At 66.0% G+C, this 57,072-nt stretch carries 49 protein-coding genes, 1 pseudogene and 1 riboswitch (2 of these 51 cut by a window edge); of the genes and pseudogenes, 15 read left to right on the forward strand and 35 right to left on the reverse strand.

All coding sequences use genetic code 11. The features are described from left to right. The 3 genes from RA164_RS12375 to RA164_RS12385 form a co-directional block, all read right to left on the reverse strand. A protein-coding gene (locus RA164_RS12375) for a GNAT family N-acetyltransferase (protein ID WP_329741154.1) crosses the window boundary here: on the reverse strand, positions 1-133 show its 5' end (the start). The gene continues 314 nt to the left of window position 1, outside the view; 133 of the gene's 447 nt are visible here — the first part of the coding sequence; it begins with the start codon at positions 131-133; the stop codon falls past the left edge of the window. Positions 134-291: 158 nt separating this feature from the next. Beyond that, a complete protein-coding gene (locus RA164_RS12380) occupies positions 292-1,338 on the reverse strand; it encodes a hypothetical protein (protein WP_329741155.1) in 1,047 nt (348 codons plus the stop codon). A gap of 373 nt (positions 1,339-1,711) precedes the next feature. Continuing rightward, positions 1,712-2,620 carry a LysR family transcriptional regulator gene (locus RA164_RS12385; RefSeq protein WP_329741156.1) on the reverse strand — a complete coding sequence of 303 codons (909 nt, stop codon included), beginning with the start codon at positions 2,618-2,620 and terminating at the stop codon, positions 1,712-1,714. Between the two features lie 92 nt (positions 2,621-2,712). Between RA164_RS12385 and RA164_RS12390 the strand changes: the two genes are divergently transcribed. Continuing rightward, positions 2,713-3,708: an NAD-dependent epimerase/dehydratase family protein gene (locus RA164_RS12390; protein ID WP_329741157.1), complete on the forward strand. Its 996-nt coding sequence runs from the start codon at positions 2,713-2,715 to the stop codon at positions 3,706-3,708. A gap of 23 nt (positions 3,709-3,731) precedes the next feature. Here the strand turns inward: RA164_RS12390 and RA164_RS12395 are convergent, their stop codons facing one another. Then, a complete protein-coding gene (locus tag RA164_RS12395; protein ID WP_329741158.1) occupies positions 3,732-4,628 on the reverse strand; it encodes a LysR family transcriptional regulator in 897 nt (298 codons plus the stop codon). A gap of 106 nt (positions 4,629-4,734) precedes the next feature. Between RA164_RS12395 and RA164_RS12400 the strand changes: the two genes are divergently transcribed. Beyond that, on the forward strand, positions 4,735-5,613 hold the full coding sequence (locus RA164_RS12400; protein ID WP_329741159.1) for an aldo/keto reductase family oxidoreductase: 879 nt from the start codon (positions 4,735-4,737) through the stop codon (positions 5,611-5,613). Positions 5,614-5,820: 207 nt separating this feature from the next. Here RA164_RS12400 and RA164_RS12405 read toward each other — a convergent pair whose 3' ends face one another. Continuing rightward, positions 5,821-6,321 (reverse strand): phosphatidylglycerophosphatase A family protein, encoded by a 501-nt coding sequence (locus RA164_RS12405; protein WP_329741160.1) that lies wholly within the window; start codon positions 6,319-6,321, stop codon positions 5,821-5,823. Next, positions 6,318-7,298 (reverse strand): thiamine-phosphate kinase, encoded by a 981-nt coding sequence (thiL, locus tag RA164_RS12410; protein ID WP_329741161.1) that lies wholly within the window; start codon positions 7,296-7,298, stop codon positions 6,318-6,320. Before thiL ends, RA164_RS12405 begins: the two co-directional genes overlap by 4 nt. 132 nt (positions 7,299-7,430) lie before the next feature. Between thiL and RA164_RS12415 the strand changes: the two genes are divergently transcribed. Further along, positions 7,431-7,895 (forward strand): nuclear transport factor 2 family protein, encoded by a 465-nt coding sequence (locus RA164_RS12415; protein ID WP_329741162.1) that lies wholly within the window; start codon positions 7,431-7,433, stop codon positions 7,893-7,895. A 42-nt stretch (positions 7,896-7,937) separates the two neighbouring features. Here the strand turns inward: RA164_RS12415 and RA164_RS12420 are convergent, their stop codons facing one another. The 11 genes from RA164_RS12420 to RA164_RS12470 form a co-directional block, all read right to left on the reverse strand. After that, the gene (locus RA164_RS12420) at positions 7,938-8,495 is read right to left on the reverse strand and encodes a GNAT family N-acetyltransferase (RefSeq protein WP_329741163.1); all 558 of its coding nucleotides are present in this window, start codon (positions 8,493-8,495) and stop codon (positions 7,938-7,940) included. Further along, positions 8,495-8,941 (reverse strand): transcription antitermination factor NusB, encoded by a 447-nt coding sequence (gene nusB / locus RA164_RS12425; protein ID WP_329741164.1) that lies wholly within the window; start codon positions 8,939-8,941, stop codon positions 8,495-8,497. Before nusB ends, RA164_RS12420 begins: the two co-directional genes overlap by 1 nt. Next, positions 8,941-9,402, reverse strand: a complete 462-nt coding sequence (ribH, locus tag RA164_RS12430) for a 6,7-dimethyl-8-ribityllumazine synthase (RefSeq protein WP_329741165.1) — start codon at positions 9,400-9,402, stop codon at positions 8,941-8,943. The genes nusB and ribH overlap by 1 nt, the downstream gene beginning before the upstream one ends. A gap of 49 nt (positions 9,403-9,451) precedes the next feature. Next, positions 9,452-10,390: an LD-carboxypeptidase gene (locus tag RA164_RS12435; RefSeq protein WP_329741166.1), complete on the reverse strand. Its 939-nt coding sequence runs from the start codon at positions 10,388-10,390 to the stop codon at positions 9,452-9,454. A gap of 151 nt (positions 10,391-10,541) precedes the next feature. After that, entirely contained in the window at positions 10,542-11,633 is a 1,092-nt protein-coding gene (ribBA, locus tag RA164_RS12440) for a bifunctional 3,4-dihydroxy-2-butanone-4-phosphate synthase/GTP cyclohydrolase II (RefSeq protein ID WP_329741167.1), read from the reverse strand. A gap of 144 nt (positions 11,634-11,777) precedes the next feature. Further along, positions 11,778-12,419: a riboflavin synthase gene (locus RA164_RS12445; protein ID WP_329741168.1), complete on the reverse strand. Its 642-nt coding sequence runs from the start codon at positions 12,417-12,419 to the stop codon at positions 11,778-11,780. Between the two features lie 127 nt (positions 12,420-12,546). Beyond that, positions 12,547-12,719, reverse strand: a riboswitch (FMN riboswitch). Positions 12,720-12,840: 121 nt separating this feature from the next. After that, positions 12,841-13,917: a bifunctional diaminohydroxyphosphoribosylaminopyrimidine deaminase/5-amino-6-(5-phosphoribosylamino)uracil reductase RibD gene (gene ribD, locus RA164_RS12450; RefSeq protein ID WP_329743544.1), complete on the reverse strand. Its 1,077-nt coding sequence runs from the start codon at positions 13,915-13,917 to the stop codon at positions 12,841-12,843. A gap of 29 nt (positions 13,918-13,946) precedes the next feature. Further along, positions 13,947-14,270 carry an antibiotic biosynthesis monooxygenase family protein gene (locus tag RA164_RS12455; protein ID WP_329741169.1) on the reverse strand — a complete coding sequence of 108 codons (324 nt, stop codon included), beginning with the start codon at positions 14,268-14,270 and terminating at the stop codon, positions 13,947-13,949. Positions 14,271-14,298: 28 nt separating this feature from the next. After that, positions 14,299-14,820, reverse strand: a complete 522-nt coding sequence (gene nrdR / locus RA164_RS12460) for a transcriptional regulator NrdR (RefSeq protein ID WP_329741170.1) — start codon at positions 14,818-14,820, stop codon at positions 14,299-14,301. An 89-nt stretch (positions 14,821-14,909) separates the two neighbouring features. Beyond that, positions 14,910-16,178 carry a serine hydroxymethyltransferase gene (glyA, locus tag RA164_RS12465; protein ID WP_329741171.1) on the reverse strand — a complete coding sequence of 423 codons (1,269 nt, stop codon included), beginning with the start codon at positions 16,176-16,178 and terminating at the stop codon, positions 14,910-14,912. A gap of 63 nt (positions 16,179-16,241) precedes the next feature. After that, positions 16,242-17,102 (reverse strand): DUF817 domain-containing protein, encoded by an 861-nt coding sequence (locus RA164_RS12470; RefSeq protein WP_329741172.1) that lies wholly within the window; start codon positions 17,100-17,102, stop codon positions 16,242-16,244. A gap of 178 nt (positions 17,103-17,280) precedes the next feature. On the opposite strand from RA164_RS12470, the gene ettA reads away from it, so the two are divergent. Next, positions 17,281-18,942 (forward strand): energy-dependent translational throttle protein EttA, encoded by a 1,662-nt coding sequence (ettA, locus tag RA164_RS12475; RefSeq protein WP_329741173.1) that lies wholly within the window; start codon positions 17,281-17,283, stop codon positions 18,940-18,942. A 137-nt stretch (positions 18,943-19,079) separates the two neighbouring features. On the opposite strand, the gene RA164_RS12480 is transcribed toward ettA, so the two are convergent. After that, positions 19,080-21,479: a GH92 family glycosyl hydrolase gene (locus RA164_RS12480; protein ID WP_329741174.1), complete on the reverse strand. Its 2,400-nt coding sequence runs from the start codon at positions 21,477-21,479 to the stop codon at positions 19,080-19,082. A gap of 132 nt (positions 21,480-21,611) precedes the next feature. Further along, a complete protein-coding gene (locus RA164_RS12485; RefSeq protein ID WP_329741175.1) occupies positions 21,612-24,794 on the reverse strand; it encodes a TonB-dependent receptor in 3,183 nt (1,060 codons plus the stop codon). Positions 24,795-25,294: 500 nt separating this feature from the next. Here RA164_RS12485 and pyrF point away from each other — a divergent pair, with 500 nt between their 5' ends. Further along, positions 25,295-26,113, forward strand: a complete 819-nt coding sequence (pyrF, locus tag RA164_RS12490) for an orotidine-5'-phosphate decarboxylase (RefSeq protein WP_329741176.1) — start codon at positions 25,295-25,297, stop codon at positions 26,111-26,113. A gap of 93 nt (positions 26,114-26,206) precedes the next feature. On the opposite strand, the gene RA164_RS12495 is transcribed toward pyrF, so the two are convergent. Continuing rightward, a complete protein-coding gene (locus RA164_RS12495; protein ID WP_329741177.1) occupies positions 26,207-27,313 on the reverse strand; it encodes a hypothetical protein in 1,107 nt (368 codons plus the stop codon). Here RA164_RS12495 and RA164_RS12500 point away from each other — a divergent pair. Continuing rightward, positions 27,312-27,674, forward strand: coding sequence for a hypothetical protein (locus tag RA164_RS12500; RefSeq protein ID WP_329741178.1), 363 nt, complete (start codon positions 27,312-27,314; stop codon positions 27,672-27,674). The genes RA164_RS12495 and RA164_RS12500 overlap by 2 nt on opposite strands. Positions 27,675-27,848: 174 nt before the next feature. On the opposite strand, the gene RA164_RS12505 is transcribed toward RA164_RS12500, so the two are convergent. The 3 genes from RA164_RS12505 to RA164_RS12515 all read right to left on the reverse strand — a co-directional run bounded on the left by RA164_RS12505 (position 27,849) and on the right by RA164_RS12515 (position 29,956). Then, a complete protein-coding gene (locus tag RA164_RS12505; RefSeq protein WP_329741179.1) occupies positions 27,849-28,223 on the reverse strand; it encodes a hypothetical protein in 375 nt (124 codons plus the stop codon). Between the two features lie 299 nt (positions 28,224-28,522). Next, entirely contained in the window at positions 28,523-29,059 is a 537-nt protein-coding gene (def, locus tag RA164_RS12510) for a peptide deformylase (RefSeq protein ID WP_329741180.1), read from the reverse strand. 93 nt (positions 29,060-29,152) lie between these two features. Beyond that, the gene (locus RA164_RS12515; RefSeq protein WP_329741181.1) at positions 29,153-29,956 is read right to left on the reverse strand and encodes a DUF4197 domain-containing protein; all 804 of its coding nucleotides are present in this window, start codon (positions 29,954-29,956) and stop codon (positions 29,153-29,155) included. A gap of 165 nt (positions 29,957-30,121) precedes the next feature. Between RA164_RS12515 and RA164_RS12520 the strand changes: the two genes are divergently transcribed. The 4 genes from RA164_RS12520 (at position 30,122) to RA164_RS12535 (ending at position 33,398) form a co-directional block, all read left to right on the forward strand. Then, positions 30,122-32,209 carry a carbon starvation CstA family protein gene (locus tag RA164_RS12520; protein ID WP_329741182.1) on the forward strand — a complete coding sequence of 696 codons (2,088 nt, stop codon included), beginning with the start codon at positions 30,122-30,124 and terminating at the stop codon, positions 32,207-32,209. 16 nt (positions 32,210-32,225) lie between these two features. Continuing rightward, entirely contained in the window at positions 32,226-32,420 is a 195-nt protein-coding gene (locus tag RA164_RS12525) for a YbdD/YjiX family protein (protein WP_329741183.1), read from the forward strand. A gap of 177 nt (positions 32,421-32,597) precedes the next feature. Further along, positions 32,598-33,110: a DUF2127 domain-containing protein gene (locus RA164_RS12530; RefSeq protein ID WP_329741184.1), complete on the forward strand. Its 513-nt coding sequence runs from the start codon at positions 32,598-32,600 to the stop codon at positions 33,108-33,110. 90 nt (positions 33,111-33,200) lie between these two features. Beyond that, positions 33,201-33,398, forward strand: coding sequence for a hypothetical protein (locus tag RA164_RS12535; protein WP_329741185.1), 198 nt, complete (start codon positions 33,201-33,203; stop codon positions 33,396-33,398). A 51-nt stretch (positions 33,399-33,449) separates the two neighbouring features. On the opposite strand, the gene RA164_RS12540 is transcribed toward RA164_RS12535, so the two are convergent. From RA164_RS12540 to xerD, 6 genes are all read right to left on the reverse strand, one after another. Beyond that, positions 33,450-34,355, reverse strand: a complete 906-nt coding sequence (locus tag RA164_RS12540; protein ID WP_329741186.1) for a DMT family transporter — start codon at positions 34,353-34,355, stop codon at positions 33,450-33,452. A gap of 100 nt (positions 34,356-34,455) precedes the next feature. After that, positions 34,456-35,361: a glycosyltransferase family 2 protein gene (locus RA164_RS12545; RefSeq protein WP_329741187.1), complete on the reverse strand. Its 906-nt coding sequence runs from the start codon at positions 35,359-35,361 to the stop codon at positions 34,456-34,458. Between the two features lie 83 nt (positions 35,362-35,444). Next, the gene (locus RA164_RS12550; protein WP_329741188.1) at positions 35,445-36,125 is read right to left on the reverse strand and encodes a hypothetical protein; all 681 of its coding nucleotides are present in this window, start codon (positions 36,123-36,125) and stop codon (positions 35,445-35,447) included. Positions 36,126-36,178: 53 nt separating this feature from the next. Then, positions 36,179-40,054 carry a phosphoribosylformylglycinamidine synthase gene (gene purL / locus RA164_RS12555; protein WP_329741189.1) on the reverse strand — a complete coding sequence of 1,292 codons (3,876 nt, stop codon included), beginning with the start codon at positions 40,052-40,054 and terminating at the stop codon, positions 36,179-36,181. Positions 40,055-40,208: 154 nt separating this feature from the next. Further along, positions 40,209-40,982: a disulfide isomerase DsbC N-terminal domain-containing protein gene (locus RA164_RS12560; RefSeq protein WP_329741190.1), complete on the reverse strand. Its 774-nt coding sequence runs from the start codon at positions 40,980-40,982 to the stop codon at positions 40,209-40,211. A gap of 89 nt (positions 40,983-41,071) precedes the next feature. Further along, the gene (gene xerD / locus RA164_RS12565) at positions 41,072-41,992 is read right to left on the reverse strand and encodes a site-specific tyrosine recombinase XerD (RefSeq protein WP_329741191.1); all 921 of its coding nucleotides are present in this window, start codon (positions 41,990-41,992) and stop codon (positions 41,072-41,074) included. A gap of 50 nt (positions 41,993-42,042) precedes the next feature. Between xerD and RA164_RS12570 the strand changes: the two genes are divergently transcribed. Then, positions 42,043-42,537, forward strand: coding sequence for an RDD family protein (locus RA164_RS12570; protein ID WP_329741192.1), 495 nt, complete (start codon positions 42,043-42,045; stop codon positions 42,535-42,537). A gap of 151 nt (positions 42,538-42,688) precedes the next feature. Further along, positions 42,689-43,942, forward strand: coding sequence for a polyhydroxyalkanoate depolymerase (locus RA164_RS12575; protein WP_329741193.1), 1,254 nt, complete (start codon positions 42,689-42,691; stop codon positions 43,940-43,942). 20 nt (positions 43,943-43,962) lie between these two features. Here the strand turns inward: RA164_RS12575 and RA164_RS12580 are convergent, their stop codons facing one another. Then, positions 43,963-44,547, reverse strand: a complete 585-nt coding sequence (locus tag RA164_RS12580) for a threonine aldolase family protein (protein WP_329741194.1) — start codon at positions 44,545-44,547, stop codon at positions 43,963-43,965. Positions 44,548-44,620: 73 nt separating this feature from the next. Between RA164_RS12580 and RA164_RS12585 the strand changes: the two are divergent. Then, positions 44,621-44,707: pseudogene (locus RA164_RS12585) on the forward strand. Positions 44,708-45,056: 349 nt separating this feature from the next. On the opposite strand, the gene RA164_RS12590 reads toward RA164_RS12585, so the two are convergent. The 3 genes from RA164_RS12590 to lptF are packed head-to-tail and all read right to left on the reverse strand — an operon-like array spanning position 45,057 to position 47,723. After that, positions 45,057-45,524 carry a PIN domain-containing protein gene (locus RA164_RS12590; protein ID WP_329741195.1) on the reverse strand — a complete coding sequence of 156 codons (468 nt, stop codon included), beginning with the start codon at positions 45,522-45,524 and terminating at the stop codon, positions 45,057-45,059. Continuing rightward, positions 45,517-46,614, reverse strand: coding sequence for an LPS export ABC transporter permease LptG (gene lptG / locus RA164_RS12595; RefSeq protein WP_329741196.1), 1,098 nt, complete (start codon positions 46,612-46,614; stop codon positions 45,517-45,519). Before lptG ends, RA164_RS12590 begins: the two co-directional genes overlap by 8 nt. Next, positions 46,614-47,723: an LPS export ABC transporter permease LptF gene (gene lptF, locus RA164_RS12600; RefSeq protein WP_329741197.1), complete on the reverse strand. Its 1,110-nt coding sequence runs from the start codon at positions 47,721-47,723 to the stop codon at positions 46,614-46,616. The genes lptG and lptF overlap by 1 nt, the downstream gene beginning before the upstream one ends. A gap of 95 nt (positions 47,724-47,818) precedes the next feature. On the opposite strand from lptF, the gene RA164_RS12605 reads away from it, so the two are divergent. Next, entirely contained in the window at positions 47,819-49,309 is a 1,491-nt protein-coding gene (locus RA164_RS12605) for a leucyl aminopeptidase (protein ID WP_329741198.1), read from the forward strand. A 79-nt stretch (positions 49,310-49,388) separates the two neighbouring features. After that, the gene (locus tag RA164_RS12610) at positions 49,389-49,808 is read left to right on the forward strand and encodes a DNA polymerase III subunit chi (RefSeq protein ID WP_329741199.1); all 420 of its coding nucleotides are present in this window, start codon (positions 49,389-49,391) and stop codon (positions 49,806-49,808) included. A gap of 36 nt (positions 49,809-49,844) precedes the next feature. Here the strand turns inward: RA164_RS12610 and RA164_RS12615 are convergent, their stop codons facing one another. Both RA164_RS12615 and RA164_RS12620 read right to left on the reverse strand, forming a co-directional pair. Further along, positions 49,845-53,468: a two-component regulator propeller domain-containing protein gene (locus tag RA164_RS12615; protein WP_329741200.1), complete on the reverse strand. Its 3,624-nt coding sequence runs from the start codon at positions 53,466-53,468 to the stop codon at positions 49,845-49,847. Between the two features lie 87 nt (positions 53,469-53,555). Continuing rightward, on the reverse strand, positions 53,556-57,072 hold the 3' portion of the coding sequence (locus tag RA164_RS12620; protein ID WP_329741201.1) for a hybrid sensor histidine kinase/response regulator. Its footprint extends 77 nt past the window's final position; 3,517 of the gene's 3,594 nt are visible here — the last part of the coding sequence; its start codon lies beyond the right edge, outside the window; its stop codon occupies positions 53,556-53,558.

The raw sequence follows: 57,072 nt of genomic DNA on the forward strand, positions 1-57,072 counted from the left end.
GGAGACGCTCCCGCAGAAATGCATGCGCAAGATCCACATCTGCATTCTTCCTGCAAAACTGCCGATAGCTATCGAACATAGGCGCAAGTTGCTCCAGATCTTCGATCGTGGCTTGGCGAACGAGTACGGACATAACCGCTTCTTCTCCTGGCATCGGTCGAAAGCCTTCGTCAAAGGCTATGGATCATCTGCAACCCGTCGCAGCCATTCGGCAGCGGAAGTGCAGCGATGGACAGGCGGGGCAAGGTTGGCGGACGCTTACCCTCATAGCAAGACTCTGTCGAACATGGGTCAATCGACATTCGACTTCCTGCCTGGACGCAACCAGAGGTTAAAACCAAGCAACACAAGTACCAGCAAAAAAATGCCCAGGAAAATATCACCCAAGAAGGCAATACCTTTGCGATAACGTTTACCATGATCAAGGCGAAAAACGTCATCATTGAAGTTCAGTGCCGACACCTCAGGATGACCAACCTCGTAGGCAATCGGAACCTCCTTATTTGTGCGTGCATAAATGACACGCGGATCATTTGAATGGTCGGCCAACTCTGCGTAGCCATGTATTGGCTTCGATACAACGCTTACCCCAGTTGATGGCGTGAATACATATTCAACATTGATGCCGCAAGACCTCCTTCCGCATATTCCACTATAGATATGGACAACATCAGCCGTGGTACGTGCGCCATTGTGTTGAATCTTAGCCTCGATGCGTGCTTCGTTATGACCTGAAATCGAGAAGCCAAAAAAAAGCACCGCAAGGACGACACCAAAGAATGTGGCGGCAAATAAAAAGACAGATTTGCTGTTACCTGAATCAACTCCCGCACTCACGCGCCTACCTAGAACCACCAACCCCATCAGCGCGATAAATATGAGCACCACCGAAGTAAGGTTGCTGTGAAGAAGAATATCGGATGCTGACGACGGATCGAGAAGCATAGGAACAACCAAGATCAAGAGCGAAAACAGACTCCCGATGAGCACCCCATGCTTGTTAAGGGTCGTTTCCTTCGGTTCAATCCGGCATGTAACTCCATCACGCAATTGATTGCGTGACTCTTCGGAGAGATTATCAGCATAGATCACCAAGGGACTGGGCGATTTTTGCGAGGTCTTTACATACGCCTTGCCACAAGAGGGGCATTGCCAATCTGGAGCCTGATCCGTCACTTTTCTTTGATAACCACAAGCCTGACATTCGGTATCCATACCACCCCCTGTACGAGTTAATCCAAAAATACTGCCATGTACACTTTGAAAAAGTTCTCGCGCTAGATCTGCCGAGACATGCATCCACGATGGCGTGATCGCTGTCAGCCGCAGCTTGTCCAAACCGCATGCCGCTCTGAACGATAGAAGGCAGGCATTAGAATGATGTTTCGAGGCACCGCAGACCGAGCTTATTGGTTCCGTCTAAGCATATCGTCGTCAGCCTGCACCATGCGTTCATGCTCGCCCTTGCAGGGAAGTCCGCGCCCCACATCCACGATACAGTCCGTTGCCGTAGGCCTTGCAGGCTCCCAACGCAGTCACGGCTGGATGGTCGAAGCAGTTCATGACGCCCTCCCTGAAGATTCCAGAGCATTCTTGACCAACAGTCGCTGGTTTGCACGCGGGAGGCGGATTCGGCACGGGACCACGGCCAACATTGGCTACTGACTAATGATGTAACACCCACTCACTCAGACGCATGTTCTGGCCTCGCTCACGCCTCCGTCCCGGCACCGCCTCCGACATAATTCTTCAACGCCGCAAAAAGATGGTCGTACACCGCGCGCACGCGGTGGCTGGTGCGCAGGTCTTCGTGCATGACCAGCCAGGTGTCGAGTTCGAGTTCGAAGGCGTCGGGCAGCAGGCGTTCCAGTTGGCGGTCGCGTCGGGCGATAGCGCACTGGCAGACGCCGATGCCGAAACCGGCGCGCAGTGCGGCCAGTTGGGTCAGATCGCTGTCAGTGCGCAGCGCGAAGTGTTCGCGTCCGAACGGCAGGCGGTGGCGGATCGCCCGCAGGGCAGGCGTCTCGTGGTCGAAGCCGATGATCGCGTGCTGCGCCAGCTCGCCTACTTTTTGTGGCCGGCCGTGCGCCTTGAGGTAGCGACGGTGCGCGTATAGCCCAAGCGGAATGCTGCCTACCCGCCGGGCCACCAGTGCGCCCTGGGTGGGGCGCACCATGCGCACGGCGATGTCGGCGTCCTTGCGCAGCAGATCCTCGACCCGGTTCGACGGCGACAACTCGATCACGATGCCGGGATAGCGCTTGCGCAGCGTCACCAGCATCGGCGGCAGCACCTCGGCACCAACCACGTCGCTGCAGCTGATCCGCACCACGCCGCGCACGTCTTGCCGGCTGCCCGACGCGGCACGGCGCAACGCCGCCGAGGCAGCATCCATCGACTGCGCGTGCGCGGCCAGCTCGTCGCCGAGCTCGGTCAGCGCCAGACCGCGCGGCGAGCGGGTGAACAGTGCCACGCCCAGCGCCACCTCCAGTTGGCGGATGTGCCGCCCCACGCTGGGCTGGGTCATGCCCAGCATGCGCGCGGCCGCCGACAGGCTGCCTTCGCGCGCCACCGCGAGGAAGGATCGGTAAAGCTCCCAGCCCGGTTCGGTCATGGCCATGCATTTATGTATAGCAGATGTTTGATGTTGGGCAATTTTCCTTTGACCTGGACGAGCCCATGCTGGGGTCGCCTTCAACCACGGAGAACGCGATGAACACGACACGCAAGGTGCTGGTACTGGGCGCCACCGGCGGCTTCGGCGGTGAGACCGCCGCCGCGCTGTTGCGTCGCGGCTGGCAGGTACGCGCACTGGTCCGCGATGCCACACGGCCGGGGCTGTCGCCGGACATCGAATGGATCGACGGCGACGCCATGCGCGCCGACGACGTGCTGGCGGCAGCACGCGGCGTGGCGGTGATCGTGCATGCGGTCAATCCGCCGGGCTATCGCCACTGGTCGACGCGGGTGCTGCCGATGATCGACCACACCATTGCTGCCGCCCGTGCCAACGGTGCGCGCATCGTGCTGCCCGGCACCGTCTACAACTACGGCCCCGATGCGCTGCCGCTGCTGCACGAGGATTCGCCGCAGCATCCACTGACCCGCAAGGGTGCGATCCGGGTGGAACTGGAGCGCCGGCTGGAACGCGCGGCCAATGAGGGTGTGCGCACGGTGATTCTGCGCTGCGGCGACTTCTTCGGCACGCGCACGGCAAGCAGCTGGTTTGCGGCGCTGGTGAAGCCGGGCCGCCCGGTGCGCGCAATGCTGTACCCGGGCCGTCGCGACCTACGCCACGCCTGGGCCTACCTGCCCGACGTCGCCGAGACCGTGGTGCGCCTGCTGGAACGCGAGTCCGCGCTGGCGGTGTTCGAGCGCGTCCACTTCGGCGGCCACTGGATCGACGGCAACGCGCTGGCCAACGCCATCCGTGCCGCGGCCAGCCAGCCGCGGCTGCGCGTGCGCGCGTTTCCATGGTGGCTGGCTACGCTGGCTGCGCCCTTCGTCACCCTGCTGCGCGAACTGCGCGAGATGCGCTACCTGTGGCAACGACCGCTGCAGTTGGACAACCGCAAGCTGGTCGCACTGCTCGGCGCCGAACCGCACACCAGGCTGGCGCAGGCGGTGGAGACCACGCTGCGCGGCATGCACTGCCTGCCGGCAGCCGATACTGCGAAACGGCCCGCACCCCTGCCTTCGCCTCGCTGACCCGACACCTGCGCCAACGCGACTCAGTGCGTACGAATGAAATCGACGAAGGCGCGCAGCGGTGCCGGCAGCTGGCGACGGCCGGGGTAATAGAGGAACGGGCCGCTGAAGGGTTGCCACCACGGTTCCAGCACCGGCTCCAGTTGCCCGCTTTCCAGGTGCGGTTTCAGCCAGTCCTCGAACAGATGGATGATGCCCAGACCGGCCAGCGCGGCATCGACCTTGAGATCCGCGCCCGCACCCAGGCGCACCAGCAGCGGACCGGTGGGGTCGACGCGGACCACCTCGCCGTCGCGCTCGAATTCCCATGTCGGCATCACGCCGCTGGCGAACTGGCCGCGCAGGCAGGCGTGTTCCAGCAGGTCGCGCGGATGCTGCGGACGCCCCCGCGCGTCGAGATAGGCCGGCGCCGCCGCAGTGGCCATGCGCTGCACGCGCGGACCGATCGGTACCGCGATCATGTCCTGCTCCAGCCGCTCGTCGTAGCGGATGCCGGCATCGCAACCGATGGCCAGCAGGTCGACGAAGCTTTCCTCGATCACGACCTCCAGGCGGATGTCGGGGTAGGTCTTGAGGAACGGAACGATGATCGGCGGCAGCACCAGCCGTGCCGCGCTGGCCGGCACATTCAGCCGCAGCGTGCCGACCGGGCGGTCGCGATAGTGGTTGACCACGTCGAGCGCGGCCTCGACCTCACCCAATGCCGGGGCCAGTCGTTCGGCCAGACGCGCACCGGCTTCCGTGGGGCTGACGCTGCGCGTGGTGCGATGAAGCAGGCGCACGCCCAGTCGTGTTTCCAGCCGACGCACCGCCTCGCTGAGGCTGGATGCCGAGCTGCCGCTGGCGCGCGCGCCCTCGCGGAAGCCGCCCGCGCGCACCACCGCCATGAAGGCAAAAAGATCCTGCAGGTCAGCTGCCATTGTTCGATATCCCGCACAGGCCGTGCCGATTTGATCGGATTATCGTAACGCCGGTGCCTGCCTATGCTGTGTGCCATCCACGACACAACACCCACGGAGACCTTCCATGACCGATATCAAGCAGGCCGGCCAGTTCCGGCTGGGCCACCGCGACGTAGCCCGCATGGGCTACGGCGCCATGCAGCTGGCCGGCCCCGGTGTGTTCGGACCGCCGAAGGACCATGCCACCGCGCTTGCCGTACTGCGCGAGGCGATCGAGGCCGGCGTCGACCATATCGACACCAGCGACTTCTACGGCCCGCACGTCACCAACAAGCTGATCCGCGAGGCACTGCATCCCTACGCCGACAACCTGTCGATCGTGACCAAGGTCGGCGCGGTGCGTGGCGCGGATGCCTCCTGGCTGCCGGCGCAACAACCCGACCAGTTGGTGAGCGCGGTGCACGACAACCTGCGCCATCTCGGTGCCGACGTGCTCGACGTGGTGAACCTGCGTGTGATGGGCGACGTGCACGCGCCCAGCGAGGGTTCCATCGAGGCGCAGTTCAGCACGCTGGCCGAACTGCAGCAGCGCGGCCTGATACGCCATCTGGGCCTGAGCAATGTCACGCCGGCACAGGTCGAGCAGGCGCAGCGCATTGGCGAAGTCGTCTGCGTGCAGAACCACTACAACCTGGTACATCGCGCGGACGACGCCTTCATCGACGCACTGGGCCGGCAAGGTATCGCCTACGTGCCGTTCTTCCCGCTGGGCGGCTTCACGCCGCTGCAGTCCAACGCCCTGTCGGCCGTGGCCGCGCGTCTCGGCGCCACGCCAATGCAGGTGGCACTGGCCTGGCTGCTGGCGCGTGCGCCGAACATCCTGCTGATTCCCGGCACATCGTCGCCTGCCCACCTGCGCGAGAACCTGGCTGCCGCAGCACTGACCCTGCAGGCGGAAGCGCTGGCCGAACTGGATGCCATCGGCCGAACGCAACCGGTCTGAGCCACACGACAACGCGCACGCGGCGCTTGAGACACCGGACCACCCGCTTTTGTTCGTCATGCCTGCGCAGGCAGGCATCCAGTGCCTTCAGGTTCAATCGCTCGAAGGCGCTGGATGACCAGCCCTGCGGCTGTTGCAAGGCACATCCAGCTTTCGCAGTCGGCATTCCGCGCGGCTCAGTCACTGAGCCGCCACCGACCATCGCGTTCAGTGCAGCGGCACCAGCGCGCAGGCCAGCACGACCGCCGCGAACACGCCGGCGATCACGTCGTCGACCATCACCCCAAGGCCGCCTTTCAGGTGCCGGTCGAACCAGCGGATCGGCCACGGCTTCCACACGTCGAACAGGCGGAACAGCGCGAAACCGGCCAGCACCGCCCACCACGGTGCCAGCAGCGCCGGCAGCAGTGCCAGCCACTGGCCGACGAACTCGTCCCAGACCAGGCTGCGGTGATCGTCCACGCCCAGCGCACGACCGGCGCGCTCGCAGGCCCACACGCCCAGCACGAAGGCCAGCACCAGCACCAGCAGATACCAGGGCAAGGACAGGTGGCGCAGCAGCAGCCAGGGCAGGATCGCCGCCAGCGAACCGAAGGTGCCCTGCGCCCTGGGTGCCAGGCCGGAACCGAAGCCGCAGGCGATCCAGCCGGATACCGAGGCGGTGAGCCGGCGACGCTGTTCGGCGGTGAGTACTTTGCGATCGGTCATGCGCCGAAATGATCCCAGCCACGCGAGGCCAACGCCAGCCATGCGCCGTCTTCGCCGCGCACGCGCACCTCGCTGCCTTCGACGATGCAACCGATGCGGGTAGCGCCGCAGCCCAGTGCGTCCAGCTCGGCACGCACCGCGTCGACCTGGTCCATCGGCAGGGTGAAACACAGCTCGTAATCGTCGCCGCCGGCAAGCGCGAAGTCGCGTGCGGCCAAGTCGCCGAACACCTCGACCAGTGCCGGCGAACGCGGCAGCAGCGCCGCATCCAGTTCCGCCCCCACGCCGCTGCATTCGCAAATGTGGCCGAGATCCGCCAGCAGGCCGTCGGACACGTCGATGCAGGCCCGCGCGCGACCGCGCAACGCCAGCCCGGCCGCCAGCCGCGGCGTCGGCCGGCGCATGCGCGACAGCAGGTGAGCGATGGCCGGATCGGCGCTGTCGCCGCGGTCCTCGCGCATTACCTGCAGGCCGGCCGCCCCATCGCCCAGCGTGCCGGTGACCATCACCGCATCGCCCGGCCTGGCACCCGAGCGCAGCAGCGCCTGCCCCGGCGGCACGAAGCCGTGCACGGCCACGCTGATGCTCAGCGGACCGCCGGTGGTGTCGCCGCCGACCAGGGCCAGTTGCTGCGGCTTCGCCAGTGCGGCGAAGCCTTCGGCGAAACCGTCGACGAAAGCGGCACGCGCCGCCGCCTCGATACCTACCGGCAGGGTGAGCGCCAGCAGCGCCCACGCCGGAGCGGCACCCATCGCGGCAAGATCGGACAGGTTCACTGCCAGCACTTTCCAGCCGATGTCGGCCGGCGCGGTACCCGGCAGGAAGTGCACGCCCTCGACCATGGTGTCGATCGCCACGGCCAGCTGCATGCCGGCCGGTACCGCCAGCAACGCGGCATCGTCGCCGATGCCGAGGGGAACATCGTCACGTTCCTGCGCGGTGCGCTCGCGGATGCGGTCGATCAGTCGGAATTCCATGGGTCGCGTACAGCCGTGGGGAGAAAACGGCCAAGCATTCCATGGATGAAGCGCGCAGGCCAGTACACGCTTGCGGCCTATGCAGCAACAGCCGGCCGTGAAACGATGTCTGCCTTGCCGCAGGAGCCCGCCATGTGCCCTCGTCCGCCCATCCGCATCCGATCGATCCTGGCCGTGGCCCTGCTGTGCCCGGCGACCGTGATGGCGCTGCCGGCCGCCCATCCGGCACAGGCCGCATTGGCCTCGGTACAAGGCTTTCTCGACGCGATGGCCCGGCATGATCCGGCCGGCATGCGCGCCCATGTGCTGCCGACCGGCAGCATGGCGCTGATGCGTCACGGCAAGCCGGTGCAACTGAGCCTGGGCGACTTCATCGGCCGACTCAAACCGGACGGCCACCGGGTCGCGGAATACATCCGGCACCCACTGGTACGGGTGGATCACGACGTGGCCATCGTGTGGGCACCCTACCGTTTCCTGCTCGACGGCAAACTGCACCACTGCGGTACCGACGCCTTCAGCATGGTGCGGGTGGACGGACACTGGCTGATCGCCTCGGTGGCCGATACCAGCCGGGCGACATGCGCGGGCGGCTGAACCGTCCCACGCACAGGGCCTCATCACGTCAATCAGCGGGGTTCAAACAGCGTCGCGCACGAACACGTGGATCTGCACGTCGAGGTAGGCCACCTCGCGCACGAAGCGGAAGCCGACGCCTGTAGCCAGCCGGACCGAGGCGGCGTTGTCCGGCTCGATGATGCAGGCGGCGCGATGCGGGCCGAAATGCTGCTGCCCCCAGGCCAGCACCGCGTCCAGCGCTTCGCGCGCGTAGCCCTTGCCATGGACGTCGCTGGCCAGCACCCAGCCCATCTCCGGCATGCCTTCCAGCGGCGGTTCGATCGCGCGCTTGAAATCGGCATAGCCGATTTCGCCGATCGGGCGTCCGCTGGCTTTGTCCTCGATGGCCCAGAAGCCGTAGCCGAGCAGCGCCCACATGCCGGGATAGCGCAGAAGGCGCATCCACGACTCCTGCGGCGTCGAGGGCTTGCCGCCGATGTAACGGACCACGTCCGCGTCGGCCCAGATCGCGGCAAACGCTTCGAAATCGTCGGCGCGATGGCCGCGTAGACGCAGCCGCGCGGTTTCCAGCACCGGCACCAGGCCGGCGGCTGCGGACACCACGCGGGTACCCGGCATCAGCCTTTCTTCTCGGCCGTGCGCAGTTCGATCGCCAGCTTGTCCAGCACGCCGTTGACGTAGCTGTGGCCGTGGTCGGCACCAAAACGCTTGGTGACCTCGATCGCCTCGTTAAGGATCACCCGGTACGGCACGTCGGGGCGGAATTCCAGCTCGTAGGCACCGAGACGCAGCGCAGCGCGCTCGATCGGATCGACCTGCTCCACCTCGCGGTCCAGGTGCGGACGCAGCCGGGCGTCCAGCGCGTCGACGTGGTCGGCCACGCCGCGCAACAGGTTCTCGAAGTAATCGAGATCGGCCACTTCCATGTCCTGCTCGTGGCGGAACTGCTCGATCACGGCGTTCATGGAACTGCCGCTCATCTGCCACGCATACAGTGCCTGCAGCGCGCGGCGACGGGCGCGCGAACGCGCGGCGGCATCGATGCCCGAATGCTGCGTGGTCATCACAGCTGCCCGTACAGGTTGACCATCTCCAGCGCGGCCAGCGCGGCGTCGACGCCCTTGTTGCCGGCCTTGGTACCCGAACGCTCGATGGCCTGCTCGATGCTGTCGGTGGTGAGCACGCCGAAGGCCACCGGCACGCCGGTGTCCAGCGCGGCCTTGGCCAGGCCCTTGGCGCACTCGCCGGCCACATAGTCGAAATGCGGGGTGCTGCCGCGGATCACCGCGCCCAGCGCGATCACCGCCGCATAGTGGCCGGAAGCGGCCAGCTTGTGCGCGGCCAGCGCGATTTCCCAGGCGCCGGGCACGCGCACCAGCTCGATGTCGTCGTCCTTCACGCCATGGCGCACCAGCGCGTCACGCGCACCGGCCACCAGCGGTTCGACGACGAAGCCGTTGAAGCGACCGGCGACGATGGCGAAGCGGCCCTTGGGCGTGGCGAAATCGCCTTCGATGATTTTCATGTCGGATATTTTCCTAGGATGGGCCGGAAACCCATGTGGGTCGGCCATTTTACGGGTTTGTGGGTCCGCCTGCTCGAAGGCCCGGATGCGGATAGCCGGAAAAGGCCAGCGTGGCGCCACCGGCCGCCGCCTGCAGCCGTGCGGGCGCCCCGAACGGCAGGGTGAGCTGGGTGTGCCCATGCCCATGCGGCAGGCCGCGCACGACCGGCACGCCGGCCACGCGCTCGATCTGCACGAATGCGGCATCGAGGTCGTAGCCGTTGTCGCGCGGTCCCGGCCGGCAGGCTGAGAAGCCGCCCAGCAGCAAGGCACGCTGACGCCCAAGGACGCCTGACAGATGCAGCTGGTACAGCAGGCGTTCGATGCGGAAGGGCGGCTCGCCGACGTCTTCCACGAACAGGATGCCGTCGTCGATGCGAGGAAAATATGGCGTGCCCAGCAGGCTGCACAGCACCGCTAGGTTGCCGCCCCAGAGCGTGCCCTGCACGTCCAGCCCGTCCGCGCCGGCCTGCGACCACGCCACGCTGCGCGATGCGGCCCCCAGCGTGCCGCGGAACTCCGTCCAGGTGGTTGCGTCCGCCGGCTCGGCGCCCAGGTCGGCCAGCAACGGACCGGCGAAACTGGTCACGCCGCACTTCGCATACAGCGCCAGCTGCAGGGCCGTGAAGTCGCTGTGGCCGACCAGGGCAAGCCCGGAGCCGGCCAGCCGCTCGCGCAGCGCGTCGTAATGCAGGTGATCGAGCAGACGCGCCGCGCCATAACCGCCGCGCGTGGCCAGGGCGATATCCGGCAGGTCGTCCAGCGTCGCCAGGGCGTTGATGTCGCCGGCCCGCTCGGCATCGCTGCCGGCAAAACGCAATTCGGTACGTTGCAGCACCTGCTCACCATCCACCGCGAAGCCCGCTTCGCGCAGGCGGGCGACGCCACGTGTCATCGCGGCGGGATCGGCGGGATAGCCGGAAGGGGCGATCAGGCGGATACGTGGCATGGATGGCTAGGATCTAGGATCTAGGAGTGAGGAGGGTGAACCGTAAGATCGAGGGGCGATGTAGAGAGTAAGCGACAGCGCGGGGAATTGGCATGGCGCCCACGAGGCGGAGCCAGGACCACCTCTCACTTCTCACTCCTTACTCCTGCCTTCAGGCGTGTTCCACCACTTCCAGCCCGAAGCCGCCCAGGCCAACCAGCTTGCGCGGCGTGCCCATCACGCGCAGCTGATGCACGCCCAGGTCGGCCAGCATCTGCGCGCCCAGGCCAAGCTGGCGCCATTCCTGCTGCTGTGCGTCTTCGGCCGACACCTGTGACGGCTGCCGCTGCAGGCGGGCAAGCAGGGCATCGGCGGTGTCTTCACCGGACAGCACCAGCAGCACGCCACGGTCCTCGTCGGCGATGCGGCGCAACGCAGCGGTGACGGTGAGCCCGAGATCGTCGCGCTGCAGATGCAGCACATCGGACAAGGTGTTGCGCACGTGCACGCGGGTGAGCACCGGCGCGCCGTCGTCCACCGTGCCGCGGACCAGGGCGAAGTGCAGTCCGCGACGGATCGCGTCGCGATAGGCGATCAGCCGGAACGGGCCAAACTCGGTCTGCACCTCTTCCTCGTGCACCCGCTCGACCGTCTTCTCGGTTTCCAGCCGGTAGCGGATCAGGTCGGCGATGGTGCCGATCTTCAGGCCATGCCGGGTGGCGAAGGCTTCCAGCTCGGGGCGACGAGCCATCGAACCATCCTCGTGCAGGATCTCGATCAGCACCGAAGACGGCTCCAGCCCGGCCAGCGCGGCCAGGTCGCAGCCCGCCTCGGTGTGGCCAGCCCGGGTCAGCACACCGCCCTGCTGCGCCGTGAGCGGAAACACATGACCGGGCTGCGAAAGGTCGTGCGGCTTCGCATCCGACTTCACCGCCACCTGAATGGTGCGTGCGCGGTCGTGCGCGGAAATGCCAGTGGTGACGCCTTCGGCCGCCTCGATCGAGACAGTGAAGTTGGTGTGGTACGGCGAGGTGTTGTCGCTGACCATCGGGCGCAGGCCGAGCTGGCGCGTGCGCTGCTCGGTCAGCGTCAGGCACAGCAGCCCGCGCGCCTCGCGCACCATGAAGTTCACGTCCTCCGGCCGCACCATCTGCGCAGCCATCACGATGTCGCCCTCGTTCTCGCGGTCCTCGTCGTCGAGGATCACGACCATGCGGCCGGCGCGGATGTCGTCGAGGATTTCGGGAATGGTGTTGAAAGGCATGGGGCGGAACCTTGGAGATTGGGATTGAGCGAGGAGCGAGGAGCGAGAAGTGAGGAACGAGAAGTGAGAAGTGAGAGAAGCCATCGGGTGTGACGCGCACTTGCTTCCTCTCACTTCTCACTCCTCTCCACTCACTCCTTGCCTTCAGGCAAAACCGTGCTGTTTGAGAAAGTCGACGTCGATGCCGGACGCCTGCCCGCCACCGATCAGCCGCTCGACGTAGCGCGCGATCACATCGACTTCGATGTTCACCGCATCGCCCGCGCGACGCGCATGGAATGCCGTGTGTTCCACCGTGTGCGGAATCAGGTTCACGCCAAAGCGCGTGCTGTTGACTTCGTTCACGGTCAGGCTGGTGCCGTCGATGCAGATCGAACCCTTGGCGGCGATGTAGCGCGCCAGCGTGGCCGGCACCTCGAAGGTCCAGCGCTGCGAACGGCCGTCCGGCGTCACCGACACCACCCTGCCCAGGCCGTCGACATGGCCGGACACCAGGTGCCCGCCCAGCCGGTCGGCCAGGCGCAGCGCCTTTTCCAGGTTCACCGGGTCGCCCGCCTTGAGCTGGCCGAGCGTGGTCAGCGACAGCGTTTCGTTGGAGACATCGGCGCTGAAACCCCGGGCCTCCAGCGTCACCGCGGTCAGGCATACACCGGAGACGGCGATGGAATCGCCCAGTTGTACGTCGGCCAGGTCGAGGTCAGCAGTGTCGACGTGCAGGCGCACATCGCCGCCGCGCGGTTCCAGCCGGGCCACGCGACCCACGGTCTGGATGATGCCAGTGAACATCAGCGCACCTCCCGGACGGGGGCGGCCGTGCTGTCTGCGAGACGGGTGATCATGAAACGTTCTCCGCGTAATGACATGCGAGAACGCCCCAAGGCATGAGGCCGACGCGCGGCATGGCCGCGCCTCGAACCGTCTTCTTTCATCCGGACTGTGAGCCGCCCCGGCAAACCGGGATGACCTGACCGTCGGCTCCGGCGTTGGACCGGATCTGCTGACCTTCCGATGGCCCGGAAGCGCTCGCGGGCTCGTGCCTTGGCACCTACCGCCGGTGGGGAATTCCACCCCGCCCTGAAGACGTCGTAATTGGTTCTGCCGGCAAGCCGGCCGACAGATTCTAGCACCACCCCTGCGCGGCGCCTGCCCGCGGTTGTCGTCGGTGGCGAAACACTGCGTTGCGCCAGACCGGGCTGCGCCGCCGCACTTACCCTTCGGCCGGCGGCAGCGGGTGCAGACGCAGCCGCCAGTCGGTCCCGACCTGGCGCTGTTCGATCACGCCCATGCGCCAGCGCCCGGCCATGGACTCCAGCGGGGGCAGTTCCAGCAGTGGCCGCGCGCGGTCGCCCAGCAGAACCGGTGCGACATAGAGCAGCAGTTCGTCCACCCAGCCACCGTCCAGCAGCGCTCCACCCAGGCGGGCACCTGCCTCCACATGCAGTTCGTTGACGGCGTAGCCGGCCAGCAGCCCGAGCACCGCCGCCAGATCCATCCGCCCCTGCCCGTCCAGCGCCACGCCCGCATGGCGCACCCCAGCGGGGGCATCCGCCGGGGCGGAACGGCCCACCGCATGGATGCGCAGGGTCGGCGCAGTGTCGTCCATCACATGGAAATGCGCCGGCACGCGCAGGTCGCGATCCAGCACCACCCGGCATGGCGGCGTGAATGCCTCGCCTTCAGGCAGGCGCACGGTAAGTCGCGGGTCATCGGCCAGCACGGTGCCACTGCCCGAGAGGATGGCCGACGCGCGCGCGCGCCAGCGCTGCACGTCCGCCCGCGCCGGCTCGCCGGTGATCCACTTCGATGCGCCGTTGGCCAGCGCGGTGCGTCCATCCAGGCTCATCGCCAGCTTCAGCCGCACGAATGGGCGACCGCGCTCGATGCGACTGAAGAAGCCGGGATTGAGCGCACGCGCCGGCTCGCGCAGCAGACCGGTTTCCACCGTGATGCCCGCGCCACGCAGCCGTGCCAGTCCGGCACCCTCGGCCTGCGAGGTATCTTCGGCCGCGATCACCACGCGGGCGATGCCGGCGGCGATCAACGCATCCGCACACGGCGGCGTGCGTCCGTGCAGGCCGCATGGTTCCAGCGTGACGTAAGCGGTGGCACCACGCGCCTGTTCGCCCGCATCGCGCAGAGCGAACACCTCGGCATGCGGGCCGCCGGCCCGCTGGTGCCAGCCCTCGCCCACCACGCGGTCACCATGGGCGATCACGCAACCGACGCGCGGATTGGGCTGGGTGGTGTAGAGCCCGCGCTCGGCCAGCGCGAGGGCACGGGCCATATGGGCGTGATCGATGGCGTCGAAAATTTTCACGCGACCTCGCCCGGCAACACGGACCACATGTCCCGCACCGGCTCCAGTTCCTGGTCCGGAAAGCGCTCGATGACGGCCTGGCGGGCACGTTCACCCAGTGCGGGATCGATCGCCTCGGCCGCCAGCTGCGCGAAGAACGCCGTGCGCGCCTCGCGCGACGGCCAACGCGCGATGGCCACCCAGCAGCCGTCGGCGTCCCTGAACAGGCTGGAACCGCCCGAGCCGGCCGCGAGGCCGAGCGCGGTGATCGCCTGCCAGTTCGCGATGAAGTCCTGCTCCAGCCCGGGATGCAAACGCCAGCGATAGATTGCTACGAACACGTCGCATGCCTCCGCGGACGCGTCATGCTCAGTCCTTCCGGCCGCGCCTGGTCGAGCTCTCACCGAGCAGCGACAACTGCAGCTTCTCCAGTTCCGGCAGGTCGCGCTCGAGCTTCTCGATTTCCTCGCGGAACGCCTGCACGTCTTCGAAGCGGCGATAGACCGAGGCGAAACGCACATAGGCAACCTGGTCGAGCTTGCCCAGCTCGCGCATCACCAACTCGCCGATGTGCCGCGACGGCACCTCGCGCTCGCCACTGCGACGCAGGTCATTGATGACCTCGCGCACCGAGTTGTCGACGTCGTGGCTGGCCACCGGCCGCTTCTGCAGCGCACGCTCGAAACTGGTGCGCAGCTTGTGCTCGTCGAAAGCTTCGCGCCGTTCGCCACTTTTCACGATCGCCGGCAGCTTCAGCTCCGCCGTTTCATAGGTGTTGAAGCGCTCGCCGCACTGCGGACATTCGCGACGGCGGCGCACGGTGGCACCGTCGTCGGTCAGACGCGAATCGATCACGCGGGTGTCTTCGTGCTGGCAGAAAGGGCAATGCATAGGGGATCAGGAGTGAGAGTCGAGAAGTGAGGAGTGAGAGGAAATCCTCAAGCCGGCCTTTCTCTCACTCCTCTTCACTCGCTTCTCGCTCAACCGTAGACCGGGAACTTCTTGCACTGCGCCTCGACCTTGGCGCGCACGGCGGCGATCACCGCCTCGTCGGCCGGTGCGTCGAGCACGTCGCAGATCCAGTTGGCCAGGTCCACGCAGTCGGCTTCCATGTAGCCACGGGTGGTGACCGCGGGAGTGCCCACGCGCAGGCCGGAGGTGACGAAGGGCTTCTGCGGATCATTCGGCACGGCGTTCTTGTTGACCGTGATGTGCGCCTTGCCCAGTGCCGCTTCCGCGTCCTTGCCGGTGACGCCCTTGCCGATCATGTCGATCAGCATCAGATGGTTCTCGGTGCCGCCGGAAACGATCTTGTAGCCGCGCTCGATGATGGTCCTGGCCATGGCCTTGGCGTTCTTCACCACCTGGTGCTGGTAGGTCTTGAACTCCGGCTCCAGCGCTTCCTTGAAGGCCACCGCCTTGGCCGCGATCACGTGCATCAGCGGACCGCCCTGGATACCGGGGAACACGATCGACTGCAGCTTCTTGGCGATCTCCTCGGCCGCCTCGCCCATGCCCTGGTTGCTGGCGACGATGATGCCGCCACGCGGGCCGCGCAGGGTCTTGTGGGTGGTGGAGGTGACCACATGGGCATGCGGCAGCGGGCTGGGGTATTCGCCCGCGGCGACCAGACCGGCGACGTGCGCCATGTCCACGAACAGGTAGGCGCCGACCTTGTCGGCGATGGCGCGGAAGCGGGCCCAGTCCATCACCTGCGAGTAGGCGCTGAAGCCAGCCACGATCATCTTCGGCTTGTGCTCCACGGCCAGGCGCTCGACCTCGTCCATGTCGACGATGCCGTTGGCGTCCACACCGTACTGCACGGCGTTGAACAGCTTGCCCGAAGCGTTGACCTTGGCGCCGTGGGTCAGGTGGCCGCCGTGGGCCAGGCTCATGCCCAGAATGGTGTCGCCCGGCTGCAGCAGGGCGAAGTACACCGCCTGGTTGGCCTGCGAGCCGGAATGCGGCTGCACGTTGGCGTAGTCGGCACCGAACAGCTGCTTCACGCGGTCGATCGCCAGCCGCTCGGCCACGTCGACGTATTCGCAGCCACCGTAGTAGCGCTTGCCCGGGTAGCCCTCGGCGTACTTGTTGGTGAGCTTGGAGCCCTGAGCCTCCATCACGCGCGGGCTGGCGTAGTTCTCCGAAGCGATCAGCTCGACGTGATCCTCCTGGCGACGGCCTTCATCGGCCATGGCCTGGGCCAGTTCGGGGTCGTAACCGGCGATCGTGCAGTCCTTCGGGAACATTCGGGGCCTCGGCAGATGGGGTTGGACAAGACCCGAAATTGTAGCGCCGGCGCCGGGTTGCAGCTACTGGCCCGGTTTCCGGCGGTGAATCGCCGAAACCATGACGTAGCTGATCACCATCAGCAGCAGCCAGGACCCCAGTTTGGCCAGCGGCACCGGATGCCAGCCCGCGCGCTGCGCCGGGTAGATCCAGGCATGGGTGTAGGTGCCCACGTTTTCGGCCAGCCAGATGAACCCGGCCACCAGCACAAAACCCAGCAGCAGTGGCATGCGCCGGTGCACACACCGGATGCGGAAGTGCACCCAGGTCGGCCCGAACAGCCAGGCCAGCACCAGGAACAGCAGCCCGCGCAGGTCCGGCAGCCAGTGGTGACTGAAGAAATTCACGTAGATCGCCACCGCCAATGCGACGCTGGACCCGAACGGCGGGTGCCGGGTGAAACGGAAGTCGAACAGCCGCCAGGCACGCGCGATATAGCTGCCCACCGAGGCATACATGAAGCCGGTGAACAGTGGCACGCCACCCATGTGCAGGTATGACGCCCCCGGGTAACTCCACGCGCCGATCCCGGTCTTGAACCATTCCATGGCCGTACCGACCACGTGGAACAGCACGATCACCCGCGCCTCTTCCAGGCTTTCCAGCCGGCTGGCCAGCAGGCCAAGCTGGATCGCCACGGCAGACACGGTCAGGAAGTCGTAGCGCGACAGCAGCGCATGGGCCGGATACCAGCGCCAGCTACCGACCAGCAGCGCTACCATCAACCCGCCAAACAGGCAGGCGGACGCCTGTTTCAGCCCGAAACAGAGAAATTCATAGACGCCGACACCGATGCGACCGCAACGGCTGGCGCAGCGGGCCAGCGTGGCATCCAGCCGAAACCACCAGCGTGCTGCACCGGCGGGGTGTGGGGTCTTCATCATGGCTCGCGCCCTCGGCGCCTGCAAAAGCCACAGCCTCGCCGCCCGCGCGGCGCCTGCCCGGGCGACGCCATGGCGGCACGCGGGCCGATCGGCGATAATCGGAGGCCTTTCCCCTTTGTTCCTCACTATGCCAGGCCGCGCCTCGACGCGGCCTGCGGACCGCCCTACGGGAGCCAGCATGCAGTACATCTACACCATGAACGGGGTGAGCAAGATCGTTCCCCCGAAGCGCCAGATCATCAAGGACATCTCGCTCAGCTTCTTCCCCGGCGCGAAGATCGGCCTGCTGGGCCTGAACGGCGCGGGCAAGTCCACGGTGCTCAGGATCATGGCCGGCGTGGATACCGACTTCCAGGGCGAAGCCCGCCCGCAGCCGGGCATCAAGGTCGGCTATCTGGCGCAGGAGCCGGAGCTGGACCCCGAGAAGACCGTACGCGAAGTGGTCGAGGAAGGCGTGTCGGTGGTGCTGGACGCGCAGAAGCGGCTGGAAGAGGTGTACGCCGCCTACGCCGAGGAAGGCGCCGACTTCGATGCGCTGGCCAAGGAACAGGAACAGCTGGAAAACCTGCTGGCCGCCAACGACGCCCACGCGCTCGAGCGTCAGCTGGAAGTGGCCGCCGATGCGCTGCGCCTGCCGCCGTGGGACGCCAAGGTGGGGCCGCTTTCCGGTGGCGAGAAGCGCCGCGTGGCGCTGTGCCGCCTCCTGCTGTCCAAGCCCGACATGCTGCTGCTGGACGAGCCGACCAACCATCTCGACGCCGAGTCGGTCGACTGGCTGGAGAAGTTCCTGCAGGACTACACCGGCACGGTGGTGGCGGTGACGCATGATCGCTACTTCCTCGACAACGCCGCCGAGTGGATCCTCGAGCTGGACCGCGGCCGCGGCATTCCCTGGAAAGGCAACTACACCGAATGGCTGGAGCAGAAGGATGCCCGCCTCAAGCAGGAAGCCCAGCAGGAGAAGTCGCGCCAGAAGGCGATCGAGAAGGAACTGGAATGGGTGCGCTCGGCCGCCAAGGGCCGCCAGTCCAAGGGCAAGGCACGCCTGAACCGCTTCGAGGAACTGAATTCGGTCGAATACCAGCGCCGTAACGAGACCAACGAGATCTTCATTCCGCCGGGCGAGCGCCTGGGCAACGAAGTGATCGAGTTCAAGGGCGTGTCCAAGTCGTTCGGCGACCGCATGCTGATCGACGACCTGTCGTTCAAGATCCCGGCCGGCGCCATCGTCGGCGTGATCGGCCCGAACGGCGCGGGCAAATCCACGTTCATGAAGATGATCATCGGCAAGGAACAGCCCGACACCGGCGAGGTGAAGCTGGGACACACCGTCAAGCTGGCCTACGTGGACCAGTCGCGCGACGCGCTGGATGCGAAGAACAACGTGTGGCAGGAAGTGTCCGGCGGCTCGGACATCCTCACCATCGGCAACTTCGAGATCCAGTCGCGCGCCTACATCGGCCGCTTCAATTTCAAGGGCACCGACCAGCAGAAGATCGTCGGCAACCTGTCCGGTGGCGAACGCGGCCGTCTGCACATGGCCAAGACCCTGCTGCAGGGCGGCAACGTGCTGCTGCTTGACGAGCCGTCCAACGACCTCGACGTGGAAACCCTGCGCGCACTGGAAGACGCGCTGCTGGAGTTCCCCGGCTGCGCGATCGTGATCTCGCATGACCGCTGGTTCCTCGACCGCATCGCCACCCACATCATCGCTTTCGAGGGCGATTCGCACGTCGAGTTCTTCCCCGGCAACTACAACGAGTACGAAGCCGACAAGAAGCGCCGCCTGGGTGACGAGGCCGCCAAGCCGCACCGGGTGAAGTACAAGAAACTGGCCTGATCGCCTGACCTCTTCCCTCCGGGGAGGAGGATGGGAGAGATACCAGGCTGGCGATCAGGCCAGCTGCCGGAGCATCCGGCAAGAACGTGCCTGCACCTGCGACGGCCGTTGGCGCAGCAGGTGCAGGCCGAATCCGATCACGGTTTGCGTGCTGTCATGGATGGCGGCGCGTCAGCCGGTGCCGCACCCCAGGCCTTGTTCGGCCGCGGCCCCATCGTCAGCACCAGCCTGGCGCCGCCGGCAATGTCGGCCTGGCTGAACCAGGGGCGGTTCCATGGCTTGCCGTTGAGGGTGGCCGACTGGATGTACTTGTTCCGCGCCGAATTGTTGCGCGCGTCGATCTCCAGAACCCGGCCATGTCCCATGCGCAGACGGACCCGGTCGAAGATCGGGCTTCCCAGAATGTAGTCGGGGCTGGACGGATCGACGGGATAGAAGCCCATCGCACTCAGCACATACCACGACGAGGTCGATCCCTGATCGTCCATGCCGGGGTAGGCATAGCCGCTGGCATCGCTGCCGTAGAGCTGGACCAGAATGCGGCGTACCAGTGCCTGCGTCTTCCACGGCTCGCCGCTCCACGCGTACAGGTAGGCCGCCTGCTGGTCGGGCTGGTTGCCCTGTACGTACTCACCGATCAGGCCGGTGCAGTCGCGACAGATGCCCTTGGCGCGGTACGGCGTCGAGAAGAAAGCGTCGAGCTTGGCATTGAACGCGGCACGCCCGCCCAGCAGGTCGATCAGACCCTGCACGTCCTGCGGCACCAGCCATAGCGTGGACCAGCCCGAAGCCTCCTTCATCATGAAGTTGTAGTACGGCTCGCCCGGATCGAAGGGCGATATCCACTTGCCGTCGGCAGTGCGTCCGCGCATGAAGCCTACCGACGGATCGAACACGTGACGGTAGTTCGCCGCACGGGCGAGAAACATCCGTGCATCGGCCGTCTTGCCAAGCCGCCGTGCCATGTCGGCCAGCGCGTGGTCGTCCCAGGCGTATTCCAGCGTGGTGGCGACACCGGCCTTGCCGCCGGCATACGGCGGACTGGGATTGCCCGGCGGAACGATGTCGGAGATCCAGCCGTTCTTCATGTATTCGGCCAGGTAGGGGCGCGGCCCGTCGGGATCGGTCGCGTTCCTGCGCAGCCACGGATAGACCGAGGCGTAGTCGAACCGGATGCCTCGCCGCCAGGCACCGTCGTACATCAGCACGGCATGGTCGCCATGAAACGAGGTGTCCATGTAACCGCGCTCACGCGCCCGGTCCAGCTCGGACCGCATGATGTCCTGCACCACCTTAGGTTCCAGCAGCATCAGCAGCACGATCTGATTGCGCCCGGTGTCCCAGAACGGCACCGGTCCGTAGTGGTCGTAGCTGGCAACGTGCGTCTGGCCGTGGGCATCGGTGAACGACTGGCCTTTGCGCGCGACCAGTCGCGGGCTGGCAAAGGAATGGTAGAGCGTTGAGTAGAACAGCATGCGCTGCTTCGGCGTGCCGCCGCTGACCTGGACACGGCCAAGCAGTTGCGCCCATGCCTTGCGCGCCCGGGCATGTACACGTGCGAAGTCGCCGTGCGGGTCCTCCTCGCGCAACCGCTGTTCTGCTTCTGCCAGGCTGTGGCCATGGGCGATGCGAACCAGCACCTGCTCGCCTGCATGCGTATCGAACGTGACGTAAGCACCCGCATAGCTGCCGGACACGCTGCGCCGGCCGGCCTTCACGTCCTTGTCGCCGAGATTCCAGCCGTCCCGCTGCGGTAGCGCGTGGAAGGTACCGAAGCGAGCAAAAGGACGCGAGAATTCAGCGACGAACCAGGGACCGTCGATCGAGTTCGCGGCATCCTTGCCTGCCGCCATGCCGCGGATGGTGTGGTTGTCGACCACCTCCACCTGGCCGCCGCGGCGACGCAGGTTGATCACGACATGCGAACGCCGGCTCGCCGGGAAGGTGAACCGCATCAGGCTGGTCCACTGCGTCGCGGTCAGCTCGACCCGGGTACGGAAGGTGTTCAGATAGACCGAGTAATAGCCGGGCGAGGCTTTCTCTCGCGACTTGTCGTAATACGACTGCGCGTAGTCCGGAGGCACGGTCCAGTCGCCCACCACCGGCATGATCATCGGCTGGGCGTTGCCGCCATAGGTCGAGCCACCGCCCCCGGTAAAGCCGATCATCGTCGGACTGCTGTAGTAGTAGGGCGTGGCGACCCCCGTGGGGTAGCTCAGATCGATGTTGACGTTGACCGGTGCCGCCTCGACCGCGCTGTGCGGCAGGATCGCGCCCGGCGAGGTCATGCCCGAGTAGAGCGGCTCGCCCGGTGGCGGCGCGTTGCCGATCAGCGACTGCCGATCCAGCGGCGCGGTGCCGACCAGCGGATTGGCCTCGTCCACGGCCTGTGTCGCAACTGATGCCGCCTGGTCGCCCCTGGCATGGACAACGGCCATGCCGGCCAGCATGGTGACGAGAAGTGCGATCGCCGTGAATCCCTGTCGCACCGAGACCGGCAAGGCGCAGCAGCAAAGACGTACAGCAGATCTAACCATGATGCTTTCCGGAAAGATGAGGGCGCACCCTCGATGTGCGGACGCGAACCCGACGCGTGGCAGCAGCGACTAGCGTGCCGGGACAAGGTTGCCGGGACGGGGAGATCGCCCTCCCCGTCCCGCGGTCCATGCTCAGTCGCCGGAGCCGAACTTGTAGGTCAGCCCCAGGTAGTACTGACGACCCGCATACTCCAACTGGCTGAGTCGTGCGGTGGTGTCTCCACCCAGGTACGAGCGTGGCATCGAGCGGGTCAGGTTGATGATCGACGCGGTCACCATCAGGTGCTTGTTGAACTTGTAGTCACCGTTCAGATCCAGCTCGTGATAGGGCCGCGTGTACACCGGAAGACCCGATGCCAGCCCCTGCATGGTGCGGCCGGTCCAGTTGTTGGTCACGCGCAGCAGCAGACCGTGCTTCTCATAGAACAACGACACGTTCGCCGCATATTTGGCACTGCCGATCAGCTCCGACTTGCCGACCTGCGTGTCGCCCAGCGACACGGCGGTCTCGTTGGTCTTGTTCAAGGTGTAGTTGGCGATATAGCCGAAACCCATGTCGTAGGTGTGCTGCGTGTAGAGCTCCAGCCCCTTCGACGTACCCGAACGACCGTTGGCATTGGTGCTGTACTGCATGAACTGCTGCTGCGTGCCGCCGACATCCACGTTGATGTTGTTGACGGTGACAGGCACCACGAAGTTCTTCACCTTCTTCTGGAACAGGTCCAGGCCGACCACCGATTCGGGTGCGTAGTACCACTCGCCCGCCAGATCGAACTGGGTGGCGGTGAACGGCTTCAGGTTGATATTGGCGCCACTGCCATACCAGCCCGGCAGCGAGGCACCGAACTGCTTGCGGTCGTTGTAGTACGCCTGCGTAACGTCGGTCAGGCTGCCAAGCTGGGCCAGGTCGGTGTAGTTGGCACGCGCCATCGCCTGCGACCCCGCCAGCCGCAACACGACGTTATCGGCCAGGGTCCATGCGATGTTGAAGCTGGGCAGCAGCTTGTTGTACCGCTTGCTGGTCGACGCATTGGTGAAGGTCTGGACGACCGACTGCTCGCGCGGCAGATACTCGAAGTCACCCGGCGCGCACGCGCCGCCACCGGCATTCACGCCACTGGCGGGACAGATCAGGATATTGCCCGCCGCGTCGTGGTAGTACACGGCGTTCAGGGTCGTGATCTCGTCGGCCACGGTGATGTTCTGCTGCGTGCTGACAAAGCGCAGGCCTACGTTGCCACGCAGCGTGCCGGTATCGAAATTCGCCTGGATGTAGGCGGCGGAAATCTTCTCCTGGATGGCGGACCGGTTTGCGGGGTGGTTATAGAGCACCCGGGTGTAGGTCGAGTTGAGATAGTTGTAGTAAGCCGGGAAATTGATCGCCGGGAACAGATTGTCGTTGTAGGCCAGCGTGTTGCCATTGAGTGAAGTCGGCAGCAGGAACCCGGCCGGCAGCTGGCCGGCATTGGGGTCACAGGTCTGGAATTGCTGCGTGGTGCCCTTGCAGTACCAGCGCAACTCGTTGCTCTGCTGCTCGGCATGGCTGTCGCGGTACTTCACGCCGAACTGCAGCGACTGCAGCCAGTCACTGTTGAAGGCCCATGTGAAGTCGGCCTGCGCGAAGTTCTGCGAGTTGCTGGTATTGACCATGCCCGAACCGGTCGAACCGAGATCCACCTGCCCTTCCCCGGCCAGCATGTTCTGCAGCACCTGGGGCGAAACCGTGATGGTCGGCCGGCCGTTGAGTGTCCAGGCCGCACCGGTGCTGCCGTCCACCCACTGGCCATTGACGAAGTTGCGCGGCTTGGCGGCCATGCCCAGTTCGATCGACGGTCCGCCGGTCGCCCAGGTCCGCCCAACATTGAAGGTGGCGCTGAGATCACCGCCGCCATCCCATTCGCCTTCCAGGTTGATGGTCTGCGATGTGGCCTTTTCGACGGAATAGTTGCCGTTGAGCCAAGGGATTTCGGTGGAACAGACATCCACCGCCTGCCGCGTCGCGCCAGTCACCGGGTTGGTCAGCGAGTTGCAGCCCGTACCTGCCGGCGGAAGGACATAGTTCGCGCCGGTGACGACCGTGTTCGAGGGGTCGAAGGTCAAGCCGTTGGGCGCCAGCAATCGGCCCTGCTGGTCGGCGTAACTGCCGGTGGGCAGCCCCCACTCAGGCACCTCGAGCGTGTTGGTGATCTGGGTCTGCTGCCGTTCGAAGCGGAAGTAGTTGCCGGTCAGCAGCAACTGATCGGTGGGCTTGAACTGCATGGTTGCCTGCAGGCCCTTGGTCTTCAGGTCAAGCTGATTCCGGCTGGTGGAGAACTGTTGCGGCATCCAGTAGCCCGAATAGCTTCTGCCGGACTGGTCGGTGACGCCGCCACCCGGCCACAGCGCGATGTTGGAGGTCACGGCGCTGCTGTAAGGCTGTCCGTTCACGTTGACCGGCGGCTCGGTACAGGTCGACTGGCTGGTGCAGTTGTTCGCCCACCAGTGCCAGCTCGTCGCATTGGCCGTGTAGTCGATGTCGCGGCGCTTCTGGTAAGACCCCGCCAGCAGAACGCCGAACGTCTGGTCCTTGTTCTTCCAGGACCACAACGCCGAAACCTGCGGCGTGATCTTGCCGCTATTGTCCGAGCCCGCCGCGTTGACCGACACGAAGCCGTCGTTGGCTTTCATCTCCAGCGGGCGACGCGTGCGCAGATCCACATTGCCGCCGATGCCGCCCTCGTCCAGCCGCGCCTGCAGGCTCTTGTAAAGCTTGATGTCCGAAAACATGTTGGCCGGCAACATCGAATAGTTGAACGAGCGCGTAAGCCCTGCGGAGGTATCGGCCGACGCGACGTAGTTGCCGTTCAGCTCGGTCAGCGTGAGTTCGGGGGCAAGGCCGCGGATACTGACCGTCTTGCCTTCGCCGGCCTCGCGGGTGATGACGACGCCCGGCACATGCGCCAGCGCATCGGCAATGTTCTTGGCCGGAAACTGCGCGATGTTCTGCGCATTGATGACCTCGACGATGGAGTTGGAATAGCGCTTGTCCTGCAGATTCTGGTCGATCGACTGACGATAGCCAGTCACCATGATCGCCTGCAGGTTGGTGGGGTGATTTCGGTCCGTCTTCTTGCCCGCCTTTTTCTTCGTTTTGCCGGTATCGGCACTGGCGGACTGCGCGGTCGCCGCAGCCGTAGCCGCAAGGGCATGAGTCGCTGGCAATCCGGTGGCAGAGGCCGCTTCGGGCATGCCCAGGACACCACCGACGGACAGCGTCGCCAGAACCAGTGCGACGTACAACGGCTTGTGCTTGGAAGCGTGTGGCAGGTAAGTCATTTCTCGCTCTCCACCTTGTGTGCGTCCTGACGGAACCGGCCCCGTGATCCCCTTCGAACACGTACAGCCGAGCGCGCGACGCTTGATGTATGGGACTTCTTCACGCCCTGAATTTAGATCGATCTAAATTTAGGGCGTACATAACCCGGTGTTTCCGGCTATTTCCGATACCCCGAAACCAGCGCTGTCGTACTGCTTGGCAGAGCGCATCCATCACGCTCCCCCCGCGTGTTTCAGATCGATCCGGCCGAACAACTTGATCGGGCTGACACGGCCAAGAAAGCCAGTCGTTGCCCATGTGGATTTGGATCGATCTAAACCCCTGACGCAAATTAATACGTCTGTGCGGGGATATGTCACGCTGCAGCGCAAAAAAGCCCGCGGGTGACGTATCGTCATGGCAGCAGCACACCACGACCCCGAGTCGACCGCCCGCAACAAAGCACGTGAGAAGGCTGCTTGGTTAGACTAGGCAGTCCTTCCCGCCCGAGATCCATGCCATGCGCTTCAACGAGACCTTGCAACGACGCTGGAGCGAGAATGACACCCTGGTCTGCGTTGGACTGGACCCGGAGCCGGCGAAGTTTCCGGCCCATCTGCGTAATCATCCCGATGCCGTTTTCGAGTTCTGCCGCGCCATCGTCGACGCGACCGCGGGGATGGCCTGCGCCTTCAAGCCGCAGATCGCGCACTTCGCCGCGCTGCGCGCCGAGGAAACCCTGGAACGGCTGATCGCACACATCCACGAGCACCACCCCAACGTACCGGTCATTCTGGATGCCAAGCGCGGCGACATTGGCTCCACCGCACAGCATTACGCCAGCGAGGCCTTCGAGCGTTACCGTGCCGACGCGGTGACGCTCAACCCCTACCTCGGCCACGATTCGATCCAGCCGTTCCTGGAACGTGCCGACAAGGGCGTGATCCTGCTCTGTCGCACGTCGAACCCGGGCGGTGCCGACTTCCAGGCCCTCGATTGCGGCGGCATGCCGCTGTACCTGCGCGTGGCCGAAACCATTGCGCGCGACTGGAACGGTCACGGCAACTGTGCCCTGGTGACCGGGGCCACCTGGCCGGAAGAGCTGGGCAAGGTGCGCGCCATCGTCGGCGACATGCCGCTGCTGGTGCCGGGCATTGGCGCCCAAGGCGGCGACGTTGCCGCGGTGCTCCGCCACGGCCTGACGGCCGCTGGCAGCGGCCTCATGATCAGTTCGTCGCGCGCGATTCTGTATGCCGGCAAGGACGAGGATTTCGCCGCTGCCGCAGGCCGCGCCGCGCACGAACTGCGCGACACGATCAACCGGCTGCGCCGCGCCTGAGCAGCGCCACCAAGCTGCAGTTGCGTTTGACGCCAGACGAACAAGGGCCGCGGATCACTCCGCGGCCCTTGTGTATTTCATAGCCGATCGGACTTATTGCACGATCGGATGTGCGATGTCGCACTGGTTGGTGTCGTTCGACCAGGTGCTCTGCATCGCGTAGCTTCCGTTGCCCATCGACACATTGGCCGACGCGCCCGTGCCGGAGCTGATCCAGGCACATTCGTCGCCGTCCTCGGCACCGTAGTTGCCGCTCTTGCGGCTCATGTTGGTCCAGCCGCCCGACGGGTTCTGGTCGGTGATCGTTTCGGCATATTCATGGCCTTCGACGATCGAGAAGCCATCGTCGAGACCCGCAGCGCCGGCATTGACGAAGTTCTGACCGCAGCTGGCACCGGCGTCGGTGACGTACGGCATGTTGGTATAGGCCACGTCGCCGTAGCTCGACGAGGTGTAGTAGTGCCAGGCGCAGAAGTTACCCTGGGCGGTATTGAAGCCATCCGGCGTCGTCCCGGTGGGCGACAGGATCACGTACTGCACGTAGCGGTTGGACGCCGCGGTGGTATTGCCGAAGTGCAATGCTGCATTCACGGCTTCCTGCGCCAGCTGCGCCTGCGTGGCCGATGCCGGCGAAGGCGCCGAATTGTCGTACCACACACCCGCCAGCACACCATTGGAGGGATAGCCCACATGCGGCGCGCCCGAAGGGCAGGACGTGGCGCCCTTAGACACCAGCGAACCGTCGCAGTACTGGGTCATGGTGCCCGACCACAGCTCGCCGCCGGTACCCAGACCTTCCAGCATGGACTGCAGGTAGGGAGCCGCGTTCGAGGGGTCATTCGAGAACACCAGGTTGCCACTGGAGTTGGTCGCCGAGCTGCCCCACTGGCTGCCGTAGAACACGACGTAGACACGGGGCGTACCGCTGGTCACACCGATGCCGTCCACGCCGCCGCCGAAGGCCAGCGTCTTCGCCGAGCTACCACCGCCGGTGGGTTTGGCTCCATGCGCTGCCCAGGCACGGGCAAGTGCCTGCGCCTCGCGGGTCGGCACGGCACCGTGACGATAGGGATGGCCATATGCGGGTGCATAAGGATTGGTTTCGGAAATGTTCTGCGAACCGGCCATCGCACCTGCGGACATGCCGAGCACAGCAGAAGCGGCCAGCAGTTGGAGCCAGCGGTTACTGAACGTGGTCATGCAAAATCTCCCCAAGATAATGAGTCGTAAGCGACTCGGTGATGTGAATGCGCATCACACGGCACACACCCCCCGTGTGCACGCCAGACCGCTGCGGAAAAAATCGCAACGGCATCGCCCACCCCCTGAAATGGGCCAGTCGACGTTAGCGGGGATAAGGGAGCGCTGCAACGTCATTTTTCATGGGCATATACGCCCGAAATCACATTTCACGAATAATCAGACACTTCCCCAACAATCAAATGAAGAAATCGACCCGGCTGCAACTGCCGGCATGCATATCAAGACGGGATTCAGTATTTTCGCGCAACGAAATGCGTCATTTCCCCGCAAGGTTTCTCTTATTTATCCGTCTTATTAACTAACGGGTCAGGCCAGTATCGCAGCAGCATTGCGCCGCTGGCTGCACGAGCCGCATTCGGGCCAATTGATTAGGCGCCATCATCCGCACGCACAAGTACCCATGATGTCCGGGCTGAGGCACAGCAAGACAGATTTCAGTCAGACCCAGTATGGGCGTGCGATGCTCACACGGTCAGCGTGCGTGGATCCAGTAAACATGGAGCTTGTTGATGCGATCGTCCTCGCGCCTGCCTTCACGCGCTTCAACGATGGTGCCCCACGTCGAACGCATCACCCCGGCCTGCACCCGGTCGATACGCACCTGCTCGCCCGCCGGGATGATGCTGGGCGTGGCGACGACCATCACGCCTTCCTGCGAATGAACCAGGCTTCCGGACTTGCCGGCGCTGGCACCCCAGCCGACGTGGATGACACAGTCGACCGGCGAGAACACACCACGGTTGTCCAGACTCCAGCCAGCGGTCTTGCTCAACAATGTCTGCAACTGCGGGTCGTTCCAGTTCACATTCGTGCCGGTGGGGTTCGGCGACTTGCTGAAATGGGTCATGGGGACATGCACCTGTCACTGCGTGTCGGGTTCGCCCTGCTTGTACGATGCCTTCCAACAGCAAACGACAAGGCACACCACCCGCTCCGCGTCATCAAATGATGGCGGGCATCGAACAAGCCATGTTTCGGCGGCATGAGGCATGTGACCATGCCAACTTATCGGCCGGGCACACAGGAACTTGAGACACGGGTCACAAAACGCGCGATTCTCTCACCCGCCGGAACCGGCACCGCATCGGCAACCGATGTCGGTGCCGATCATCGGCGGCGCCAGCCTGGACCCGTTCCGCGACGACCTCAGTCGTCGCCCAGATCCTGTCCGGGAAACAGCACGTCGGTGAAGCCGAACTTGCTGAAGTCGGTGATACGCGAGGGATAGAGCCGACCGATCAGGTGATCGCACTCGTGCTGCACCACGCGCGCATGGAAGCCATCGGCCGTGCGATCGATCGGCATCCCCTTGGGGTCGATGCCCTGATAGCGGATCAGCGTGTAGCGGTTCACCGCACCACGCAGGCCGGGCACCGACAGGCAACCCTCCCAGCCCTCCTCCATGTCCTGTGAGAGCGGCATGATCATCGGGTTCAACAGGATGGTGCGTGGTACCGCAGGCGCATCGGGATAACGCTCGGCATGCTCGAAGCCGAAGATCACCAACTGCAGGTCGATGCCGATCTGCGGCGCCGCCAGGCCCACGCCACCGGCATTGTGCATGGTGTCGAACATGTCGGCGATCAGCGCGTCCAGTTCCGCGCTGCCGATCATCGCGTCGGGTACCGGCGGGGCTACGCGCAACAGCCGCGGGTCGCCCATCTTGAGGATTTCGCGGATCATCGGAACCTCGTCACTCGCCTGTCAGGCCGTCGACTCTAGCCCGAATCATGTCTGCGCGATGTACTGACGGGTGAATACCCCGGCAAGGCGGCCTCAACGGCCGCCAAACACCTTCTTCAGCAGGTCGGTGGTGCGGGCTGCCGGGTTGTCGCGGATCGACTTCTCCTGCTCGCCGATGACGGTGAACAGGCCTGCGATGGTCTTGTCGGTGACATAACGGTCCAGGTCCAGCGGATTGGCTCCGCCGTTGTTCGCGTGGCCGCCGCGCAATGATTCCAGCGAGCCCAGCGCACCGTCCAGGGCACTTCCGCTGCCCGTGGTCAGCGCCTTGTACTTCTCGGTCACGCCGACGCGGCTGGTGGCTTTTGCCACGATCGGCTCGATACGCGCCACCAGCGCCGGGCCGGCCACGCGGCGGAAGTAATCGGTAGCGGCATGATCACCGCCCTGCAGGATGCCGCGTGCATCCTTGAGGGTCATCTTGCGGATCGCATTGCCGAAGATGTCCGCCACCTGCGGCACAGCCTTCTCGGCGGCGCGATTGAGGCTGAGTTCGAACGCATCCACCTGCGCGCCCATGCCGAACTTGCGAGCAAGCCCGGCAACCTGCTCCAGTTTGCCCGGCAACGGAATGCGTACTTTCGGGTTGTCCCAGAAACCATTGTTGCGACCCAGGCTCTTGATCGCATGCGTGGTGCCCTTGGCCAGCGCCTCCTTCAGGCCGGCCGTGATGTCGCCGATAGGCAGGTTTGCGCCCGCCTGTCCGGACGCCGGCACATGCACCGCCTGCTTCGCCTTGTCGAGCCATGCCTTGAACTGGATGCCGCCAGCCGCAGCCGGCAGGGCCACGGCACACAACAGCACGGCGGGCCAGAGTGAACGACGGTGCAGACGCATGAGACGGACTCCTTTCGGTCGGATGTCCGGCCAGTGTAAAGCCCCTGCGCCACGCCCGCCGCGCCTTGTCCGACAGCGGCATTCGACCAATGGCTAAGCCCGACGGCATTGACCCCATACGCCACGCGGCGAGACTCTTGCCGGGTCTTCCAGGGGAGATCCCTCATGCAGAGTGCGACCATAAAACCCAGCCCGGCGGGAAAGATCCTGTGGGTTGCCATTTCCATCGTAGGTGCCTGGTGTCTTGGCGTGGTGGCACTGCGCCGCGGCGAGTCGATCAATGCGATCTGGCTGGTCGCGGCATCGATGGCGGTGTTCGTCATTGGCTACCGCTTCTACGGCAAGTTCGTCGAGCACCACGTGCTGCAGATGGATCCCAGCCGCGCGCCACCCTCGGTGTTGCGCAACGACGGCCTGGACTACGTGCCCACCGACAAGTGGGTCGTGTTCGGCCACCACTTCGCCGCGATCGCCGGCGCCGGCCCACTGGTCGGCCCGGTACTGGCGGCGCAGATGGGCTATCTGCCCGGCACCCTCTGGATCCTGTTCGGCGTGGTCTTCGCCGGCGCGGTGCAGGACTTCATGGTGCTCGGCCTGTCGCTGCGACGCGACGGCCGCTCGCTGGGCAACATGCTGCGCGACGAGCTTGGGCCAGCCCCCGGTCTGGTCGCAATGTTCGGCGTGCTGGTGCTGATGATGATCGTGCTGGCCGTGCTGGCACTTGTGGTGGTCAAGGCGCTGACGCACAGCCCATGGGGCACGTTCACCGTCGCCAGCACCATCCCGATCGCGCTGCTGATGGGCGCCTACCTGCGCTGGATTCGCCCCGGCCGCATCATGGAGGTGTCGATCATCGGCCTGGTGCTGCTGCTGCTCGCCATCTGGTACGGCAAATTCGTGGCCGACTCCGCCACGCTGGGGCCGATGTTCGATTTCGACGCCAAGACCCTGGCCTGGCTGCTGATCGTCTACGGCTTCTGTGCCTCGGTGTTGCCGGTGTGGCTGCTGCTGGCACCGCGTGACTACCTGTCCACCTTCCTGAAGATCGGCACCATCGCCCTGCTGGCGCTGGCGATCTTCCTGGCCGCGCCGACCCTGCAGCTGCCAGCGGTGACCCGTTTCGTCGACGGTTCCGGCCCGGTCTTCGCCGGCAACCTGTTCCCGTTCCTGTTCATCACGATCGCCTGCGGCGCAGTCTCCGGCTGGCACTCGATCATCGCCTCGGGCACCACGCCCAAGCTGCTGGCCAACGAAGGCCAGGCGCGCCTGGTCGGCTACGGCGGCATGCTGATGGAAGCCTTCGTGGCGATCATGGCGCTGGTGGCTGCCGCCTCGCTGCACCCGGGCGTGTACTTCGCCATGAACTCGCCCAGCGCGATCATCGGCACCACCGCGGAACACGCGGCCGCCACGATCAGCCAGTGGGGCTTCGTGGTCACGCCACAGGACCTGATCCAGACCGCCAAGAACGTGGGTGAACAGAGCATCCTCAGCCGCGCCGGCGGTGCGCCGACGCTGGCGGTAGGCATGGCTCAGCTGCTGCACAACATCATTCCCGGCGACGGCATGATGGCCTTCTGGTACCACTACGCGATCCTGTTCGAAGCCCTGTTCATCCTGACCACGGTCGATGCCGGCACGCGCGTGGGCCGCTTCATGATCCAGGAGATCGCCGGCCTGGTGCACAAGCCACTGCAGGAAACCCGTTCGTGGACCGGCAACCTGCTGGCGACCGGCATCTGCGTCGCGTTGTGGGGCTACTTCCTGTACCAGGGCGCAGTCGATCCGCTGGGTGGCATCAATACGCTGTGGCCGCTGTTCGGCATTGCCAACCAGATGCTCGCCGCGATCGCACTGATGCTGTGCACCGTGGTGGTGGTGAAGCTGAAGCGCCAGCGCTTCATGTGGGTGCCCGGCATTCCGGCCATCTGGCTGATCGTCTGCACGCTGACCGCGGGCTGGGAAAAGCTCAGCGGCCCGATCAGCTTCACTGCGGCAGCCAACAAATACGCCGCCGCGATGCAGAACAACCAGATGCTGGCCCCGGCCAAGAACGTGGTCGAGATGCAGCGCATCGTCACCAACAACTATGTGGACATGACGCTGACTGCCATCTTCATGCTGTTGATCGTGGTGATGCTCGGGTTTACCCTGAATGCGATCTTCAAGGCACTGCGCGCCAGCAAACCGACCGCGCACGAAGAACCCTACGTGGCGCTGGACACGGTGCCAGCCGGTGCCACCGGGCATTGAAAGCCGGGAGGACGTCATGAGCATGAACTTCCAGTCGATACGCAAGTGGGCAGTGCAGACCGCCCGCCTGTGCTGCGGGGTGCCGGACTATGATGTCTACGTGAAACACCTGCGCGAACACCACCCCGAGCGCAAGGTTCCCAGCTACAAGGAATTCTTCCGCGAGCGTCAGGAAGCGCGTTACAAGGGAACCGGTGGCCGCTGCTGCTAGGCGGTGCCACCTGAATACGCGATACGGCCATGTCCGGCGGACATGGCCGTATCCGTTTGGGGACCGTCAACCGGCAATGGCGGTCACCTGAAAGCCGCGCCCGGCGCCACGCAGCATGGCATTGGCCAAGCGCGCCCAGCCCGGGGACAATAGGACAACGCTTCCGACAATCCGCCCATGCCCGAATCCAGTACCGCCCACGCGGCACACCCGCACCGCGCCGGCCTGCGTGTCATCGCGGTCTACGAGATCATCAAGACGACCTGTCTGGTGCTGATCGCCGCGGCTGCTTTCCATCTCGACCGCACACAGAATTTCGAGCAGCTGGTGCACTGGCTGAAGCATCTGCCGCTGACCGACAGCAGCGGACTGCGCTGGCGACTGGTATCGGCCCTGGTCGACTTCGGCCCCAGCCGATTCGTCGCCATCGGCATGGTCTCGCTGGGCTATGCCGTGCTGTTCGGCATCGAGGGTATCGGCCTGTTGATGGGCAAGTACTGGGCCGAGTGGTTTACCGTCATCGCCACCTCGTCGCTGATCCCGCTGGAGCTCTATGAAGTGCTGATGCACTTCGGCTGGCTGCAGCTGGCCGCCCTGGTCGGCAACATCGTCATCGTGATCTACCTGGTGCGGGTGGCCGTGCAGACACGCGAGGCCCGCAAGGTGCTGGCGCGCACGCATTCCCACTGAACCGATGCCGGAATGTGTCTGGCCCGAAATGGCGCACGCATGCACAATGACGTCCAGACCGTTATCCAGCGACGAGAGACGAATGTGAGCGTGGCATCGCTATTCTGGGGACTGCTGTTCGGCTGTATCGGGAGCGGCTTCTTCCTCTACGGCAGGAAGCAGCAGAGCCCCGTCCCGCTGGCCTGCGGCATCGCGCTGATCGCCTTTCCCTATTTCGTCTCCAACACCTTCGCCCTGATCGGCATCGGCGCGGTACTGATGGCGGTACCGTACTTCGTCAGGCTCTGACCTGTACTGTGACTACGCCCTGGCTGGGCATGGCATGCCCGGACCGGCTACTTACACCTCGTGATGCATGGCTTCCGCGGGCAGTCCGTCGACCGCACGCCGACGCGGTGCCAGTTCCACCAGGTACATGGCCCCGAGCACCAGCGCGCCACCGGCCAGCATTCGCCAGCTCATGACGTCACTGCCCAGAGCCACGGCGAAGACGGCGGCGAATACCGGCTCGGTCGTCATCACGATCGCCGCCCGGGTCGCCGGCAGGTGTGCCTGCGCCCAGGTCTGCACCAGCATCGCACCGGCACCGGCAATCAGCGCCATGTAGAGCACGCCGAGCCAGATCCCGGTATCCGGCGGCAGTACCGGACCGCCATGCGGCAGCGTCGCCGCTCCGCAGACCAACGCGATCGCGACCATCTGCACCGCCGACAGCCCCAGCGCATCTTCCGCCCGCGTCCAGTGCCCCAGCACCACGATGTGCAGGGCATACAGCACCGCCGATGCCAGGGTCAGCCAGACGCCGGTGCCCACCGACAAGCCGTGCAGCGAGAGCAGACCAAGACCCAGCGTGGCCAGCAGCACGGCGATCCAGATCCGGCCCGGCAACTGCTGGCGCAGCAACAGCGTGGCCAGGATCGGGGTGAATACCACATACATGCCGGTCGCGAAGCCGCTGACGCTGGGAGCGATCAGGGCCAGTCCCCAGGTCTGCAGCAGCTGCGCCACGCCGTAGATCGCGCCCAGCACCAGGCCACGCCCGATGCCCGTCGGCCCCAGCCGCCAGACACGCCGCGGAAACAGCAGCAGCATGGCCAATGCGGCCACCACGAAACGCACCGCCAGAAAATCGGCCACCGGCATGCGTGCCACGATCTCCTTGATCAGCACGAAGGTGGAACCCCAGGCGGCGGTCATCGCCAGCAGGCCCAGGGTGGCAAGAGTGCGCAGACGTGAAGTGGTCATCGGATCGAAGCGAGAAGTGAGTCGGGAGAAGTGAAGCGCGAGAGAAAGCTCGCGCCGGAGAGCGGCTCATAACGGCTGCGGATTTGCTCCACGCCTTCTCTCACTCCTCACGCCTCTTTCCGGTCTCCTTGTTCCTGCTCTTTCCCATCCACTGTCCCGGCACCTTCAGCAGGAAATGCGCCCAGATGCCCAGCCACACGATGGCGGCAGTCAACGGGTTGCGCGCGGACGGGTCGAACTTGCGGAACCAGCGCCACATGCCCCGATGCTTGTGGTAGCTGACGAATACGGGGCGGTGCCGGCTGGAACCGCCCTTGCCATGCAGGACGTGCACATCGCCTGCAAGCAGCACGCGCCAACCGGCGTCGCGTACGCGATGGCACAGGTCCAGATCCTCACAGTGCAGGAAGTAGTCTTCGTCGAAGCCGCCCACATGATCGAAAACCTCTCGCGGCAGCACCATCAAGGCACCCGACACCACCTCGGCATCGACGACGTGATCGGGCATCGCCCCCTCGATGTTCACGCCTTCGCCGCGCCTGCCGAACAGCCACGTCAGTGCGCGTCTCAGCAAGGGATCGCGCCGGTACGACGCCGGATCGGGCGTACCGGCTGCATCGCACACCACGGCGCCGACCAGGCCGACCTGCGGCGTATCGGTGCATACCTCGAGCAGCCGTTGCAGGGAACCGTCGTCGAGCATGCAGTCGGGGTTGAGCACCAGCAGCATGTCGCCCGCTGCCTGCGCCACGGCGCGGTTCACGGCCGGGCCGAAACCCAGGTTGGCGCCGTTGTAGAGCACGCGGAACCGCGGATCGCCGGCATGCTCGCGCGCGATCGCCTGCGGCACGCCATCGGCCGAGGCATTGTCGATCAGGATCAGTTCGAGCCGCGGCGTGCAGCCCAGCACATGACGCACGCAGTCGCGCAGGCTGTCGCCACTGTCGGCGGACACCACGACCACACTGAGCAACCGGGATTTGTCGGGGGAAGCGGAGGTATTCACCAGGCAAGTATGCGGGAGACGACGATGCCGGTGAATGGCGTAGATGCCAGGCGACGCCGGATCATCCTCGCGACCACGGGCGATCACGCATCGTCCTGCCCCAGCACGTAGGGCAACGGCCGTGGCGTGGACGACTCGTCCCGCACCAGCCAGGGCTGACCGTCATGCCAGCCGCTGAGCTGCCAGCCACGCAGCCGATGCCAGCGCCGGCGCTGGCGGTCCTGCATGGCCACGCCCTGTTCGTTGGGCAACGACACCGCCAGCCAGCGACCATCGACGCTGAAGCTGCAGCGCGGTTCCACGCCATCCATGCGGGTGCCGTCGGCCAGGGTCAACGCGTGCCCGCTGTACTGAAGCGAACCGCCACGCGGGTCCGGGACACCTGTGCGCGGGTCCTGCCAGCTAGGCGGCTCCAGCTCGATGATCATCGCTGGCGGACCGATCGGCGCCATCGCCAGATCCGGCCATTCCGCCGTCGACGAAGGCAGCGACGGACGCGCACGGTCGCGACCGAGCCAGCCCTCCAGCAGCATCAGCAGCGAGAAGCCGGCCAGCCCGGCCAGCAGGGTCAGCACCCAGGCCCGGGCATCGCCGCCCAGGCTCAGCAGCACGCGCGCCAGCCAGCCCGGCAGGCCCCAGCGCAGGCCCCGCCTCAGCAACACGGCATGATCGGCCAGCCAGCTTACCTCGGCCAAAAGCGCGGCGGCGAGCGCCAGCAACAGCGGCAGGCCGAGCCACCAGGGCAGCACGGCCAGCAACAACATCCAGGCGGTGGCAGGCCCTGCGTCCTGCCACCGATGAGCAGACGATGGTGGCCTCAGCCGCACCACACCCTGGCATTGCGGAACATCCGCATCCAGGGCGAGTCCTCGCCCCAGCTGTCGGGACACCAGCTCATCTGCGCGCTGCGGAACACACGTTCCGGATGCGGCATCAGGATCGTCACGCGACCGTCCGCGGCCGTGAAACCGGCCATGCCACCGGGCGAGCCGTTCGGATTGAGCGGGTAGTTCTCGGTGGGCTTGCCGCGATTGTCGACGAAGCGCACCGCACTCCCCGACTTGGACGGGCTGCATTCGTGCGGGAAACTCACCCGGCCTTCGCCGTGCGCCACCGCCACCGGAATGCGCGAACCGGCCATGCCCTTGAAGAAGATGCTGGGCGAATCGAGCACTTCCAGTGTGCACACTCGGGCTTCGTACTGCTCCGACGCGTTGCGCAGGAACTTCGGCCAGTGCTGCGCGCCGGGAATGATGTCCTTCAGCTGGCTCAGCATCTGGCAGCCGTTGCACACGCCCAGCGCGAACCTGGTCGGGTCCTCGAAGAACGCGGCGAACTGCGCGCGCAGCGCGTCGTTGTAGAGGATGGACGTGGCCCAGCCACGACCGGCACCCAGCACGTCGCCGTAGGAAAACCCGCCGCAAGCGGCAAGGCCGCGGAAATCGGCAAGCTTGATGCGACCGGAAGCAAGGTCGCTCATATGCACGTCCACCGCCTCGAACCCGGCCCGGGTGAACGCGGCGGCCATTTCGACCTGTCCGTTCACGCCCTGCTCGCGCAGGATCGCTACGCGCGGCTTCGCGGCACCGGCACTGGCGGCCTGGATCAGCGATGCGGCGATATCCTCGGCCGGATCGAAGCTCAGCTTCGGGTGGATGCCGGGGTCGCTGTCGTCCAGTCGCCACTCCAGCTCGGCATCCGCGCTGAGCGGGTTGTCGCGCCGGCGCTGCATTGCATGGCTGGTCTCGTTCCAGGCACGGAACAGCGTGCTCCAGTTCCACTTGAACACGGTTTCGTTGCCCAGGAACAACTTGATGCCCAGCTTTTCCTTGGGCCGGCCGATGCGATGGCTCATGCCGGCCAGGCTGTACTTCACCAGCAGCGCCTCGAACGCCTCGCGGTTGGCCGCGGCCACCTGCAGCACGGCGCCGAGTTCCTCGTTGAACAATGCGCGCAGGGTCGCTTCGGCCCAGCCGTCGAGATGGATTTCCAGGCCGCAGTGGCCGGCGAAGGCCATTTCCATCAGGGTGACGATGGCACCGCCATCGGAACGGTCGTGGTAGGCCAGCAGCAGACCGGCACGGTTGGCCTCCTGCACCAGCTCGAACAGCGCCTTCAGGCGACGCGCATCGTCGAGGTCGGGCGGCACGCCGCCCTTGCGGTTGAACACCTGGGTCAGCGCCGAACCGCCAAGACGGTCGCGACCCGCACCCAGATCGACCAGCCACAGGTCGGAATCGCCACGATCCATGCGCAGCTGCGGCGTCAGCGTGCGGCGCACGTCATCCACGCGGGCGAAGCCGGTGATCACCAGCGACACCGGCGATACCGTGCGCTGCGACTGCTCGCCGTCGTGCCATACGGTCTGCATGGACAACGAGTCCTTGCCCACCGGAATCGAGATATCCAGCGCCGGGCACAGTTCCATGCCCACCGCCTTGACCGCATCGAACAACGCGGCGTCCTCGCCGGGGTGATTCACCGCGGCCATCCAGTTGGCCGAGAGACGGATCTCGTCCAGGCTGCCGATCGATGCCGCCGCCATGTTGGTGATCGCCTCGCCGACCGCGAGCCGCGCCGCGTCGGCGCTGTTGAGCAGCGCCACCGGCGCCCGCTCGGCCATCGCCATCGCCTCGCCGGCATAGCCGTCGAAATCGGCCATGGTCACCGCGCAGTCGGCCACTGGCACCTGCCACGGACCGACCATCGGATCGCGATGGTTGAGGCCGCCCACGGTGCGGTCGCCGATGGTGATCAGGAAGTTCTTGCTGCCCACGGTGGGCAGCCGCAGCACACGCAGCAGCGCCTCGTCCATGGCGATGCCGTTGAGGTCCGGCAACAGGTCGACGCGCGGCTTCACCCGCTGGGTGTCGCGATGCATGCGCGGCGCCTTGCCGAACAGCACATCCATCGGCAGGTCGATCACGGTCAGGTCGCGACGCGGATCGACCACCCGCAGCGTGCGCTCAGCGGTGGCGGTGCCGACCACGGCATACGGGCAACGCTCGCGCTTGCAGTAGGCCTCGAACTCGGCCAGATCGGCCTGCGCGATGCCCAGCACGTAGCGTTCCTGCGACTCGTTGCTCCACACCTGCATCGGCGACAGCGACGGGTCGTCGCAAGGCACCTTCGACAGGTCGATGTCGCCACCCACGCCAGCATCGTTGAGCAGTTCGGGAATGGCGTTGGACAGACCACCGGCGCCGACATCGTGGATGCTGACGACGGGGTTCATGTCGCCGCGCGCCCAGCAGGCGTCGATCACCTGCTGGCAGCGCCGTTCCATCTCGGCGTTGTCGCGCTGCACCGAGGCGAAGTCGAGTTCCGCGCTGGAGGTGCCCGAGGCAACCGACGACGCCGCGCCGCCGCCGAGGCCGATCAGCATGGCTGGACCGCCCAGCACGATGACCGCATGGCCGGGCTGCAGCTCACGCTTCTGCACGTGATCGTGACGGATGTTGGCGAGCCCGCCGGCAATCATGATCGGCTTGTCGTAACCACGCCGGAAACCGGCCTCGCCAGGAAGCTCGTCCTCGAACGTACGGAAATAGCCGCCCAGGCAGGGGCGGCCGAATTCGTTGTTGAACGCGGCCGCGCCCAGCGGGCCGTCGCGCATGATCTCGAACGCGCTGGCCATGCGCGGCGGCAGCGGACGCTCCACTTCCCACGGCTGCGGATGGCCGGGAATACGCAGGTCCGACACCGAAAAACCGGTGAGCCCCGCCTTCGGCTTGGCACCGCGACCGGTGGCGCCCTCGTCGCGGATCTCGCCGCCGGCACCGGTGGCCGCGCCGGGCCATGGCGCGATCGCGGTCGGGTGATTGTGCGTCTCCACCTTGATCGCGTAGTCGATCTGTTCCGGATGCGCACGCCAGACGCCGTCGGCATCGGTGAAGAAGCGCCGGCCTTCGCTGCCCGCGATCACCGCCGCGTTGTCCTTGTAGGCGGACAGCGTGTGGGCAGGCGCATGCTGGTGGGTGTTCTTGATCATCGCGAACAGGCTCTTGTCCTGTTCTTCGCCATCGATCGTCCAGCTCGCGTTGAACACCTTGTGGCGACAGTGTTCGGAATTGGCCTGGGCGAACATGAAGAGTTCGGCGTCGGTGGGGTCGCGCCCCAGCTCGGCGTAGCGCTCGGCGAGGTAATCGATCTCGTCGTCGGCCAGCGCCAGGCCCAGCTCGGCATTCGCCTTGGCCAGCGCGGCGCGGGCATCTGCGCCCAGTGCGATGTGCACCAGCGGGCCGGGCGAACCGGCCAGGAACAGGCCCTGCGCCTGATCCAGCGAGGCAAGCACCGACTGCGTCATCGCGTCGTGGAGTACCGCCATCACCGCGTCGTGTGCGGCGTCACCCGCTTCCGGCAGACCGGCCAGCTGCCAGGCGATGCCGCGCTCGACGCGACGGATATCGAAACCGGCGCCGTGCAGGATGTCGGTGGCCTTGCTCGACCATGGCGAGATCGTGCCCAGACGCGGCACCACCCACAGGCTGGCCGGCGCCGGCGGCGCATCGTTCGCTTCCAGCACGGCCAGCAGACGCTGCCGCGCCTCGCCGTCCGGAGCCTGGGCGGCATCGATGAAATAGACGAACCACGATGCCTGTACACGGGCGCCACGATGCAGGGCATCGAGACGGGCGTTGAGGCGATCGAGGCGGAACGGCGAAAGGGCGCTCTGCCCGTCGAGTGCGATCATGCGGGGAACGGCGCTAGGCAAGTGGAAACGCGTATTCTACCTGATGCTGCAATACGGCATAAGCGGGCGCGACAACCCCGCCCGCGCAGGGCTTCCGGTGGCCGCTGGGCGGCGCCGGCCAAAGCGCCGGCAGCGGCGCCCCGCAGTCCGGCGCTCAACCCTCGCTGTGCTTGCGCACGGCCTGCAGCATCTGCACCGGCGACAGGTAGCCGCCGATCACGGTGCCGTCCTCGGCAATGATCGTGGGCGTACCGTTCACGCCCAGCTTCAGGCCTAGGTCGAACTGCGACTTCACCGGGTTCACGCAGGTGGCCGGCTTCGGCGCCGCTCCATTGATGGCCGAGGCGAACGCGGCCTTGCGGTCGGCCGCGCACCACACCGAGACCGTTTCCTGGTAGGCAGGCGTGGGACGACCGCTGGTGCTGGTCACGCCTTCGCGCGGCCAGGCCAGGTACTGCACCGCGATGCCTTCCTTGTTGTACTCGGCCATGTGCTGGTCGAGCACGCGGCAATACGGGCAGGTGACGTCAGTGAACACGGTGACGGTGTATTTCGGATGCGGCGGCGCGAAGATGATGCGCTGCGCGGCTGGCACCTTGGCCAGCTCGGACTTGCGGAACCGGGCCCAGGCCACGTCGCTGAGGCTCTTGTGACGGGCCAGGTCGACCAGATCGCCATGGAACATGTACTTGCCGTCCTGGCTCACGTAGACGAGCTGGCCGGCGGCGATGACCTGGTAGAAGCCCGGCAGCGGTGACGGCTCGACCTTGTCGATCACCAGGCCCGGCGCGAACTTTTCCAGCGCCAGGGTCACCGCTTCAGGCGCGGGAGCCGCCGCGGCACCAGCATCGGTATCGGTCGCGCCGGCCACGCCTGCGCTCAACGCGAATCCACCGACGCACGCGGCCAGCATCCATTTCTTCAGCATTATTCACCTCGATGGCCGCAGACAGGCGGTATGGGAGCCCGGATTCTCGCACAGCCCATCCTGCGGGTCGTGAACGGCGGCGCCACGCATCAACCGCGCGGATGATGCCGGGCATGCAGCCGTTTCAGGCCTTCACGCGCAACCAGGGTATAGATCTGCGTGGTACTGAGCGTGCTGTGTCCGAGCAGCATCTGCAGCGCACGCAGGTCCGCCCCGTGGTTGAGCAGGTGCGTGGCGAAGGAATGCCGCAGCACATGCGGCGAGATATGCCGGGCCTGGATGCCCACCTGCAGCGCATAGCGTTTCACCAGCACCCAGAACATCTGCCGGGTCATGCCCGCGCCACGGTTGCTGAGGAACAGGGCCGACGGCTGGCGCCCTTTCGCCAGCACCGGACGGGCGCCGGCCAGATAGGCATCGATGTGCGCCAGCGCCACCTCGCCCACCGGCACCAGCCGGTCCTTGCCGCCCTTGCCGGTGATCCGCAGCACGCCCTGGCGGGTGTTGAGCGCGGCCAGCGGCAGCTCCACCAGTTCCGACACGCGCAGGCCGGAGGCATACATCAGCTCCAGCATCGCGCGATCGCGCAGCCCCAGCGTGGTGCCGGCGTCGGGGGCGTCGAGCAGTGCCTCGATCTCGCGCTCGGCCAGCGCCTTGGGCAGGCTGCGCGGCGTTTTCGGACGCTCGATCAGGACGGTAGGGTCGTCGAAACCCGGCTCGTTGCGCACCCGGAACGCGTAGTAGCGGCGGAACGCCGACTGCCGTCGCGCCATCGAACGCACCGCCGCCGACGTGCCGGCATGGAAAGCGGACAGGTCCTCGCGTCGCGCGTCGTCCAGGCAGCGTCCACGCCCCGCCAGCCAGCGCGCCAGCGCTTCCAGGTCCTGCCGGTAGGCTTCCAGCGTGCGATCGGCCAGTCCGTCCTCGGACCATACCCGTTCCAAGAACGCCGCTATGCTGGCGGCATCGGCCGGGGCCACTTCGGTAAGATGCGTCTTCTTGTCCTGCATGTGCGCGATGCTCGCCCGCCACGCGCACCGGACGCAAGCAAGCGAGCCGCATGAACCGCCACGACATGACACCCTGTCCGCTGTGGGTACGCCTGATTGCACTGCTCTACGACCTGCTGGCGGTCACTGCGCTGGTGATGGTGGTCGGTCTGGTGTGCCAGTTGGCCACGCATGGCCGATTGATCGGCGATGGCCCGCACGGACACGTCGTCTGGTGGTACCAGCCATTGCAGGGCACCTTGGTGGCCTCGTATTTCCTGGCCTCATGGCGGCGTGGCGGACAGACCCTGGGCATGCGCCCATGGCATACTCGCGTGCGCGCGCTGGACGGTACGCCACTGCGCTGGCGACAGGCCCTGCTGCGCTTGCTGGTGGCGGCATTGCCGCTGGCCATGCTGGCCGCGGCACCCATGCTGGGCATTCCCGCCACCCTTTGGCTGATCCTGCTGGCCTGGACGATCTGGTTCACGGTCGCCCTGGTGGATCCGCGTCGTCGCGCCCTGCATGACTTGGCGGCCGGCACGATGGTCTCTCGCCACGACTGAGCACGGGCCGCACCACACCTGCATGCACCACGGGGCGCTGCATTCGCCTCAAGTACTTGACAGTACAAGCCGTTACATGTTTGTGGCACTGCAGCACGAAGTGCTCCGGCGCGCTAGAATGCAACCTTTGGTCCACCCTGGTACTACCGGCATGCTTTACCAGATCCACGAATGGCAACGCGCGTTTCTCGGCCCACTCAGCCAGTTCGCCGAGGCCAGCGCACTCACCCTGGGCGATCCGGCACAGCCATGGGCGCAATGGCCGGGTGCGCAGCGCATGGCCGCGGGTTATGAGCTGCTGCACCGACTGGGCAAGGATTACGAGAAGCCGGCCTTCAACATCCACAGTGCGCGCGCCCACGACCAGGAAATCGCGGTGATCGAGCGGGTGGCACTGGATACGCCGTTCTGCCAACTGAAGCGCTTCAAGCGCTTCAGTGACGACCCCGCCACCATCGAAGCCATGAAGACCGAGCCGGTGGTGCTGGTGGTGGCGCCGCTGTCCGGACACCACGCCACGCTGCTGCGCGACACCGTGCGCACACTGCTGCGCGATCACAAGGTGTACGTCACCGACTGGGTCGACGCACGCATGATTCCGGCGGAGGCCGGTCCATTCGGGCTGGACGATTACGTGGCACTGATCGAGCGCTTCATCCGCCACATCGGCGCCGAGTCGCTGCACGTGATTTCTGTATGCCAGCCGACCGTGCCGGTATTGGCCGCGGTGTCGTTGATGGCCGCACGCGGAGAGCCCACGCCGCGCAGCCTGACCATGATGGGCGGCCCGATCGACCCGCGCCGCAGCCCCACCAGCGTGAACAACCTGGCCACCACGCAACCACTGTCGTGGTTCAAGGGCAACGTGATCCACACCGTACCGGCCAACTATCCCGGCCACGGCCGCGAGGTATACCCGGGCTTCCTGCAGCATGCCGGGTTTATCGCGATGAACCCCAGCCGTCACCTGCAGTCGCACTGGGACTTCTACCAGAACCTGCTGCGCGGCGACCAGGAAGACGCCGAATCGCATCGCAAGTTCTACGACGAATACAACGCCGTGCTCGACATGCCTGCGGAGTTCTACCTGGACACCATCTCCACCGTGTTCCAGAACTTCCTGCTGCCGCGTGGCCTGTGGAACGTCGATGGCGAGCGGGTGAAGCCGTCGGCGATCAAGCGCAGCGCCCTGCTTACCATCGAAGGCGAGCTGGACGACATCTCCGGTCCGGGCCAGACCCAGGCCGCACAGGAACTGTGCAGCGGTATTCCGGCGAAGCGCCGCGCACACAGCGTGATCGAAGGTGCCGGCCATTACGGCATTTTCAGCGGCCGGCGCTGGCGCGAAGTGGTCTACCCGCAGGTGCGCGACTTCATCCGCAAGTTCGACGACATTCCGGCCTGACCCGCCCCGCCTGACCCGGCTTACGGCGTGACGAAGAACGAGCGGAACGCGGCCAGCGTCCGCTCGACGCCCTCGTCATCGACATCCAGATGCGTCACCAGCCGCAGCATCGGCAGATAGCCGATGCTGATGCGGATACCCGCCTCGCGCAGATGTGCGTCCAGTGCCTGCAGACGCTCCGCCGGCACGCTGACGAAAGCCATGTTGGTGTGCTGCCCCAGCGTTTCCACGCCCGGCATGCCATGCAGGCCCTCGGCCAGTCGTGCCGCACGCGCATGATCGTCAGCCAGGCGGGCCACGTGATGATCCAGCGCATGCAGCGCCGCCGCGGCAAGCATGCCGGCCTGACGCCAGCCGCCACCGGTTACCTTGCGCCAACGCCGTGCCTTGTCGATCAGCGCCGATGAGCCCACCAGCACCGAGCCCACCGGCGCTCCCAGCCCCTTCGAAAGGCATACCGACACGCTGTCGAAATAGCGTGCGATCCCGCGCGCCGGCACTCCCGAGGCGACCGCGGCATTGAACAGGCGTGCGCCGTCCAGATGCAGCGCCAGCCCCCGGTCCCGCGCGAAATCGTGCGCGGCATGCAGGTAGTTGAGCGGCAACGCACGGCCATGCCAGGTGTTTTCCAGTGCCAGCAGGCGGGTCCGCGCGAAATGCGGATCGACCGGCTTGATCGCCGCGGCGATCCGGTCCAGCGGCAGCGTGCCGTCGACGTCGTGCGGAATCGGCTGCGGCTGGATCGACCCCAGCACCGCGGCACCACCGCCCTCGAACTTGTAGGTATGCGCGTCTGCACCGACCAGGTACTCGTCGCCGCGTTCGCAGTGCGACATCAGCGCCAGCAGGTTGGATTGCGTGCCGCTGGGAACGAACAGTCCCGCCTCGAAACCGAGGTCGGCAGCCAGCCGCTGCTGCAGGGCATTGACGGTAGGATCCTCGCCGTAGACATCGTCCCCCATTTCGGCCGCCACCATCGCCGCACGCATCGCCGGCGTGGGACGGGTCACCGTGTCGCTGCGCAGATCTACCCACTCCACGGCCCACCTCGCTGTCTCGGCAAAACGCCAGCTTCGGCGATGCGCGCCGTCGCGGCAAGCCCCACGATGGTGCACTAGACCGTCGCGGGCAGGCCCCAGGGCGGCAGGATCGCGAACAGCCCCTCGCGCTCGGTGCGGCGCGCCAGCCGCAGCAGCTCGGCATCGCGACTGAACAACATGCGCGCACCGGCGGCAGCTGCCAGTTCGAGGAACTTCTGGTCGTCCGCATCGGCGCAGCGCGGCAGGCGTACCGGCAACGCCGTCGCCTGTTCGTCCGGCAGACAACGGACCACGGCATCGAATGCCTCGCGGGCACGCACCTGTCGCTCGGCGTCCAGCGCCAGTCGCGGATAAGCCAGCACGGCCAGCCATTCCGCACGGCAGTCGCCACGCGTCACGGCCTCGAACCGCTGCGCATGCAGAGCCGCCCGCAATGCGGTGCAGCGCGGGTCGTCGAACACGAACAGGTCCAGGCAGACATTGGTGTCCAGCACCACCCGCGTCACGTCGCAGGCCATCGCGATGGGCGCAGAATCAGACACGCTTGCGGAAATACAGCCAGGCCGCCATGGCCAGCAGCACCGCCGGCAGCAGGTTGGCGAGCATCGGCGGTACGCCATACACGGTGCCGAAACTGACCATCGCCTTTTGCAGGAAGTACCAGCCGATCGCCAGCAGCATGCCGATGAAGATGCGCTTGCCCAGACCACCGGAGCGCAGCGTGCCGAACGCGAACGGCATCGCGCACAGCACCAGCACCAGCGTGTTGAAGGGGTAGAACACGCGCGCCCAGAACGCGATGGCGTAGGGACCGGGGTTCTCGCCGTTGCTTTCCAGGTAACGCATGTTGCGATGCAGGTCGCGCATCGGCAGGTACTGCGGCAGGATCAGCGACTGCTCGAGGATGCGCGGATTGAGGTGCGAGTCCCACACCACGCGCGCGGCCTGCGAACTGTGTACGCCCGTGCTGTCCAGCGTGGTCGAACGCACGTTGTTGAGCACCCACTGATTATCTTCGTGTTCGGCCGTATGGGCCCAGTCGAAACGGCTCAGCTGCCCGTCCGGCGACAGGGTGAACACCCGCACATTGGCCAGCTGCACCTCGTTGTGGTCTTTCCGATGGCGCAGCAGGCTGGCCTTCGCATTGATGATGCGGTCGCCGTCGCGCGCCCACAGGCCGCTGTCGTTGGTCAGCCCGAGGTTGCCCGACTTCATGCGCACCTGCATTGCCTGCGCCTGCTGGTCGCCCCACGGCCCCACCGTCTCGCCCATCAGCACCACGGCCACCACCAGCACCGCCACCACGCCGGCGGCCGACAGGCCGATGCGCATGCGCGACAGGCTCGCCGCTCGCAGCGCAGTCAGTTCGCCGCTGGAGGCCAGCCCGCCCAGACCGAGCAGGCCACCGATCAGCGCGGCATTGGGAAACATTTCGTACATGCGACGCGGGATCGTCACCAGGATGTACACCGTGGCGTCGCCAAGCGTGTAGCCGTTCTTGCCCACATGGGCCAGCTGGCGCAGGAACTCGAACACGGCATCGAAACAGGTCAGCGCCAGCCACACCACCAGCATGGAGCCGAGCACGCTGATCGCCACCAGCCGGTCAACGCGCTTGATGCGCAGATCCATCAAGCAGCGCCCCGGCGCGGCTTGCGTACCGCGTACTGCCGCCGGAACAGCCAGGCACCCAGCAGGAAGGCCAGCGCACTGACCAGCCACAGCGACCCCGCATGGTGCCAGTGACCCTTGACGATCTGGCCGCGGCACAACGCCAGCAGCAGGTAGTAGACGTAGAAACCCAGCACTGCCAGCAACAGACGGCCAAAGCGCGGTTCGCGCGGACTCTGTCGGGCCAGCGGTACCGCCAGCATCACCAGCACCAGCGCCATCGCCGGCGCGATCGTGCGCCAGGCGAATTCGGCGCGGGCATCGGCGGTGTTGGTGCGCATCAGCCTCAGCGTATCCATGGCATGCTCGGGATCGCTGTTGTCCTCATCGTCCGACTGCACGTTCGACAGCGCGGTGTCATTGGTGGCGTATTGCATGCGCCGCCAATTGTCGGCGCCGAGCGGGATCTCGTACTGCCAGCCGTCCTGCAGTTCCAGGTAGCGATCGGTGCCGCTGCTGCCCTGGTATAGATGCCCCCTGGCACCGGTGATCAGGCGGATCTGGTGCACACCCTGCTTGGTGGTGCGGTCGGTGGCGATGAAGGTGCGGCCGAGCTGGCTGCCGTCGCGGCTGAGCGTATCCACCAGGATGATGCCGCCCTTGCCCGGCAGGTCGGTGAAGCGGCCTGCATCGAGGCCGGCGGCGATCACCGAACGGTTCGCCGCGTTCACCACCTGGTTGGACTTTGCCGCCGCCCAGGGCCCCAGCCACAGCGACACCACGCCCACCAGCAGCGCCAGCACGAACGCCAGGATGCCGATCGGACGCAGCAGCCCACGCGGCCCCATGCCCGAGGACGACAGCACGTGCATTTCGCTTTCGCGGTACATCCGGCCCAGTGCCAGCAGGATGCCGATGAAGCCCGCAAACAGCAGCAGGGTGGACAGGCTGTCCAGCATGTTCAGGCCCAGCACCTGGAACATCACGCTGGCCGGAAAGCTGCCGTTGGCCACCTGTTTGAGGACCTGTGCGAAGGTGGTGCCGGACATGATCGCCAGCAGCACAATGGCGGTAGCGGCCACGGTCTGGCCCAACTCACGCAGGAAATAGCGGTCGAGGATGCTCAGCATGCGATAGAATAAAGGGCTTCACGTCGCCGCCACGCGGCCGGCAAACCCCAAGTCTAGCCGGTTCCAACCCGCCGGCGCTCTGCAGGACACTTCCCATGACGCTTCAGTTCAGCCTCGCATCCGCGCACCCCGAAACCGTCGAGACCCCCTGCGTGGTGGTCGGCGTCTACGAGAACGGCCTGCTGACCAGCGCTGCCGCACGCATCGACAGCGCGGCAGACGGTGCGATCAAGCGACAGGTGGAAAGCGGCGACATCAACGGCAAGGCCGGCAGCACCACTGTGCTGTTCGCTCCAGCCGGGGTCACCGCGCAGCGCGTGCTGGTGGTCGGTCTGGGCTCCCAGAAGACCTTTGACGCCGCCCGCTTCCAGAAAGTGAACATCGAGGCCGCGCGTGCGCTGGGCGGGCTGCCGCTGGAAAGCGCCGTGTCCTGGCTTGCCGACATCGACGTCCCCGGTCGCGATGCATCCTGGCGCGTGCGCACCGCGGCGCTGGCCAGCGACTACGCCGCGTACCGCTACACCGCGACGGTCAAACCGCGCAATCCGGGCAAGCAGCCGCAGTTCGCGTCGCTGGCCTTCGCCGCCGGTGCCGAGGCTCAGACCGGTCTCGACCAGGCCGTGGCGATCGCCGAGGGCGTGCGCTTCGCCCGCGAACTGGCCAACCTGCCGCCGAACATCTGCAACCCGGTCTACATCGCCGAACAGGCCAAGGCCTTCGCCGACGCCCACGACAAGGTCGGCTGCCTCGTGCTCGACGAAGTGGAGATGGAAAAGCTCGGCTTCGGCTCGCTGCTCGCGGTGGGTCGCGGCTCGGCCAACAAGCCCAGGCTGATCGCCCTCGAATACCGCGGCGGTGCCGAGGACGAGAAGCCCTATGCCTTCGTCGGCAAGGGCGTGACCTTCGATGCCGGCGGCATCAGCCTCAAGCCCGGCCCGGGCATGGACGAGATGAAGTTCGACATGGGCGGCGCGGCCGGCGTGCTGGGCGGCTTCGTGTCGGCGGTGAAGATGGGACTCCCGCTGAATCTGGTCTGCGTGGTGCCCTCGGTCGAGAACATGCCCGACGGCGACAGCTACCGTCCCGGCGACGTGCTGACCAGCCTGTCCGGCCAGACCATCGAAGTGCTCAACACCGACGCGGAAGGCCGCCTGATCCTGTGCGATGCGCTTACCTGGACCGCACAGACCTTCCAGCCCAGGGCGATCATCGACGCCGCCACCCTGACCGGCGCCTGCGTCATCGCGCTGGGCAAGCACGCCAGCGGCCTGATGAGCAAGCACGACGACCTGGCCGCCGAACTGCTCGCCGCCGGCGAGGCTGCGCTCGACCGTGCCTGGCGCCTGCCGCTATGGGACGACTACCAGGTGCAGCTGGATTCGACCTTCGCCGACTTCGCCAACATCGGCGGCAAGAGCGCGGGTGCGATCACCGCCGGCTGCTTCCTGTCGCGCTTCACCGACGGCCAGCGCTGGGCTCATCTGGATATCGCCGGCACCGCCTGGGACGAAGGCCGCAAGGGCATGGCCACCGGCCGCCCGGTGGCGCTGCTGGCACAGTGGCTGATCGACCGGACCGAAAAGTAATCGCGGAGCGGCGGGGAGCGGGTTGAAGCCCGGCGTTTCGCTACCCTCCCCCGCTGCTCATCGACTCGACGACTGAATCATGCGCGCCGACTTCTACCTGATCGACAAGCCCCGCTTTCGCGAGCAGCCTTTGCTGCTGGTGTGCGAACTGGCGAAGAAGGCCTGTGCGGCACAGCAGCCCACGCTGATCCTGTGCCGCGATTTCGGCCAGGCCGAGGCAATCGACGACCTGCTGTGGTCCTTCGACGCCGACGCCTTCATCCCGCACCAGCTGGCCGGCGACGATGACGATGCCGAGACCGCAGTACTGGTGGTTCCACCCGGCATCGACACACCGGCACGGCCACTGACGATCAACCTGCGCGACGACTGCCCGGCCGATGTCGGCGAACGCGTGCTTGAAGTGGTGGCAGCCGACCCGTCGGCACGCGAAGGCTCACGCGACCGCTGGCGTGAATACCTGCGCCGCGGCTTCCAGGTGAACAAGCACGACATGTAGAGAACCGCTCTGCCGGGATGCCGGCGAAGCGATCGCTCATACAGTATCGGCCACCTCCTGTACGGGCGCGCGCGGCACCGCCACCAGCGCTTCGGCCAGTTGCGCACCCGTCAGCGGCTTGCGCAGGAAGCCGTCCATGCCCACCGCGCGGCTGCGCGCCTCCTCGTCGCCACCCGAACGCGCGGTGATCGCCACGATCCAGGTGCGTGCATGCCGACCCTGACGGATCAGTCGAGCCAGTTGCAGGCCATCGATGCGCGGCAGGTCCAGATCCAGCAAGACCACGTCGCAAGGGCCCACATCGAGCTCGGTCAGTGCCTGCAGGCCGTTGGCGGCATAGCGCACCCGGTGTCCCTGCTGTTCGAGCATGCCCCGGATGACCGCGGCGACGATGGCATCGTCCTCGACCAGCAGCACGTCCAGCCCGGGCTCGAACGGCGTCACGAGCGCAGTCCGGCGCCCGTCCTCCATGGCTGCAGGACGCGCCACCGACAACGGCAGTCTCACCGTGAACGTGCTGCCTTGCCCGAGCCGGGAATGCAGCGTGATCGTCCCCTGCATCAGCGCCACCAGTTCACGGCAGATCGCCAGCCCGAGTCCGCTGCCGGAGCGCCGCTGCGGCCCGTCGTTCTGCTCGAAGCGCTCGAACAGCCGGACCTGGCTTTCCGCCGGAATGCCCGGCCCGGTGTCGCTGACGATGCACATCAGCGCGTCGTCCTGCCAGCGCACAGCCAGCGTCACGGCCCCCTGCCGGGTGAACTTCAAGGCGTTGTTGATCAGGTTGAAGAGCACCTGCTTGATGCGCACCGCATCGCCGACCAGCCGTGCAGGCAGGCAGTCGTCCAGTTGCATGTTCAAGGTCAGCCCCTTGGCCTGAGCCTGTGCCGATTCGAGCCGGACCACGTCGTCCGCCAGCGCCCGCGGATCGAACGGCACCGGCTCCAGCTCCAGCTTGCCGGCCTCGATGCGCGCCAGGTCCAAAGCGTCGTTGACTAGCTTCAGCAGCAGCCCACCCGAGCGTTGCATGGCCTCGGTGTATTCGCGCTGCTGCGGTGTCTGCGGCGTGGCGAGCAGCAGCTCGGCCATGCCCATGACACCCGTCATCGGCGTGCGTATTTCATGACTGAGCGTAGCCAGGAACTGACTCTTCGCCGCACTGGCGTGCTCGGCTAGCGTGCGCCGCTGCTCGGCCAGCTGGATCTGGTGGCGATGCGCCATGCGCCGTCGCCAGGCCAGCAGCACGCCGGCCACGAGCAGCGCCAGCAGTCCGAGGTAGACCAGCCAGGCCCACCAGCGCAGCCATGGCGGCGACTGTACGTGGATGCGCAGCGGCGTGGCCAGATGCGACCACACCCCGTTGGCCCCACGCGCCTTGATCCTGAGTGCGTAATCGCCTGCGCGCAGGCCGCTGAACGCGCGTTCGCCGCGATTGCCCACATCGACCCAGTTCGCATCGAATCCGGTCAGCCGGAAACGGTAGTCGTTGGCCGGCGGCTCGACGTAGGACGCAAGCCTTACCTGCACCCGCAGGTCACGATCGCGCCAGCTGATCTTCAGCGGCTGGCCCGGGGTGATGCTGAGCTGCCGGACCCGACCCTGGTCGTTGACGCTCACGCTGCCCAGCGTGAGCTTCGGCGCCTGATGTGGCAGGTGCAGTTGCAGGCGATCCGGACGGAATGCCACCACGCCGCCGCTGTTGGCCGCGAACATGGTGCCGTCGGGCAGCATCGCGGTGGAGCCGTTGGTGAAGTCGGTATTCGGCAGGCCCTGCGCCACGCCGAAGCTGGCGAACTCATGGGTATGCGCGTCCATGCGCCACAGACCCGGGTTCGCGAACAGCCAGAGGTTGCCCTGCCGGTCCTCCCGGATCGCCTGCAGGTTCGGCAGGAAAGCGTACCTGCTGACATCGATCGACTGATCGCGTATTGCCACGCCACGCGCATAACGATAGTGCGCCAGGGTCGTCCCGCTGACGGCCCAGAAGCCACCCTTGTCGAACGTGAAGGCGACGATTTCGGCATGCGGCACGCCCGCCACCATCACCATGCGTCCGGCAGCCTCGTCCAGCCGCAGCAGGCCGCCTCCGCCACCCAGCCAGAGCTGGCCGTCATGCGTGGTCAGCTGGTTGGCAAGCGCCACGTTGGCGATACCCTTCGGCAACGGCACCTGTGTGATCGACAGCGTGTGCGGATCGATCGCGAAGATGCCTTCGCCCCACGACGCCACATAGACCTTGCCGTCACCCGCGGCACGGATGAACACCGGCCGCGTCATGTGCGCGCTGGCGATATCGAGCTTGTGCGGCTTGCCATGTTCGAGCACGAAAACCGCTCCGCCCTCGGTGAGCCACAACCGTCCCTGCGCATCCCGGGTGATCGAGGTGATATCGCCGTGCAGAGCGTGTTCGAGATGACGGACTTTGCCGGTGGCCACGTCCAGCTCGTCGATCCAGCCGGTAAAGCCGGCCACCAACAGCTTGCCCTCGGATGTCGCGTGAACGGTCAGCGCCGAAATGCCGGTCAGGCTGTCCGGATCGTCGGGAATATGGGTAAAGCGGGTGAAGCCGTTCCAATGTGGCGGCAGGTAGGCGATGCCACCCTGATCCAGCGCGAACCACAGCCCGCCTTCGTTGTCGCGCATGATCTGCCAGACGCGTGCACTGGGCAGCCCGCCCGGCAGCAGCGGATGACTGGCGATCGTCTGCAGTGGCCCGGTACCGTCATCCAGCAGAATGCCCTTGGCGCTGCCGATCCACAGGCGTCCACCGGCGTCGCGCACACTGGACGTGACGGATGCATCCAGCGCCGACAATCGGCCATCGTTGAACGCTCGGGCGATGCCGTCGTGCCCGATCAGCAACAACCCGTCGTTGGTCGCCACGCGGATCTCGCCGTCGTATCCCTGGATACGCCAGACCTTGCCCAGGTTGCCGTGGAAGCCGGGAGCGACCGGAACGGGGTGGATATGGCCGTTTGCCTCCCGCACGAACAACCCGCTGGCCGCTCCGATCCAAAGCCGTCCGTGCGCATCGGCCAGCAGCGCACGCACCGCCAGCCGGTTGGGGTCGTCGGCCGCCATCGCCCTGCCGCCCGACAACACCACGCGGTCGAACCCGCGCTCGTCGGGACGGAGACGATCCAGACCATGCTGGGTGGCAACCCACACGGTGCCGTCGCGGGTCTGGGCGATGCTCCAGACTTCGTTGCTGGCGAGGCTGTGCGGATCGGCAGAATCATGCACCCATGAACGGAAGCGGTGGGTGCGCTGGTCGTAGGAGAACAGACCGCTGGAATCGCCGCCGCCCCAGATCCGGTTCTGATGATCGACATACAGGGAGTAGGTCTGGTTGGCCGGCAACGAATCGGGGTCGCCCGCCACATGCTGGTAGACCTTGAAGGCCACGCCGTCGAAGCGGATCAGACCCTCGGCCGCACCGAACCACATGACGCCATTGCGGTCCTGCGCCACGGAATAGACCGCGCCCGGAGGGATACCCGCCGCTTCGCCGTAGTGACGGAACTGCGGCGTCGGCAGCAGATGGGTTGCTTGCGACACTGCCGCCGCAGCCGGGGGCGGCGATGCCACGGGTACCGTGGCCTGCGCGAACCCCAAGGACAGGGCCACGGCCAGAACGGCACACCACACGGACTTCGGCTGCATGCATTCCCCCCACGACACGTCCCCATGATGCCAAAAGCTCCTGTCGGCAGCGAATGACATCCCGTCAATAGGATTTATCCAGGTCTGTCAGGCGTCGCTGTCGGCTGCTGCCATAGCGGCAGGCCAGGCCGCCAGGGCCGCGGCCAGCTGATCGCCGGTCAGTGGTTTGCGCAGGAAGCCATCCATGCCTGCAGCCTTGCAGCGTGCCTCGTCGTTGCCACCGGTCCGCGCCGTCACCGCGATGATCACAAGATGCTCGCCGGGCACCTCATGCTGGCGGATCAGGCGAACGATCTGGAAACCGTCCAGTCCGGGCAGATCCAGATCCATCAGCACCAGGTCGTAGGTCGACTGCGACAGCTCGGCGATCGCCTCCAGCCCGTTGGCCACATGCCGTGCCGCGTGACCCATGCGTTCGAGCAGGCCGAGGATCACCGATGCCACGATGGCGTCGTCCTCGACCAGCAGAATGCGGCGCGCCTCGCCACTTGCCACGCGGGCAATCCGCGGAGCCGCCACTGCTGCTCCGGCGACCACTTGCAACGGCAGGTGCAGCCGGAACGTGCTGCCCTCTCCGAGGCGCGAATCCAGCGCGATGCGTCCGCCCATCAACAAAGCCAGTTCGCGGCAGATGGACAGCCCCAGCCCGGTGCCGGCACGTCGCTGCGGACTGGTGCTCGCACCCTGTTCGAAAGGTTCGAACAGGTGCGCCTGCACGTTCATCGGGATACCCGGGCCGGTATCGCTGACCCGGAATACCAGCTCGTCGCCGTAGCAGCCCACTGCCAGTACCACGCTCCCGTGCTCGGTGAATTTCAGTGCATTGTTGGCCAGGTTGAGGAGGATCTGGCGGATGCGGAACGCATCCCCCATGGCGCGCTGTGGAAGGTCGTTTTCGATCTCCACGTCGAACTCCAGTCCCTTCGCACGTGCGTGTCCGGTCTGCAGCCGGCCAATGTCCTGGACCAGTGCGAATGGATCGAAGGGTGCCGGTTCCAGCACCAGCTTGCCGGATTCGATGCGCGCCAGGTCCAGCGCATCGTTGAGCAGCTTCAGCAGCAGCTCGCCCGACCGCTGCATGGTCTCGGCGTAACTGTGCTGGACCGGATTGAGCGAGGTCGCGAGCAACAGCTCGGCCATTCCCAGCACCCCCGTCATCGGGGTGCGGATCTCGTGACTGAGCGTCGCCAGGAACTGGCTCTTCGCCGCACTGGCCTGCTCGGCCAGACTGCGCTGCTGCTCCACCATCAGGATCTGATGCCGATGCGTCATGCGTCGCCGCCACGCCAGCAACACCACCCACGCCAGCACCGCGGCCAGCGCAGCGTAGACCAGCCACGCCCACCAGCGCAGCCACGGAGGTGCCTGCACGTGAATGCGCAGCGGTGTGGCCAGCGTGGTCCAGTGGCCATTGGCGAACGCATGCGCATCCAGCGTGTAGTCGCCGGCTTTCAGGCCGATGAATTCGCGTATGCCACGGCTGCCGGTATCCACCCAGGCATTGTCGAAGCCTTTCAGCATGAAGCAGTAACGCGTCGCTCGCGGGTTCAGGTACGAAAATGCCCGCGCCTGCACGCTCAGATGATGGTCGCGCCAGCCCAGACGCAACACGCCGTGGTGGGCCAGTACCGCGCGGGCATCCTTGCCATGGGTCACCGTAAGCCGGGTGATCAGCAGATGCGGCCGACCCGGATCGTCGCGGACGTGATCGGGGTCGAACCCGACCACGCCGCCCAGCGTCGGCGCATACAGGTAACCACTCGGCATCAGGGCATACCCACGCGTGAAATCGCTGTCGGTCAGCCCGTCTTCCAACCCGATCGTGCGGAACTTGCCCGTCGCCGGGTCGAAGCACCACAGGCCATCGTGACCGAAGATCCAGACCCGCCCATGAACGTCCACGCGCAGGTCGACCACGCTGACCGACGGCCAGCCATGCCTGGCATCCACGCTGCGGTCGAGCACCAGCGCGCGACCCTTGAAGTGGTAATGGGTCAGTCCATCCTCGTTCGCCATCCATATTCCGTGCGGACCGAACGTGAACGCATCGACCGGGGTTCCCGCGGCAACTCCGGCCACCATCCTCAGCCGGCCCCGCGCTGCATCGGAGCGCATCATGCCGCCGTCGCTGGCGTACCAGAACACGCCGTTCTTGTAGGTCATCTGGGTACCCCAGAGCACCTTGTCGTTCGGCTCGTCCATCGGCACGGGTGTCGCGGCCAGCGTGTCCGGGTCGATCCGGAACACGCCATGGCCGAAGGTGCGCGCATACATGCTGCCGCCCGGGCCGGGTTCGACTTCCAGCGGCCGCCGTGCGCCGACAGCGGCCAGGTCGACCTGCCGGCAATGGAACGGCCGACCGGCACAGACGAACAGCGCATGCCGTACCGCCACCCACAGACGATGCCGCGCATCCTCGGTCATGCCCACCACATCACCGCCAAGACCACTGATGACGTGATCGACCTTGCCGGTGACCGGGTCGAGCCGGTCCACGCGTCCGCGCCGTTCGCCGACCCACAGATGACGGCCGTCGCGATCGTGCGCCATGGTGGTGGCCATCGCGTCGCGCAGACTGGCCGGGTCGTCCGGAATATGGGTAAAGCGGCTGAAACTGTTCCAGCCCGGCGCCAGGTAGGCCACCCCGCCATCAAGCAGCGCGATCCAGAGACCGCCCTCGCGATCGGTCATGATCTGCCATACCCAGGTCCCGGGCAGATTGCCGTACAGCACCGGGTGATTGCTCACCGGCGTGACCGGTGCGCCGGGCTTCATCTGCACGAACAGACCTTTCTGGGTACCCACCCACAGCCGGCCCGCCGCATCGCGGATGCTGGTCATCACGTTGGTCGGTGGAATCGACGGGGAACCGAAGCGATGGGCAAGACCGTCGGCACCGACGACCATCAGGCCATCGGCCGTGGCGATGCGCACCTCGTCGCCGGTGCCATCGATGCGCCGGGCCGCGATCGGCTGTTTCGTCACGGCATCCAGCACCGGATGCAGGCGACCATCCCGACCGCGCCAGAACACACCCTGGTCGCAACCGATCCACAGACGTCCCCGGCCATCGACATGCAGCGCGGTCACCGTACCGAAACCACCCGGGCCATCGCCCGGTTGCGGTCCGCGCACATGCTCGAAGTCCGAGCGCCCAGGCAGCATGCGGTCGAGTCCCGCACTGGTACCCACCCACAGACTGCCGTCGCCGGTCTGCGCCATCGCCCACACGCGATCGCTGGACAGGCTGCGCGGGTCAGCGGGGACATGCCCCCAATGGCGGAACCTACCGGTGGCGGCGTCGTAGCGGTTGATGCCTGCATTCAGGCCAGCCGCCCACAACTGTCCGCGACGGTCGATCAGCAACGCGTCGATGCCGTTGTTGTAGAGCGAGCCGGGCACGCCCTTGATATGCCTGAACACCCGGAAACGCACGCCGTCGAAACGTGCGATGCCGCCCTTGGTACCGAACCAGATCGCCCCGTCGGGCGCCTGCACCACGGCGTACACATTGGTGCTCGGCAATCCGTCGGCCGTGCCGTAGCGGCGGAACTGCGGCGTCGGCAGCGGCGCATCGGATACCGTGGCAGGCTGGACCGCGGGC

The organism is Dyella sp. A6, from assembly GCF_036320485.1.
GTDB lineage: Bacteria > Pseudomonadota > Gammaproteobacteria > Xanthomonadales > Rhodanobacteraceae > Rhodanobacter_A > Rhodanobacter_A aluminiiresistens.

What these genes read in the sequence shown, in the direction of transcription:
- RA164_RS12385 (WP_329741156.1), bottom strand. Translation starts at nt 2,620, where the DNA reads ATGGCCATGACCGAACCGGGCTGGGAGCTTTACCGATCCTTCCTCGCG.
- RA164_RS12390 (WP_329741157.1), top strand. Translation starts at nt 2,713, where the DNA reads ATGAACACGACACGCAAGGTGCTGGTACTGGGCGCCACCGGCGGCTTC.
- RA164_RS12395 (WP_329741158.1), bottom strand. Translation starts at nt 4,628, where the DNA reads ATGGCAGCTGACCTGCAGGATCTTTTTGCCTTCATGGCGGTGGTGCGC.
- RA164_RS12400 (WP_329741159.1), top strand. Translation starts at nt 4,735, where the DNA reads ATGACCGATATCAAGCAGGCCGGCCAGTTCCGGCTGGGCCACCGCGAC.
- RA164_RS12405 (WP_329741160.1), bottom strand. Translation starts at nt 6,321, where the DNA reads ATGACCGATCGCAAAGTACTCACCGCCGAACAGCGTCGCCGGCTCACC.
- thiL (WP_329741161.1), bottom strand. Translation starts at nt 7,298, where the DNA reads ATGGAATTCCGACTGATCGACCGCATCCGCGAGCGCACCGCGCAGGAA.
- RA164_RS12415 (WP_329741162.1), top strand. Translation starts at nt 7,431, where the DNA reads ATGTGCCCTCGTCCGCCCATCCGCATCCGATCGATCCTGGCCGTGGCC.
- RA164_RS12420 (WP_329741163.1), bottom strand. Translation starts at nt 8,495, where the DNA reads ATGCCGGGTACCCGCGTGGTGTCCGCAGCCGCCGGCCTGGTGCCGGTG.
- nusB (WP_329741164.1), bottom strand. Translation starts at nt 8,941, where the DNA reads ATGACCACGCAGCATTCGGGCATCGATGCCGCCGCGCGTTCGCGCGCC.
- ribH (WP_329741165.1), bottom strand. Translation starts at nt 9,402, where the DNA reads ATGAAAATCATCGAAGGCGATTTCGCCACGCCCAAGGGCCGCTTCGCC.
- RA164_RS12435 (WP_329741166.1), bottom strand. Translation starts at nt 10,390, where the DNA reads ATGCCACGTATCCGCCTGATCGCCCCTTCCGGCTATCCCGCCGATCCC.
- ribBA (WP_329741167.1), bottom strand. Translation starts at nt 11,633, where the DNA reads ATGCCTTTCAACACCATTCCCGAAATCCTCGACGACATCCGCGCCGGC.
- RA164_RS12445 (WP_329741168.1), bottom strand. Translation starts at nt 12,419, where the DNA reads ATGTTCACTGGCATCATCCAGACCGTGGGTCGCGTGGCCCGGCTGGAA.
- ribD (WP_329743544.1), bottom strand. Translation starts at nt 13,917, where the DNA reads ATGGCCCGTGCCCTCGCGCTGGCCGAGCGCGGGCTCTACACCACCCAG.
- nrdR (WP_329741170.1), bottom strand. Translation starts at nt 14,820, where the DNA reads ATGCATTGCCCTTTCTGCCAGCACGAAGACACCCGCGTGATCGATTCG.
- glyA (WP_329741171.1), bottom strand. Translation starts at nt 16,178, where the DNA reads ATGTTCCCGAAGGACTGCACGATCGCCGGTTACGACCCCGAACTGGCC.
- RA164_RS12470 (WP_329741172.1), bottom strand. Translation starts at nt 17,102, where the DNA reads ATGATGAAGACCCCACACCCCGCCGGTGCAGCACGCTGGTGGTTTCGG.
- ettA (WP_329741173.1), top strand. Translation starts at nt 17,281, where the DNA reads ATGCAGTACATCTACACCATGAACGGGGTGAGCAAGATCGTTCCCCCG.
- RA164_RS12480 (WP_329741174.1), bottom strand. Translation starts at nt 21,479, where the DNA reads ATGGTTAGATCTGCTGTACGTCTTTGCTGCTGCGCCTTGCCGGTCTCG.
- RA164_RS12485 (WP_329741175.1), bottom strand. Translation starts at nt 24,794, where the DNA reads ATGACTTACCTGCCACACGCTTCCAAGCACAAGCCGTTGTACGTCGCA.
- pyrF (WP_329741176.1), top strand. Translation starts at nt 25,295, where the DNA reads ATGCGCTTCAACGAGACCTTGCAACGACGCTGGAGCGAGAATGACACC.
- RA164_RS12500 (WP_329741178.1), top strand. Translation starts at nt 27,312, where the DNA reads ATGCAAAATCTCCCCAAGATAATGAGTCGTAAGCGACTCGGTGATGTG.
- RA164_RS12495 (WP_329741177.1), bottom strand. Translation starts at nt 27,313, where the DNA reads ATGACCACGTTCAGTAACCGCTGGCTCCAACTGCTGGCCGCTTCTGCT.
- RA164_RS12505 (WP_329741179.1), bottom strand. Translation starts at nt 28,223, where the DNA reads ATGACCCATTTCAGCAAGTCGCCGAACCCCACCGGCACGAATGTGAAC.
- def (WP_329741180.1), bottom strand. Translation starts at nt 29,059, where the DNA reads ATGATCCGCGAAATCCTCAAGATGGGCGACCCGCGGCTGTTGCGCGTA.
- RA164_RS12515 (WP_329741181.1), bottom strand. Translation starts at nt 29,956, where the DNA reads ATGCGTCTGCACCGTCGTTCACTCTGGCCCGCCGTGCTGTTGTGTGCC.
- RA164_RS12520 (WP_329741182.1), top strand. Translation starts at nt 30,122, where the DNA reads ATGCAGAGTGCGACCATAAAACCCAGCCCGGCGGGAAAGATCCTGTGG.
- RA164_RS12525 (WP_329741183.1), top strand. Translation starts at nt 32,226, where the DNA reads ATGAGCATGAACTTCCAGTCGATACGCAAGTGGGCAGTGCAGACCGCC.
- RA164_RS12530 (WP_329741184.1), top strand. Translation starts at nt 32,598, where the DNA reads ATGCCCGAATCCAGTACCGCCCACGCGGCACACCCGCACCGCGCCGGC.
- RA164_RS12540 (WP_329741186.1), bottom strand. Translation starts at nt 34,355, where the DNA reads ATGACCACTTCACGTCTGCGCACTCTTGCCACCCTGGGCCTGCTGGCG.
- RA164_RS12550 (WP_329741188.1), bottom strand. Translation starts at nt 36,125, where the DNA reads ATGTTGTTGCTGGCCGTGCTGCCCTGGTGGCTCGGCCTGCCGCTGTTG.
- purL (WP_329741189.1), bottom strand. Translation starts at nt 40,054, where the DNA reads ATGATCGCACTCGACGGGCAGAGCGCCCTTTCGCCGTTCCGCCTCGAT.
- RA164_RS12560 (WP_329741190.1), bottom strand. Translation starts at nt 40,982, where the DNA reads ATGCTGAAGAAATGGATGCTGGCCGCGTGCGTCGGTGGATTCGCGTTG.
- xerD (WP_329741191.1), bottom strand. Translation starts at nt 41,992, where the DNA reads ATGCAGGACAAGAAGACGCATCTTACCGAAGTGGCCCCGGCCGATGCC.
- RA164_RS12570 (WP_329741192.1), top strand. Translation starts at nt 42,043, where the DNA reads ATGAACCGCCACGACATGACACCCTGTCCGCTGTGGGTACGCCTGATT.
- RA164_RS12575 (WP_329741193.1), top strand. Translation starts at nt 42,689, where the DNA reads ATGCTTTACCAGATCCACGAATGGCAACGCGCGTTTCTCGGCCCACTC.
- lptG (WP_329741196.1), bottom strand. Translation starts at nt 46,614, where the DNA reads ATGGATCTGCGCATCAAGCGCGTTGACCGGCTGGTGGCGATCAGCGTG.
- lptF (WP_329741197.1), bottom strand. Translation starts at nt 47,723, where the DNA reads ATGCTGAGCATCCTCGACCGCTATTTCCTGCGTGAGTTGGGCCAGACC.
- RA164_RS12605 (WP_329741198.1), top strand. Translation starts at nt 47,819, where the DNA reads ATGACGCTTCAGTTCAGCCTCGCATCCGCGCACCCCGAAACCGTCGAG.
- RA164_RS12610 (WP_329741199.1), top strand. Translation starts at nt 49,389, where the DNA reads ATGCGCGCCGACTTCTACCTGATCGACAAGCCCCGCTTTCGCGAGCAG.
- RA164_RS12615 (WP_329741200.1), bottom strand. Translation starts at nt 53,468, where the DNA reads ATGCAGCCGAAGTCCGTGTGGTGTGCCGTTCTGGCCGTGGCCCTGTCC.